Source organism: Falsiroseomonas sp. E2-1-a20, assembly GCF_051433195.1.
GTDB lineage: Bacteria > Pseudomonadota > Alphaproteobacteria > Acetobacterales > Acetobacteraceae > Falsiroseomonas.
The window spans coordinates 1-54,534 of the sequence record NZ_JBHMFT010000016.1; the positions used below are offsets into that span (position 1 = coordinate 1).

General features: G+C 70.3%; 58 protein-coding genes and 1 tRNA gene (1 of these 59 only partly in view). 47 read left to right on the forward strand and 12 right to left on the reverse strand.

Features of this window, described 5'->3' with window-relative positions:
• Nucleotides 1–261: PEP-CTERM sorting domain-containing protein (locus ACFHPP_RS18780; RefSeq protein WP_437164768.1), on the forward strand; the 261-nt coding region annotated here is incomplete at its 5' end.
• A 49-nt stretch (nt 262–310) separates the two neighbouring features.
• Here the strand turns inward: ACFHPP_RS18780 and ACFHPP_RS18785 are convergent.
• Nucleotides 311–1,822 (reverse strand): aldehyde dehydrogenase family protein, encoded by a 1,512-nt coding sequence (locus ACFHPP_RS18785; protein ID WP_437164769.1) that lies wholly within the window; start codon nt 1,820–1,822, stop codon nt 311–313.
• A gap of 133 nt (nt 1,823–1,955) precedes the next feature.
• Here ACFHPP_RS18785 and ACFHPP_RS18790 point away from each other — a divergent pair, with 133 nt between their 5' ends.
• Both ACFHPP_RS18790 and ACFHPP_RS18795 read left to right on the forward strand, forming a co-directional pair.
• The gene (locus ACFHPP_RS18790) at nt 1,956–3,164 is read left to right on the forward strand and encodes a CaiB/BaiF CoA transferase family protein (RefSeq protein ID WP_437164770.1); all 1,209 of its coding nucleotides are present in this window, start codon (nt 1,956–1,958) and stop codon (nt 3,162–3,164) included.
• Nucleotides 3,165–3,998, forward strand: coding sequence for an alpha/beta fold hydrolase (locus ACFHPP_RS18795; protein ID WP_437164771.1), 834 nt, complete (start codon nt 3,165–3,167; stop codon nt 3,996–3,998).
• Between the two features lie 28 nt (nt 3,999–4,026).
• Here the strand turns inward: ACFHPP_RS18795 and ACFHPP_RS18800 are convergent, their stop codons facing one another.
• The 3 genes from ACFHPP_RS18800 to ACFHPP_RS18810 all read right to left on the reverse strand — a co-directional run bounded on the left by ACFHPP_RS18800 (nt 4,027) and on the right by ACFHPP_RS18810 (nt 7,275).
• Entirely contained in the window at nt 4,027–4,587 is a 561-nt protein-coding gene (locus ACFHPP_RS18800) for a hypothetical protein (RefSeq protein ID WP_437164772.1), read from the reverse strand.
• Nucleotides 4,588–4,981: 394 nt separating this feature from the next.
• The gene (gene hemB / locus ACFHPP_RS18805; protein WP_437164773.1) at nt 4,982–5,986 is read right to left on the reverse strand and encodes a porphobilinogen synthase; all 1,005 of its coding nucleotides are present in this window, start codon (nt 5,984–5,986) and stop codon (nt 4,982–4,984) included.
• Nucleotides 5,983–7,275 (reverse strand): O-acetylhomoserine aminocarboxypropyltransferase/cysteine synthase family protein, encoded by a 1,293-nt coding sequence (locus ACFHPP_RS18810; protein ID WP_437164774.1) that lies wholly within the window; start codon nt 7,273–7,275, stop codon nt 5,983–5,985. The genes hemB and ACFHPP_RS18810 overlap by 4 nt, the downstream gene beginning before the upstream one ends.
• A gap of 231 nt (nt 7,276–7,506) precedes the next feature.
• On the opposite strand from ACFHPP_RS18810, the gene rpiB reads away from it, so the two are divergent.
• The 10 genes from rpiB (at nt 7,507) to ACFHPP_RS18860 (ending at nt 16,002) form a co-directional block, all read left to right on the forward strand.
• The gene (gene rpiB / locus ACFHPP_RS18815) at nt 7,507–7,968 is read left to right on the forward strand and encodes a ribose 5-phosphate isomerase B (RefSeq protein ID WP_437164775.1); all 462 of its coding nucleotides are present in this window, start codon (nt 7,507–7,509) and stop codon (nt 7,966–7,968) included.
• Nucleotides 7,965–9,266 (forward strand): serine hydroxymethyltransferase, encoded by a 1,302-nt coding sequence (gene glyA, locus ACFHPP_RS18820; RefSeq protein ID WP_437164776.1) that lies wholly within the window; start codon nt 7,965–7,967, stop codon nt 9,264–9,266. The genes rpiB and glyA overlap by 4 nt, the downstream gene beginning before the upstream one ends.
• Before the next feature lie 198 nt (nt 9,267–9,464).
• Entirely contained in the window at nt 9,465–9,917 is a 453-nt protein-coding gene (gene nrdR, locus ACFHPP_RS18825; protein ID WP_430667267.1) for a transcriptional regulator NrdR, read from the forward strand.
• Nucleotides 9,917–11,017: a bifunctional diaminohydroxyphosphoribosylaminopyrimidine deaminase/5-amino-6-(5-phosphoribosylamino)uracil reductase RibD gene (gene ribD, locus ACFHPP_RS18830; RefSeq protein ID WP_437164777.1), complete on the forward strand. Its 1,101-nt coding sequence runs from the start codon at nt 9,917–9,919 to the stop codon at nt 11,015–11,017. Before nrdR ends, ribD begins: the two co-directional genes overlap by 1 nt.
• Nucleotides 11,018–11,620: a riboflavin synthase gene (locus tag ACFHPP_RS18835; RefSeq protein ID WP_437164778.1), complete on the forward strand. Its 603-nt coding sequence runs from the start codon at nt 11,018–11,020 to the stop codon at nt 11,618–11,620.
• Nucleotides 11,617–12,741 carry a 3,4-dihydroxy-2-butanone-4-phosphate synthase gene (gene ribB / locus ACFHPP_RS18840; RefSeq protein ID WP_437164779.1) on the forward strand — a complete coding sequence of 375 codons (1,125 nt, stop codon included), beginning with the start codon at nt 11,617–11,619 and terminating at the stop codon, nt 12,739–12,741. The genes ACFHPP_RS18835 and ribB overlap by 4 nt, the downstream gene beginning before the upstream one ends.
• A complete protein-coding gene (gene ribH / locus ACFHPP_RS18845) occupies nt 12,738–13,217 on the forward strand; it encodes a 6,7-dimethyl-8-ribityllumazine synthase (RefSeq protein ID WP_437164780.1) in 480 nt (159 codons plus the stop codon). Before ribB ends, ribH begins: the two co-directional genes overlap by 4 nt.
• Nucleotides 13,214–13,723 (forward strand): transcription antitermination factor NusB, encoded by a 510-nt coding sequence (gene nusB / locus ACFHPP_RS18850; RefSeq protein WP_437164891.1) that lies wholly within the window; start codon nt 13,214–13,216, stop codon nt 13,721–13,723. Before ribH ends, nusB begins: the two co-directional genes overlap by 4 nt.
• Nucleotides 13,724–13,861: 138 nt before the next feature.
• A complete protein-coding gene (gene thiL / locus ACFHPP_RS18855) occupies nt 13,862–14,821 on the forward strand; it encodes a thiamine-phosphate kinase (RefSeq protein WP_437164781.1) in 960 nt (319 codons plus the stop codon).
• Nucleotides 14,821–16,002 (forward strand): MFS transporter, encoded by a 1,182-nt coding sequence (locus ACFHPP_RS18860; RefSeq protein WP_437164782.1) that lies wholly within the window; start codon nt 14,821–14,823, stop codon nt 16,000–16,002. Before thiL ends, ACFHPP_RS18860 begins: the two co-directional genes overlap by 1 nt.
• Nucleotides 16,003–16,011: 9 nt before the next feature.
• Here ACFHPP_RS18860 and ACFHPP_RS18865 read toward each other — a convergent pair whose 3' ends face one another.
• Nucleotides 16,012–16,557: an outer membrane protein assembly factor BamE gene (locus ACFHPP_RS18865; RefSeq protein ID WP_437164783.1), complete on the reverse strand. Its 546-nt coding sequence runs from the start codon at nt 16,555–16,557 to the stop codon at nt 16,012–16,014.
• An 86-nt stretch (nt 16,558–16,643) separates the two neighbouring features.
• Between ACFHPP_RS18865 and ACFHPP_RS18870 the strand changes: the two genes are divergently transcribed.
• From ACFHPP_RS18870 to ACFHPP_RS18910, 9 genes are all read left to right on the forward strand, one after another.
• Complete coding sequence (locus tag ACFHPP_RS18870) at nt 16,644–17,201, forward strand: ubiquinol-cytochrome C chaperone family protein (protein WP_437164784.1); 558 nt, start codon at nt 16,644–16,646, stop codon at nt 17,199–17,201.
• Nucleotides 17,198–17,731, forward strand: coding sequence for a YceD family protein (locus ACFHPP_RS18875; RefSeq protein WP_437164785.1), 534 nt, complete (start codon nt 17,198–17,200; stop codon nt 17,729–17,731). The genes ACFHPP_RS18870 and ACFHPP_RS18875 overlap by 4 nt, the downstream gene beginning before the upstream one ends.
• A gap of 86 nt (nt 17,732–17,817) precedes the next feature.
• Nucleotides 17,818–18,018 carry a 50S ribosomal protein L32 gene (gene rpmF / locus ACFHPP_RS18880; RefSeq protein WP_437164786.1) on the forward strand — a complete coding sequence of 67 codons (201 nt, stop codon included), beginning with the start codon at nt 17,818–17,820 and terminating at the stop codon, nt 18,016–18,018.
• 43 nt (nt 18,019–18,061) lie between these two features.
• On the forward strand, nt 18,062–19,147 hold the full coding sequence (gene plsX / locus ACFHPP_RS18885) for a phosphate acyltransferase PlsX (RefSeq protein ID WP_437164787.1): 1,086 nt from the start codon (nt 18,062–18,064) through the stop codon (nt 19,145–19,147).
• Nucleotides 19,148–19,158: 11 nt separating this feature from the next.
• Complete coding sequence (locus ACFHPP_RS18890) at nt 19,159–20,145, forward strand: beta-ketoacyl-ACP synthase III (RefSeq protein WP_437164788.1); 987 nt, start codon at nt 19,159–19,161, stop codon at nt 20,143–20,145.
• 137 nt (nt 20,146–20,282) lie between these two features.
• Entirely contained in the window at nt 20,283–20,603 is a 321-nt protein-coding gene (locus ACFHPP_RS18895; RefSeq protein WP_437164789.1) for an integration host factor subunit alpha, read from the forward strand.
• Nucleotides 20,600–21,016 carry a MerR family transcriptional regulator gene (locus ACFHPP_RS18900; RefSeq protein ID WP_437164790.1) on the forward strand — a complete coding sequence of 139 codons (417 nt, stop codon included), beginning with the start codon at nt 20,600–20,602 and terminating at the stop codon, nt 21,014–21,016. The genes ACFHPP_RS18895 and ACFHPP_RS18900 overlap by 4 nt, the downstream gene beginning before the upstream one ends.
• Before the next feature lie 54 nt (nt 21,017–21,070).
• Nucleotides 21,071–21,147, forward strand: a tRNA-Pro gene (locus tag ACFHPP_RS18905).
• Nucleotides 21,148–21,591: 444 nt separating this feature from the next.
• The gene (locus ACFHPP_RS18910) at nt 21,592–22,377 is read left to right on the forward strand and encodes a TylF/MycF/NovP-related O-methyltransferase (RefSeq protein WP_437164791.1); all 786 of its coding nucleotides are present in this window, start codon (nt 21,592–21,594) and stop codon (nt 22,375–22,377) included.
• Nucleotides 22,378–22,386: 9 nt separating this feature from the next.
• Here the strand turns inward: ACFHPP_RS18910 and ACFHPP_RS18915 are convergent, their stop codons facing one another.
• On the reverse strand, nt 22,387–23,550 hold the full coding sequence (locus ACFHPP_RS18915; protein WP_437164792.1) for a multidrug effflux MFS transporter: 1,164 nt from the start codon (nt 23,548–23,550) through the stop codon (nt 22,387–22,389).
• A gap of 153 nt (nt 23,551–23,703) precedes the next feature.
• Between ACFHPP_RS18915 and ACFHPP_RS18920 the strand changes: the two genes are divergently transcribed.
• The 19 genes from ACFHPP_RS18920 to ACFHPP_RS19010 all read left to right on the forward strand — a co-directional run bounded on the left by ACFHPP_RS18920 (nt 23,704) and on the right by ACFHPP_RS19010 (nt 44,484).
• Nucleotides 23,704–24,480: a cyclase family protein gene (locus tag ACFHPP_RS18920; protein ID WP_437164793.1), complete on the forward strand. Its 777-nt coding sequence runs from the start codon at nt 23,704–23,706 to the stop codon at nt 24,478–24,480.
• Between the two features lie 100 nt (nt 24,481–24,580).
• Nucleotides 24,581–25,399: an FAD binding domain-containing protein gene (locus tag ACFHPP_RS18925; RefSeq protein ID WP_437164794.1), complete on the forward strand. Its 819-nt coding sequence runs from the start codon at nt 24,581–24,583 to the stop codon at nt 25,397–25,399.
• A complete protein-coding gene (locus ACFHPP_RS18930) occupies nt 25,396–25,857 on the forward strand; it encodes a (2Fe-2S)-binding protein (RefSeq protein ID WP_437164795.1) in 462 nt (153 codons plus the stop codon). Before ACFHPP_RS18925 ends, ACFHPP_RS18930 begins: the two co-directional genes overlap by 4 nt.
• Nucleotides 25,854–28,229: a xanthine dehydrogenase family protein molybdopterin-binding subunit gene (locus ACFHPP_RS18935; protein WP_437164796.1), complete on the forward strand. Its 2,376-nt coding sequence runs from the start codon at nt 25,854–25,856 to the stop codon at nt 28,227–28,229. The genes ACFHPP_RS18930 and ACFHPP_RS18935 overlap by 4 nt, the downstream gene beginning before the upstream one ends.
• A 16-nt stretch (nt 28,230–28,245) precedes the next feature.
• Nucleotides 28,246–29,313 (forward strand): C4-dicarboxylate TRAP transporter substrate-binding protein, encoded by a 1,068-nt coding sequence (locus ACFHPP_RS18940; protein WP_437164797.1) that lies wholly within the window; start codon nt 28,246–28,248, stop codon nt 29,311–29,313.
• A 116-nt stretch (nt 29,314–29,429) separates the two neighbouring features.
• The gene (locus ACFHPP_RS18945; RefSeq protein WP_437164798.1) at nt 29,430–29,990 is read left to right on the forward strand and encodes a TRAP transporter small permease subunit; all 561 of its coding nucleotides are present in this window, start codon (nt 29,430–29,432) and stop codon (nt 29,988–29,990) included.
• On the forward strand, nt 29,987–31,300 hold the full coding sequence (locus tag ACFHPP_RS18950) for a TRAP transporter large permease (RefSeq protein WP_437164799.1): 1,314 nt from the start codon (nt 29,987–29,989) through the stop codon (nt 31,298–31,300). Before ACFHPP_RS18945 ends, ACFHPP_RS18950 begins: the two co-directional genes overlap by 4 nt.
• 155 nt (nt 31,301–31,455) lie before the next feature.
• Complete coding sequence (locus ACFHPP_RS18955; RefSeq protein ID WP_437164800.1) at nt 31,456–32,232, forward strand: ABC transporter ATP-binding protein; 777 nt, start codon at nt 31,456–31,458, stop codon at nt 32,230–32,232.
• A 43-nt stretch (nt 32,233–32,275) separates the two neighbouring features.
• On the forward strand, nt 32,276–32,968 hold the full coding sequence (locus ACFHPP_RS18960; protein WP_437164892.1) for an ABC transporter ATP-binding protein: 693 nt from the start codon (nt 32,276–32,278) through the stop codon (nt 32,966–32,968).
• Between the two features lie 54 nt (nt 32,969–33,022).
• On the forward strand, nt 33,023–34,267 hold the full coding sequence (locus ACFHPP_RS18965) for an ABC transporter substrate-binding protein (RefSeq protein WP_437164801.1): 1,245 nt from the start codon (nt 33,023–33,025) through the stop codon (nt 34,265–34,267).
• 100 nt (nt 34,268–34,367) lie between these two features.
• The gene (locus ACFHPP_RS18970; RefSeq protein WP_437164802.1) at nt 34,368–35,255 is read left to right on the forward strand and encodes a branched-chain amino acid ABC transporter permease; all 888 of its coding nucleotides are present in this window, start codon (nt 34,368–34,370) and stop codon (nt 35,253–35,255) included.
• 3 nt (nt 35,256–35,258) lie between these two features.
• Nucleotides 35,259–36,248, forward strand: a complete 990-nt coding sequence (locus ACFHPP_RS18975; RefSeq protein ID WP_437164803.1) for a branched-chain amino acid ABC transporter permease — start codon at nt 35,259–35,261, stop codon at nt 36,246–36,248.
• Nucleotides 36,249–36,331: 83 nt separating this feature from the next.
• Nucleotides 36,332–38,077: a methyl-accepting chemotaxis protein gene (locus ACFHPP_RS18980; RefSeq protein WP_437164804.1), complete on the forward strand. Its 1,746-nt coding sequence runs from the start codon at nt 36,332–36,334 to the stop codon at nt 38,075–38,077.
• Between the two features lie 249 nt (nt 38,078–38,326).
• Entirely contained in the window at nt 38,327–39,028 is a 702-nt protein-coding gene (locus tag ACFHPP_RS18985; protein ID WP_437164805.1) for a DUF1028 domain-containing protein, read from the forward strand.
• Nucleotides 39,025–40,011, forward strand: coding sequence for an ABC transporter ATP-binding protein (locus ACFHPP_RS18990; protein WP_437164806.1), 987 nt, complete (start codon nt 39,025–39,027; stop codon nt 40,009–40,011). Before ACFHPP_RS18985 ends, ACFHPP_RS18990 begins: the two co-directional genes overlap by 4 nt.
• The gene (locus ACFHPP_RS18995; RefSeq protein WP_437164807.1) at nt 40,008–41,069 is read left to right on the forward strand and encodes an ABC transporter ATP-binding protein; all 1,062 of its coding nucleotides are present in this window, start codon (nt 40,008–40,010) and stop codon (nt 41,067–41,069) included. Before ACFHPP_RS18990 ends, ACFHPP_RS18995 begins: the two co-directional genes overlap by 4 nt.
• Nucleotides 41,066–42,580 carry an ABC transporter substrate-binding protein gene (locus ACFHPP_RS19000; RefSeq protein ID WP_437164808.1) on the forward strand — a complete coding sequence of 505 codons (1,515 nt, stop codon included), beginning with the start codon at nt 41,066–41,068 and terminating at the stop codon, nt 42,578–42,580. Before ACFHPP_RS18995 ends, ACFHPP_RS19000 begins: the two co-directional genes overlap by 4 nt.
• Nucleotides 42,581–42,658: 78 nt before the next feature.
• On the forward strand, nt 42,659–43,606 hold the full coding sequence (locus tag ACFHPP_RS19005) for an ABC transporter permease (protein WP_437164809.1): 948 nt from the start codon (nt 42,659–42,661) through the stop codon (nt 43,604–43,606).
• Nucleotides 43,603–44,484 (forward strand): ABC transporter permease, encoded by an 882-nt coding sequence (locus tag ACFHPP_RS19010; RefSeq protein WP_437164810.1) that lies wholly within the window; start codon nt 43,603–43,605, stop codon nt 44,482–44,484. Before ACFHPP_RS19005 ends, ACFHPP_RS19010 begins: the two co-directional genes overlap by 4 nt.
• A gap of 15 nt (nt 44,485–44,499) precedes the next feature.
• Here the strand turns inward: ACFHPP_RS19010 and ACFHPP_RS19015 are convergent, their stop codons facing one another.
• Nucleotides 44,500–44,934, reverse strand: a complete 435-nt coding sequence (locus ACFHPP_RS19015) for a pyridoxamine 5'-phosphate oxidase family protein (protein ID WP_437164811.1) — start codon at nt 44,932–44,934, stop codon at nt 44,500–44,502.
• Between the two features lie 244 nt (nt 44,935–45,178).
• Here ACFHPP_RS19015 and ACFHPP_RS19020 point away from each other — a divergent pair, with 244 nt between their 5' ends.
• Together ACFHPP_RS19020 and ACFHPP_RS19025 are read left to right on the forward strand one after the other, a co-directional pair.
• On the forward strand, nt 45,179–45,940 hold the full coding sequence (locus ACFHPP_RS19020; RefSeq protein WP_437164812.1) for a hypothetical protein: 762 nt from the start codon (nt 45,179–45,181) through the stop codon (nt 45,938–45,940).
• Complete coding sequence (locus ACFHPP_RS19025) at nt 45,937–47,091, forward strand: toxic anion resistance protein (RefSeq protein WP_437164813.1); 1,155 nt, start codon at nt 45,937–45,939, stop codon at nt 47,089–47,091. The genes ACFHPP_RS19020 and ACFHPP_RS19025 overlap by 4 nt, the downstream gene beginning before the upstream one ends.
• Nucleotides 47,092–47,094: 3 nt before the next feature.
• Here ACFHPP_RS19025 and ACFHPP_RS19030 read toward each other — a convergent pair whose 3' ends face one another.
• The gene (locus ACFHPP_RS19030) at nt 47,095–47,754 is read right to left on the reverse strand and encodes a YidB family protein (protein WP_437164814.1); all 660 of its coding nucleotides are present in this window, start codon (nt 47,752–47,754) and stop codon (nt 47,095–47,097) included.
• Between the two features lie 131 nt (nt 47,755–47,885).
• Here ACFHPP_RS19030 and ACFHPP_RS19035 point away from each other — a divergent pair, with 131 nt between their 5' ends.
• From ACFHPP_RS19035 to ACFHPP_RS19050, 4 genes are all read left to right on the forward strand, one after another.
• Nucleotides 47,886–48,860 carry a tripartite tricarboxylate transporter substrate-binding protein gene (locus ACFHPP_RS19035; protein ID WP_437164815.1) on the forward strand — a complete coding sequence of 325 codons (975 nt, stop codon included), beginning with the start codon at nt 47,886–47,888 and terminating at the stop codon, nt 48,858–48,860.
• A gap of 66 nt (nt 48,861–48,926) precedes the next feature.
• A complete protein-coding gene (locus ACFHPP_RS19040; RefSeq protein ID WP_437164816.1) occupies nt 48,927–49,988 on the forward strand; it encodes an alcohol dehydrogenase in 1,062 nt (353 codons plus the stop codon).
• A 28-nt stretch (nt 49,989–50,016) separates the two neighbouring features.
• Nucleotides 50,017–51,420, forward strand: coding sequence for a cytochrome P450 (locus ACFHPP_RS19045; RefSeq protein WP_437164817.1), 1,404 nt, complete (start codon nt 50,017–50,019; stop codon nt 51,418–51,420).
• On the forward strand, nt 51,413–52,378 hold the full coding sequence (locus ACFHPP_RS19050) for a lysophospholipid acyltransferase family protein (protein ID WP_437164818.1): 966 nt from the start codon (nt 51,413–51,415) through the stop codon (nt 52,376–52,378). Before ACFHPP_RS19045 ends, ACFHPP_RS19050 begins: the two co-directional genes overlap by 8 nt.
• An 8-nt stretch (nt 52,379–52,386) precedes the next feature.
• Here ACFHPP_RS19050 and ACFHPP_RS19055 read toward each other — a convergent pair whose 3' ends face one another.
• From ACFHPP_RS19055 to ACFHPP_RS19070, 4 genes are all read right to left on the reverse strand, one after another.
• Complete coding sequence (locus ACFHPP_RS19055) at nt 52,387–52,893, reverse strand: cupin domain-containing protein (RefSeq protein WP_437164819.1); 507 nt, start codon at nt 52,891–52,893, stop codon at nt 52,387–52,389.
• Nucleotides 52,894–52,938: 45 nt separating this feature from the next.
• The gene (locus ACFHPP_RS19060) at nt 52,939–53,712 is read right to left on the reverse strand and encodes a CHAP domain-containing protein (protein ID WP_437164820.1); all 774 of its coding nucleotides are present in this window, start codon (nt 53,710–53,712) and stop codon (nt 52,939–52,941) included.
• A gap of 305 nt (nt 53,713–54,017) precedes the next feature.
• On the reverse strand, nt 54,018–54,368 hold the full coding sequence (locus ACFHPP_RS19065; protein ID WP_437164821.1) for a RidA family protein: 351 nt from the start codon (nt 54,366–54,368) through the stop codon (nt 54,018–54,020).
• An 84-nt stretch (nt 54,369–54,452) separates the two neighbouring features.
• Nucleotides 54,453–54,534: the 3' end of a hypothetical protein gene (locus ACFHPP_RS19070; protein WP_437164822.1), read on the reverse strand. Its footprint extends 215 nt past the window's final position; only the last 82 of its 297 coding nucleotides appear in the window; its start codon lies off the right edge, out of view; it ends in the stop codon at nt 54,453–54,455.

The following is a 54,534-nucleotide window of genomic DNA, read 5'->3' on the forward strand; positions in this document are numbered from 1 at the left end:
TCGCCGGCCAACATCAACCGGCAGGCGGGTTCGGCCGGCGGCATTCCGCCGACGGGCACCATCGGGCCGGTGTCGTTCACCGACACCTTCACCTCCACGCCGCTGCTTGTCGGTGAGCTTTACACCATCTCGCTGCGCTCGACCGCGGGCGCCACGATCAGCCCCGGCGAGCCGGTTTCGGTGCCGGAGCCTACTTCGCTCGCGATCCTGGGTGCGGGCCTGTTCGGCCTCGGCCTGGTCCGCCGCCGTCAGCGTAACTGAGGCCTGACGAGGGGCGGCGCGGCGAAAAGCCCGCGCCGCCCCGGTGGCCTCAGGCCATGTTCACCATGATCGTCTTCTTGTGGGTGAAGTGCTCCAGCATCGATTCCAGCGAGGCTTCCTTGCCGAGCCCGCTGGACTTCACGCCGCCGTAGCTGAGGTTCGCCTGCACCACCAGGTTCTGGTTGATCTGCACCAGGCCTGCCTCCAGCCGATGCGCCAGGTCCAGGCCGACCTTCAGGTTGTTGGTCCAGAGCGAGGCGGCCAGGCCGTATTCGCTGTCATTCGCCTCCGCCAGCACCGCCTCCGGGTCGTCGAAGGGCTGGATGACGGTGACCGGTCCGAAGATCTCCTCCCGCACCAGGCGGCTTTTCGCATCGAGGCCGGTGAAGATGACCGGGCGGATGAACAGCCCCTTCTTCAGCGCCGGGTCGGTGGGCATGGCGGAGCAGACATGCGCGGTGGCGCCCGGCGTCCTGGTGCCTTCCTCGATGAAGCCCTGCACCTTGTCGAACTGGTCCTGGCTGATGATGGTGCCGATGTCGGTCTTCTCATCCAGCGGGTCCCCCATCACCATCTTGTCGACGGCGTCCTTCATCGCGGCAACGAAGCGGTCGAAGATCGGGCGCTCGACATAGATCCGCGACGCCGCGGTGCAGGACTGGCCCTGGCGGGTGAAGCGCATGGAGGTCAGCGCGCCGGAGACCGTCTTGTCGAATTCGCAATCGGCGAAGACGATCATCGGCGACTTGCCGCCGAGCTCCAGCGTCACCGGAATCAGCTTCTCGGCCGCCGCGCGGGCGACGATCTTGCCGGTCTCGACCGAGCCCGTGAAGGTCACCTTCTTCACCAGCGGATGCGCCACCAGCGGCGCGCCGCATTCCGGGCCCTGGCCCGAGACCATGTTGAAGACGCCGGGCGGCAGGATGCGGTTCAGGATCTCGCAGATGCGCAGCACGGTCAGCGGCGCTTCCTCCGCACTTTTCACCACCACGGCGTTGCCGGCCACCAGCGCGGGCGCCACCTTCAGCGCCATCAGCAGCATCGGCACGTTCCACGGGATGATGGCGCCGACCACGCCGAGCGGCTCCCGCACCGTCACCGACAGCACGTTGGGGGCGAAGGGCACGCTCTCGCCCTTCAACTCGCCGCCGAGGCCGCCGAAGAATTCGAAAACGTCGGCCACGACATTCGCCTCGACGCGCGACTCGGTGCGCAGCGCCTTGCCGGTTTCCAGCGCGATCAGCAGGCCGAGTTCATCGACATGGGCGCGGATGGCGGCGGCGCAGGCATGCACCAGGGCGCCGCGCTTGCGGGCCGGCACCTTCGCCCAGGCCTTCTGCGCCTTCGCGGCGGACTGCACGGCCGCATCCACATCCGCCGCATCGCCTTCAGCCGCCTGGCCCACTTCGAGGCCGGTCGCCGGGTTCACAACGGCGAAGGTCCTGCCGGACCGCGCCGGCACATAGCGGCCGTCGATCAGGTGCACGCCGGACAGCGCCTTCGCCAGTGCGAAGGGGTCGGTGCTGGGGGCCTCCGGAGTCTTGTGGGGCTGGTCGAGCATGGGTTTCCTCCCAGGTGGTCGCGGCCCTATAAGCGCGGGCCGCGGGGGCATGATGGCCGTCGGCCGGAACATGCGTCGGCACGGGCCGGGCCGCAATGCCGGGTCGGCCACCAACGAAGGGACTGGAGTTATCATGGAGAAGGCGCCGAGTGGCCCGCTGCGGGGCCTCAGGGTCCTCGACCTCACCCGGGTGCTGGCCGGCCCGACCTGCACGCAGATGCTGGGCGACCTCGGCGCCGAGGTCATCAAGATCGAGCGGCCGGAAGCCGGCGACGACACGCGCGGCTTTGCACCGCCGGTCTGGCCGGAGACGAAGGAAAGCGCCTACTTCCTCGGCGTGAACCGCAACAAGAAGTCGCTGACGCTGGATATCTCCAAGCCCGAGGGCCAGGACATCATCCACCAGCTGCTGGATGGCTGCGACATCCTGGTCGAGAACTTCAAGGTCGGCGCGCTGGCCAAGTATGGCCTCGGCTTCGAACAGCTCTCGCAGAAATTCCCGGGGCTGATCTACTGCTCCATCACCGGCTTCGGCCAGACCGGCCCCTATGCACCGCGCCCGGGCTACGATTCGCTGATCCAGGCGATGGGCGGCGTGATGTCGCTGACCGGGGAGCCCGACGGGCTGCCGCAGAAGGTCGGCGTGCCGGTCGCGGACCTGTTCGCGGGCCTGTATGGCTGCATCGGCATCCTGGCGGCGCTGCGCCACCGCGAACGCACGGGGCAGGGGCAGCAGGTGGATATCGGCATGCTGGACACCAGCGTGGCCTGGCTGGCGAACCAGGGCATGAACTTCCTGGCGACCAAGGAAAACCCGGCGCGGCTGGGCAACCAGCATCCGAACATCGTGCCTTACCAGGTGTTCCCGACGCGGGACGGCCACATCGTGCTGTCCGTCGGCAACGACCCGACCTTCGCCCGCTTCTGCGAGGTGACGGGCCAGCAGGCGCTGCTGTCCGACGAGCGCTTCGCCACCAACGCGTCCCGCGTCGCGAACCGGGAGTTCGTGACGCAGACGCTGACGCCGGTGATGCAGTCCCGCAGCACCGATGAATGGGTGACGGCGCTGGAGGCCGCGAAGATCGGTTGCGGCCCGATCAACACGCTGGAGAAGGTGTTCGCCGACCCGCATGTTCAGGCGCGGAAGGTGGTGGTGGAGATGCCGCATTCCTCCGGCGCCACGGTGGAGGTCATCGCCAACCCGGTGCGGCTGTCCGCGACGCCGACGGATTACCGCGTCGCGCCGCCGCTGCTCGGCGAGCATTCGGAGGATGTGCTCTCCGGCCTGCTCGGCATGAGCGAGGCGCAGATCGCGGCGCTGCGGACCAAGGGCATCGTCTGAATGCGACGCGGAAGGCTGCGCTACCTGCTGGGTGCGGCCTTCTTCGAGCTGGCCTGGACCGAATGGGGGCCGCAGGACGGCGCGCCCGTGGTCTGCGTGCATGGCCTGACCCGGAATGGGCGGGATTTCGACATGCTGGCGCAGGCGCTGGCTGGGGCCGGGCGGCGCGTGTTCTGCCCGGACCTGCCGGGGCGCGGCTTATCGCAATGGCTGCCGGATGCGCGGATGTATGCGCCGCCCGCCTATGTCACGGCGCTGGCGCATCTGCTGGCGAGGCTGGAGGGGCCGGTCGATTGGGTCGGCACCTCGCTGGGCGGCATCTGCGGCATGATGGTGGCCGCCGCCGAAGGCCACCCGATCCGCCGGCTGGTCCTGAACGACATCGGCAGCCGGGTGCCCGAGGCCGCAGTCGCCCGCATCGCACGCTACATGCAGCAGGAATTGCGCTTCGACGACCTGGCGGGGCTGGAGGCGCATCTGCGCGAGGTGCACGCGCCCTTCGGGCCACTCACCGACGCGGCGTGGCGGCACATGGCGGAGACCAGCGCGCGGGCCCTGCCGGATGGCGGCATCGCGCCGCATTATGACCCGGCGATCGGCCTGCCCTTTGCGCAAGCCGCGCAGGGGCCGATCGAACTCGGCGCGCTGTGGGACCGGGTGCGCGGGCCGGTTCTGCTGCTGCGCGGCGCCGAGAGTGATGTTCTGGAGGCGTCGACGGCCGCCGAGATGGCAAGTCGACCGGGGGTACAACTGCTGGAGATCGCTGGCGCGGGGCATGCGCCGGCGCTGGTGGATGCGGATCAGGTGCTGCGGGTCGTGGCGTTTTTGGCCTGACCAGGCAGCCTTGCCACCTGGTCTCGCATTACTGACGGCTCAGTTTCTCGCGCATGATGCCGAGCCAGGCAATGACGATCGCGATCAGAAAGCCCACCGGAATGTTTTGAACTGTCGTCGTGGGCTGACAGAGAGCGTCATAGTGGCCCTTATGCTGCTGTACCAAAGCTGAGACCATCTCATTCTGGTCGTTCGCTTCCTGAAGAAAATGTTGAATGATTTGAGGTATCGAGGGACGAAGATTGGATTGCTGGAGGGCTTCAAGCTGGGAAAGAATGTCGACTGCCAAGCCATAAACCCTGCTGAGCGCTGAACTCTGGTCACGAATGGACTGATTCGTACGCCAACGCTGCTGGCGTGGTTGCCGAACCGCGATTTGCTTGCGCAGGTCAAGCATATCCGATCGGCTCTTAAGCTGCTGCAGCGCGCTATTGAGATCCCTGCGTAGCTTGTCGATCTGCGCCTGATTGTCAGTGTGATCTGGGTCGCCAGGATTGGTTCCAGGCGGAGCGAGAAAGGCGGGATGGCGGACCATTGCCGCCTGGATGGCCCGCAGGGTCGCCTCGATGGCGGGAAGTCCCGATGCCACAGCCAACTCCCGTCTGAAGCGAGGTTGTTGCCGTCAACAAGCTACCGACGTTGCAATATCATTTCAATATCCTTTTGTCTGACGCGCGGCGTCATTCAAGGGCGCAGTTCGCGTCGGAATTTTCGCGGTGGCGTTACCCGATCCAAGGATAACCAACCATTTCGGAGAGCCCACCACTGCCAGCGGCTCAGTGCGAACCTTGGCGGGGAGGGAAGGGATGGAAGCCGCAGGTCCTTCCCGTCGAACGTCACCCTGTCTGCCACCCTTCCTTTGCGCACGGCATGAAGCCGCCACCATGCAATGGCCTTGGCTTGATCGTCTCGGGCATGGGTGAAGGAAACCAGCGCTTCCACCTCCGCCCGCTGTGCGCGTATTGCTGCAAGGTCGTTCACGTCTACCCCGCCCGCAGCTTCCGAGCGGCCTCCACGGCAAAGTAGCTCAGCACGCCATCCGCGCCGGCGCGCTTGAAGCCGAGCAGGCTCTCCATCATCGCCCGGTCATGGTCGAGCCAGCCATTGCGCACCGCGGCCATGATCATCGCGTATTCGCCGGACACCTGGTAGGCGAAGGTCGGCACCGCGAAACGGTCCTTCACCCGGCGGACGATATCCAGGTACGGCATGCCGGGCTTGACCATGACCATGTCCGCCCCCTCCGCCAGGTCCAGCGCCACCTCGCGCAGCGCCTCGTCCGAATTGGCCGGGTCCATCTGGTAGGTCTTCTTGTCGCCGCCCTTCAGCGAGGCGCCGGAGCCGACCGCGTCGCGGAACGGGCCGTAGAAGGCGGAGGCGTATTTGGCGGCATAGGACATGATGCGGGTGTGGATCAGGCCCTTGGCGTCCAGCGCCGCCCGGATCGCGCCGACGCGGCCATCCATCATGTCGGAGGGCGCGATGACATCGATGCCGGCCTCGGCCTGGATCACCGCCTGGACGGTCAGCACCTCCAGCGTCTCGTCATTGGCGACATACATGCCGCCGGGGCCGTCGCGCAGCACGCCGTCATGGCCGTGGTCGGTGTAGGGATCCAGCGCCACGTCGCCGACCAGGCCGAGGTCCGGGAACTCCCGCTTCAGCAGGCGGGCAGCGCTGCACATCAGGTTCTCCGGGTTCTTCGCCTCGGTCCCTTCGCCATCCTTCCGCGCCGTATCGGTCGCCGGGAAGATCGCGATGGCGGGAATGCCGAGCTGCGCGGCCGGTGCGACATGCGCCGCCAGCCGGTCCAGCGTCACACGCTTGACGCCGGGCATGGAGGCGACCTCGGTCTCGATGCCGCTGCCCTCGATCAGGAAGATCGGCCAGATCAGGTCGTCGACCGTGAGCTTGTTCTCAGCCACCAGGCGGCGCGTGAAGGCGTCGACGCGGTTGCGGCGCGGCCGTATCGCGGGGAAGCCGCTCATGCCGCGGCGGCCAGGGCCTGGTCGAGATCGGCGATGATGTCGTCGATATGCTCGATGCCGATCGACAGCCGGACATAGCCGGGGGTGACGCCGGAGGCCGCCTGCTCCTCCACCGAAAGCTGGCTGTGGGTGGTGGTGGCCGGGTGGATCGCCAGCGACCGCGCGTCACCGATATTGGCGACGTGGTAGAACATCTTAAGCGCCTCGATGAACTTCCGGCCGGCGTCGGCGCCCGCCTTCAACTCGAAGCCCATCAGCGAACCATATCCGCCCTTCAGCGCCGCATCGGCCCGCCTGCGGCTTTCGCCGCTCTGCTGGCTCGGGTGGATCACCTTCGCCACGGCCGGGTGCCCGGCGAGGAATTCCGCGACCTTCACCGCATTGGCGCAATGGCGCTCCATCCGCAGCGGCAGCGTCTCCAGCCCCTGCAACGTCAGGAAGGCGTTCATCGGCGCCATCGGCGCGCCGAGGTCGCGCAGCAGGATGACGCGCATGCGGATGATGTAGGCAACCGGCCCCATCGGCTTCACCGCCTGGGTCCAGACGGCGCCATGGTAGCTCGGGTCCGGCTTGTTCAGGGTCGGGAAACGGGCGGCATTGGCCTCCCAGTCGAAGTTGCCGCCATCCACCACGACACCGCCGATGCTGGTGCCGTGGCCGCCGATCCACTTGGTGGTGGAGTGCATGACGATGGCCGCCCCCAGCGCCAGCGGCTTGCACAGGATGGGGGCCGCGGTGTTGTCCATGATCAGCGGCACGCCGATCCCGCGGCCGAGCGCCGCCACCTCCGCGATCGGGAAGACCTGCAGCTTCGGGTTGGGCAGGGTCTCCGCGTACCAGCAGCGGGTGCGGTCATCGGTGGCGCGGACGAAGGCCTGCGGGTCCGCCGGGTCCACGAAGCGGACCTCGATGCCGAAGGATTTCAGCGTGTTGGCGAACAGGTTCCAGGTGCCGCCGTAGAGGTCCGTGGAGGAGACGATGTTGTCCCCGGCCTCGCACAGGTTCAGCACGCAGAAGGTCGTGGCCGCCTGGCCGGAGCCCACGGCGAGCGCCGCCACGCCACCTTCCAGCGCCGCCACGCGCTTCTCCAGCACGTCCACGGTGGGGTTCATGATGCGGGTGTAGATGTTGCCCATCTCGGCCAGGCCGAACAGGCGCTGGGCGTGGCCGGTGTCCTGGAACTGGAAGGACGTGGTCTGGTGGATCGGCACCGCCACGGACCCCGTGGTCGGATCGGCGCGCCAGCCGGCGTGCAGCGCGATGGTTTCCGGCTTGTCCGATGCGGCCATGGTCGTGTTCTCCTGGTCCCGGGGCGATTCCTTGGGCGCATCCGTTCCATGCCGCGGGGGGCGGAGGCAAGGGTGAGGCTGGGCCCCTCCGCCGCGGGCGCGCCGGAGGCGATGTTTCTCCCGTTGCGGTGGCGATCGGAAAACGCTGCCCCGCGTCAGCAACCCTGCCCGTGACGCAAGATATGGCGGCGGAGGTTTCGTGCCGCCACACGGCGTGGTAACTCCGCCGGCATGAGCCCCGCCGATATCCCCATCGCCCTCGGCAACGACCATGCCGGCACCGAATTGAAGGCGACGCTGCGCGCGGCGCTGGAGGCGGCCGGCCATCCGGTGCTGGACCTCGGCACCCATGGCACCGAGAGCGTCGACTATCCCGATTTCGCCGCCGCCGTCTGCGCCGCCGTCACCGAGGGCCGCGCCCGCTTCGGCGTGCTGGTCTGCGGCACCGGCATCGGCATCTCGATCGCCGCCAACCGCAACCCGGCCATCCGCTGCGCCCTGGTGCAGGACAGCACCGGCGCGCGGCTGACGCGGCAGCACAACGACGCCAACGTCCTGGCCCTCGGCGCCCGCATGATCGGTGCGGAAGTGGCGCTGGACGCCCTGCGCACCTTCCTCGCCACGCCATATGAGGGCGGCCGGCATGACCGCCGGGTCCTCAAGCTCAGCCCCGCATGGAGCCCCTCGCCATGAACGAGACAACCCCGGCGGTGACCCCCGCCCGCTTCTTCCAGGCCCCGGTGGCCGAGACCGACCCGGACATCGCCGCGACGCTGCGCGACGAGCTGATCCGCCAGCAGGACGGCATCGAGCTGATCGCCTCGGAGAACATCGTCTCCAAGGCGGTGCTGGAGGTGCAGGGCAGCGTGCTGACCAACAAATACGCCGAGGGCTATCCCGGCCGCCGCTACTATGGCGGCTGCGAGGTGGTGGACATCGCGGAGACGCTGGCGATCGAGCGCGCCAAGAAGCTGTTCGACTGCGGCTTCGCCAACGTCCAGCCGCATTCCGGCGCGCAGGCCAACCAGGCGGTGTTCTTCGCCCTGATGCAGCCGGGCGACACCTTCATGGGCCTGGACCTGGCCGCCGGCGGCCACCTGACGCATGGCGCGCCGGCCAACCAGTCCGGCAAGTGGTTCAAGGTCGCGCCCTACACGGTGCGGCGCGAGGACCAGATCATCGACATGGATGAGGTTTCTCGAATTGCGCGGGAGACCAAGCCCAAGATCATCATCGGCGGCGGCTCCGCCTATGCCCGGACCTGGGACTTCGCCCGCTTCCGGGAGATCGCGGACGAGGTCGGCGCGGTGTTCATGGTGGACATGGCGCATTTCGCAGGCCTGGTCGCCGGCGGCGCGCACCCTTCGCCGTTCCCGCACGCGCATGTCGTGACCACCACCACCCACAAGACCCTGCGCGGCCCGCGCGGCGGCATGATCCTGACGAACGACGAGGCGCTGGCCAAGAAGTTCAACAGCGCGGTCTTCCCAGGCCTGCAGGGCGGCCCGCTGATGCATGTCATCGCCGCCAAGGCGGTGGCGTTCGGAGAGGCGCTGCGCCCGGAATTCCGCGCCTATGCGAAGCAGGTGGTGCTGAACGCCAAGGCGCTGGCGGCGGAGCTGAAGGGGCAGGGGCTCGACCTGGTCGCCGACGGCACCGACAACCACCTGGTGCTGGTCGACCTCCGCCCGAAGAAGCTGACCGGCAAGGCCGCCGAGGGCGCGCTGAACCGCGCCCACCTGACCTGCAACAAGAACGGCATCCCCTTCGACCCGGAGAAGCCGATGGTGACCTCCGGCGTCCGCCTCGGCAGCCCGGCCGCGACGAGCCGCGGCTTCGGGGAGGCGGAGTTCAAGCTGGTGGGGCAGATGATCGGGGAAGTGCTGGACGGCCTCGCCAGGTCCAACGCGCCGGAGGCCAACGAGGCCGTGGAGCAGGCCGTGAAGGCGCGCGTCCTCGAACTCTGCAGCCGCTTCCCGATCTACGGCTGAGACCGATGCGCGCAAGCCCCCCTTTGCCGCCAGCAAAGCCCTCCACCCCCAGCGGGGGGAGAGGGTTGGGTGAGGGGGGGCGTGCCAAGTCCTGGGCGCGCTCCGAAACCTGCGCGACCCCCTCACCGAACCCTCTCCCCCTTGGAGGGGGAGAGGGCACTGCTGGCGTGCCTCCGGCACAGCCGAGGGCCTAAATTCATGCGCTGTCCTTTCTGCGGGCACGACGACACGCAGGTGAAGGACAGCCGTCCGGCGGAGGATGGCGCCTCGATCCGCAGGCGCCGGTCCTGCCCCGCCTGCGGCAACCGCTTCACCACCTTCGAGCGGGTGCAGCTGCGCGAACTGCTGGTGATCAAGACCGATGGCAGGCGGGTGCCCTTCGACCGGGACAAGCTGGCACGCTCCGTCCGCGTCGCGCTGCGCAAGCGGCCCTTCGACGAGGAACGGATCGAGCGCATCGTCAACGGCATCCAGCGCCGCCTGGAAGTGGAAGCCGACAGCGAGGTGCCGTCCCGCCGCATCGGCGAGGTGGTGATGGAAACGCTGCGCGACGTGGACGAGGTGGCCTATGTCCGCTTCGCCAGCGTCTACCGCAACTTCCGGGAAGCCAAGGATTTCCGGGCGTTCCTGGGGCAGATCGAAGGCTCCTGATGCCGGACGACGCTTTGCACATGCGCGCCGCGCTGGCGCTGGCGGCGCGTGGGCTGGGCAATACCTGGCCCAACCCGGCGGTCGGCTGCGTCATCGTCAGCAACGGGCAGGTGGTGGGTCGCGGCTGGACCCAGCCGGGCGGGCGGCCGCATGCGGAGACGGAGGCGCTGAAGCGCGCCGGCGCCGCCGCACGTGGCGCCACCGCCTATGTCACGCTGGAGCCCTGCTGCCATTGGGGCCGCACGCCACCCTGCACGGATGCGCTGGTCGCCGCCGGCGTCGCGCGGGTGGTGGTGGCGCTGCGCGACCCGGACCCGCGGGTCGATGGCGCCGGCCTCGCACGGCTGCGCGCCGCCGGCGTGTCGGTGGAGGAAGGGCTGCTGGCGGCGGAAGCGGCCGCGCTCAACGCTGGCTTCATCAAGCGGCAGCTTCTCGGCCTGCCGATGGTGACCCTGAAGCTCGCTACCTCCCTCGATGGCCGCATCGCCACCGTCACCAAGGAAAGCCGCTGGATCACGGGGCCGGAGGCACGCCGCGCCGCCCATGCCCTGCGCGCCCGGCACGATGCCATCCTGGTCGGCAGCGGCACGGTGATCGACGACGACCCGGACCTGACCTGCCGGCTGCCCGGCGGCGTGCCGGTGCCGGCGCCGCGCATCGTGGCCGATGCCAGGCTGCGCATCCCGGTGGGATCACGCCTGGTGCGAACGGCGCGGGAGATCCCGACCCTGGTCGCCACCACCCCGGGCCATCCCGAAGCCGCCCTGGCGCCGCTGCGGGACGCCGGGGTCGAGATCATCGAGGTCGCGCCGGGCCCGGAGGGGCTCGCGGCCCGGTCCATCCTTTCCGCGCTCGCCACCCGCGGCATCACCCGCGTGCTGGCGGAAGGCGGCTCCGGCATCGCGGCGTCGCTGCTGCGGGAGGGGCTGGTCGACCGGCTCGCCTGGTTCCACGCGCCGATGGTGATCGGCGGTGATGGCATCCCTGCCTCCTATCAACTGCCATTGATGGAACTTGCCAGGGCGCCCAAGTTCCGCCGCGTGGCCAGCCGGCCCCTGGGGGCGGATGTGCTGACCGAATTCGAGCATGAGGCAGGCTGAATGTTCACCGGGATCGTGACCGGCATGGGGGAGGTGGTCGCGATCACCCCGATCGGCGAGGGCCGCGACATGCGGCTGCGCATCGCGGCCCCGGCCGGCTGGCTGGAGGGTGCGGCGCTTGGCGCCTCCATCTGCTGTTCGGGCTGCTGCCTGACGGCGGTGGCCTATGACGGCGACCAGTTCGAGGTGGAGGCGAGCGCCGAGACACTGGCCAAGACCACGCTCGGCGTCTGGCAGGTCGGGCGCCGGGTCAACCTGGAACGCTCCCTGAAGCTGGGCGACGAGATGGGCGGGCACATCGTCTCCGGTCATGTCGACGGAGTCGGCAGCGTGCTGGCGGCAACCCCGGAGAACGGCTCCACCCGCTGGACCTTCGGCCTGCCGGCCAGCCTGGCGCCCTTCGTGGCCCGCAAGGGCAGCGTCGCCGTGGATGGCTGTTCGCTGACGGTGAACGAGGTCACGGCGGACAGCTTCGGCGTGAACATCATCCCGCACACGGCGGAGGTGACGGGCTTCGGCACCTTGCGCGCCGGCGATGCCGTGAACATCGAGATCGACATGTTTTCCCGCTACGTCGCGCGACTGATGGAGTTCCGGGCATGAACGTCCAGCCTGTGCGCACTAGCTTCCACGAATTCCTCAGCCCGACCGAGGAACTGCTCGAGGAAGCCCGCCGCGGCCGCATGTTCATCCTGGTGGATGACGAGGACCGGGAGAACGAGGGCGACCTGGTGATCCCGGCGCAGTTCGCGACGCCGGATGCGGTCAACTTCATGGCCAAGCACGCCCGCGGGCTGATCTGCCTGGCGCTGGCGCGGCACCGCGTGGAGCAACTCGGCCTGCCGCTGATGGCGCAGTCCAACGGCACGCGCCACGCCACCGCCTTCACCGTGTCCATCGAGGCGCGGGACGGCGTCACCACCGGCATCTCCGCCGCCGATCGGGCGCGCACCATCGCGGTGGCAATCAACCCGGAACTGGGGCGGGAGCATATCGTCACGCCGGGCCACGTCTTCCCGCTGGTGGCGCGGGAGGGTGGCACGCTGGTCCGCGCCGGGCATACCGAGGCGGCGGTGGATTTCGCGCGCCTCGCCGGGCTGAACCCCTCCGGCGTGATCTGCGAGATCATGAACGACGACGGCTCCATGGCCCGGATGCCGGACCTCGTCGCCTTCGCGCAGCATCATGGCCTGAAGCTCGGCACCATCGCGGACCTGATCGGCCACAGGCGCCGCACGGAACGCCTGGTGCGGCGGGTGGAGGAAGGCAGCATCGAGGGCATCGGCGGCACCTGGCGCGTCATTGTCTATGCCTCGACGCTGGACCAGGGCGAACACCTGGCGCTGGTGAAGGGCGACCTCTCGACGCCGGCGCCGGTGCTGGTGCGGATGCACGCGACCTCCCTGCTGCGGGACCTGGTGGCGGGGCAGGCGGAGGAGGATCTGCACGCGGCGATGCGCAGCATCTCCGCCGCCGGGCGTGGCGCGGTGGTGCTGATCCGCGACTGGCGGCCGGACGGGCTTTCGCAGCAGTTGCGGCTGGGGCGGGACCGCCGCGCGAACACGCCGGAAATCCGCGACTACGGCATCGGAGCGCAGATCCTGGCCGATCTGGGCTTGCGCGACATCATCCGCCTGTCCGACAACCCCCGGCCGCTGGTCGGGCTGGAAGGCTACGGCCTCAGCGTGGTCGAGACGCGGCCGATACCGAAGGACCCGACGTGAGCACCAAGGACGCACCGCAACGCCAGGCCCAGGCCCTGGCCGGGTCGCCACCCCGGCTGCTGGTCATCCAGGCGCCGTACTATGCCGAGGTCGTCGGCGGCATGCTGGCCGGCGCACAGCGGGTGGTGCACCAGGTTGGCGGCGCCATGGAGGTGGTGGAGGTCGCCGGGGCCTTCGAACTGGCCGCGGCGCTGCGCATGGCGCTCGCCGCGCCGGGGCGGTGGGACGGCTACCTGCTGCTCGGCTGCGTGGTGAAGGGCGAGACTGACCATTACGACTTCATCTGCGACGCGGTCTGCCAGGGCGTCATGGCGATCTCGGCCGAGACCGGCGTGCCGCTGGGCTTCGGGCTGCTGACGGTGGAAAACCTGGACCAGGCCATGGCGCGGTCGCGCGACGACAGCCACAACAAGGGTGCGGAGGCGGCGCATGCGGCGCTTGGCCAGATCGCGCTGAAACGAAGGTGGGCGCTGTGAGCGGGCGGGAATCGGGCAAGGCGCAGGCGGGCCGACCGCGCACGGGCGCACGAGTCGCCGCGGTGCAGGCTCTTTTTCAAAGCGAGCAGGCCGGCGAGAGCCCGGAATCGGTCATCGCCGAATTCGTCCGCCATCGCCTCGGCCCCAATGCGGCGGATGAGGGCTTCGGCGAGGGGCGCATTCCGGACGCCGACGCCAAGCTGTTCGCCCGCATCGTCCGCAACACCGCGGCGAAGATCGAGAGCCTGGACGAGACCATCGGCCGCGCGCTCGCCAAGGACTGGCCGCTGGAAAAGCTGGACCCGGTGCTGCGCGCCCTGCTGCGGGCGGCGGCCGGCGAGCTGGCGACGCCGAACGATCCGCCGGCCCGGGTCGTCATCAACGAGTACCTGGACATCGCCAACGGCTTCTTCGTCGGCGACGAGCCGCGCTTCGCCAATGGCGTGCTGGATGCGCTGGCGCGTTCGCTGCGCGCGGATGAGTTCACCGCGGCACCGCGCGGATAGCGGTTCGAGGCAGGCATCGAACGGTGGGTGAGGGGGACGTATCGAACCGTGAACCGCCTTTTATTCCTGTACAGCCCCCCTCACCCAACCCTCTCCCCCCTGCGGGTGGAGAGGGCTTTTGCCGCGGACTGCTAGCGCATGTCGCTGCCCGCCGAGTTCGGGCTGATCGCGCGCCATTTCGCGCCGCTGGCGGGTGAGGGGGCGCTTGGGCTCGGCGACGATGCCGCGCTGCTCGACCCGCCGCCGGGCCGGACGCTGGTGCTGGCGGCGGATGCGATGGTGGCGGGGGTGCATTTCCTGCCCGACGACCCGCCGGATTCCATCGCCCGCAAGCTGCTGCGGGTGAACCTGTCCGACCTCGCGGCCATGGGGGCGGTGCCGCTGGCCTACCTGGTCACCACGGCCTTCCCGCGCGGCGTCGCGCAGGACTGGGTCGCGTGTTTCGCGGCCGGGCTGGCGGCCGACCAGGCGGAGTTCGGCGTGGCGCTGCTCGGCGGGGATACGGTGGCGACCGATGGGCCGGCGAGCTTCTCACTGACCATCCTCGGCCATGTCGCGCCAGGTACCGCGCTGCGGCGCGTGGGTGCGCGGGTGGGGGATGACGCCTGGGTCTCCGGCAGCATCGGCGACGGCGCGCTGGGGCTGCTGGCGCTGACCGGGCGGCTGCCGGCCGATGCCGAATTGGCAGACCGCTACCGGCTGCCGCGGCCGCGCCTGGGCCTGGGGCAGGCGCTGGTCGGGCTGGCACGGGCGGCGATGGATGTCTCGGACGGGCTGGTGCAGGATTTCGGGCATCTGGCGCGGGCGGCCGGCTGTGGCGTGGAGATTCGGGCAGAAGACGTGCCGCTCTCGGCCCCGGCCGGCGCCGCGCTGGCGGCCGATCCGGCGCTGCGGTCGCGCATCCTGACCGGGGGCGACGACTATGAACTGGCCTTCGCCGCCGATCCCGCCGACGCCGACCGCATCCGGGCTGCCGGCCTTGCCGCCGGCGTGCAGGTGACGCGGATCGGCCGCTTCGTGGCGGGGGAGGGTGTCCGGGTGCTGGATGCCGCGGGCGAATCGGTTCAGTTATCGGGCAGCGGCTGGAGCCATTTCTGATGCAGAGTGCAGAGCGCGCGATGAAGCGCGATGTCCGGCTGCTGTTCTTCTGCCAGGCGCTGATGAACGCCTCGGTCGTCGGGCAGGTCGCGATGGGCGCGCTGGTCGGCTACAGCCTGGCCAGCGACAAATCCCTGGCGACGCTGCCGCTGGCCTTGCAGATGGTGGCGACCATGGCGGCCTCCATCCCGGCCGGCATCATCTTCGCCCGGCTCGGGCGGCGGGTCGGGTTCTTCGTCGGCGCCGCGGGGTCCTTCATCGGCGCGCTGACCTTCGCGCTCGGCATCTGGATGGGCGATTTCTGGGTCTATTCGGCCGGCGCGATCCCGGCGGGAATCGGCTTCGGCATCGCCCAGCACTACCGCTTCGCCGCCGCCGAGGTCGCCTCCCCGGCCTATCGCCCACGCGCCATCTCCCTGGTCATGGCGGGCGGCGTGCTGGCGGCGATCTTCGGGCCGGAGCTGGTGAAGCACAGCAAGGACATGTTCGCGCCCTTCCTGTTCCTCGGCACCTACCTGCTGCTGGCGCTGCTGCCGATCATTTGCGCCGTGCTGCTGACCATGGTGCGCCTGCCGCCGGCGCCGCCGCGGCCGAAGGTGGCGACCCCGGTGTTCGAGATCATCCGCCGCCCGGCCTTCCTGGCCGCCGCCGGCACCGCCGCCATGGCCTACGGCACCATGAACCTGCTGATGACCTCGACCCCGCTGGAGATGATGGCCTGCGGCTTCGGCGTCGGCGCCAGCGCCACCGTGATCCAGGCGCATGCGGTGGCGATGTTCGGGCCGGGCTTCTTCACCGGCCGGCTGATCGCCCGCTGGGGCGCGCGGCGGATCATCGCGGCCGGAGTCGGGCTGAACGTGCTGTGCACCGGCGTCGCCATCCATGGCGAGACCTTCGGCCACTTCGTCGTGGCGCTGGTCCTCCTGGGTCTCGGCTGGAACTTCATGTTCGTCGGCGCCACGACCCTGCTGGGCGAGGCCCACAGCACGGAGGAGCGGGTGCGGGCGCAGACGGCGAACGACTTCATCGTCTTCGGCACCGTCGCCTGCACGGCGCTGGCCTCCGGCGCGGTGCACGCCCAGGCGGGCTGGGTGGTCCTGAACCTGCTGGTACTGCCGGCGCTGGTGCTGGCGCTGGGACTGACGCTGTGGATGCGGCCGGCGGTCGCGAAGCCGGCTTAGGCTTGAAGCCTAGCGGCTCGGCGCGCCGATGGTCTGGCCGGTGCCGCCGGTCTGGCCGCCGACGCCGGGCGCCAGGCGGCCGAGGTTGCCGAACAGCTGCTGCAGGATGGTGCGGTCATTGCCCGGCGAGGGCGTGATGCGGCTGACCACGGCGACGTCGCGGCCTTCCTCCATCCCGATGCGGCGGATTTCCTGCACGATGCCGGCGTCATTGAACACGATGGCGACGACGCGCTGGTCCTCCACCGACAGGGTCCGGGCCGGGCGCTGCCGGGTGACGGCGCTCATGTAGTACCAGGTGCTGTTGTCGAAGGTGCCGGTGTGGGAGGGCGAGCCGATCAGCGCCTCGACATCGGCGCGGGAGGTGACGCCGGTGGTGATCTGCGCCAGCGCCTCCTCCTCCACCGCGTGGCCGCGGAGCTGGCGGGGGCTCTCGAACAGGCCGACGCCGGGGATGCCGGACAGGTTGCCGCAGCCCGCGAGGGCCAGCATCGCGGTCAGGGCCAAACCGGGCCGCAGCCCCGACCTCAACCGCGCAATATTGACCGTGTGCATCGGGCGCTCCATGTGCCGGCAATGCCACCCTGGCGGGTTGCGGTCAACGGGCCGTCCCCCGCGGGGTTTCGCCATGGGAGTGAGTGATGGGCCTTCTCGGCCTTCTCGGACGCAAGCCGCATGAGCGGGCGGGGTTCGACCTGTACACCGCCGCCGTGACCGCGGCCCGCCAGCCCGGCTTCTTCGAGGCCGGCGTGCCGGACACGCTGGATGGGCGGTTCGACATCGTCTCGCTGCATGTCGCGCTGCTGATCCACCGGCTGCGGCGCGATGCCGACCCGGCTGGGCCGAAGCTGGCGCAGGCGGTGTTCGATGCGATGTTCTCCGACATGGACATCAACCTGCGGGAGATGGGCGTCGGCGACCTGGTGGTGGGCAAGCGCGTGAAGCGGATGTGGGAAGCCTTCCACGGTCGCGCCGCGGCCTACGAGGCGGCGGTGGATGCCACGGACCGCGCGGCGCTGGCGGAGGCGCTGACCCGCAACATCTGGCGCGGGGAGCCACCGCCCGGCGGTGCCCCGGCGGCCCTGGCCGACCATGTCCTGGCCGTGACGGCGGGCCTGGCCGCGCAGCCGATCGCGACGCTGAAGCGCGGGCGGGCCGCTTTCCCGGTGCTGGCGCCGGGCGGGCTGGCCGCCGCATGACGCCCGAATTCTCGCGCCCGCACCGACTCGGCGCCGGCGAAACCCGGAGCGTGGAGCTGCGCGCCCGGCCGGACGAATGCGCCGCGCTGGCGGCCCGATTCGCCATCCCGGCGGTCGAGCGCCTGGAGGCCCGGTTGACCCTGACGCCCGAGACCGGCGGCACCACGCGGCTGACCGGCACGCTGGAGGCCGATGTGGTGCAGGACTGCGTGGTGACGCTGGATCCGGTGCCGCAGCAGGTCCGCACACGGCTCGACCTGCGCATCCTGCCGCCCGGCACCCCCGCCACGGATGACGACCCTGACAGCCCGGACGAGGTCGAGACCACCGGCAACGGCGTGGATCTGGGCGAGGTGGTGGCCGAACAGCTGGCGCTGGCGCTTGACCCGTATCCGCGCGCCCCCGATGCGGCGATTCCGCCCGAACTGGAGCCTGCGCCGGACGAGCCGGATGTCGATTGGGCGCCGGATGGAGCTGACGCAGCCCGGCCCAACCCCTTTGCGGCGCTGGCCCGGATCAAACGGCACTGACCGGCGCCTTGCTCCGCCCGCGACGCGGTGCTACTCCCCGCGGCTCCGCTGATATTGCAGCTTGTTGACGAGAAAGGCTCGGCACCATGGCCGTTCCGAAGAGAAAAGTATCGCCCTCCCGCCGCGGCATGCGTCGAAGCCATGAGGCTTTGACTGCGTCCGCGCACATCGAATGCTCGAACTGCGGCGAGGCCAAGCGGCCCCACCACATCTGCTCGCATTGCGGCCATTACAATGGCCGTGAGGTGATGGCGGCCGACAAGGCCAAGGGCGTCGTCCGCGTCTGACCTGCACCAGGGGGCAACCGCGCATGCGGCAAGGTCTCTGAGCGTGGCAGGAAAGATCCTGGCGGGTCGAGGCTCCCCGGCTCAAGGCTCTGGCGAATTCGCCCTGGCGATCGACGCCATGGGCGGCGACCACGCGCCGGAATCGGTGCTGGATGGCCTGGAACTGGCTGCGGAACGTCATCCGCAGGCTCGTTTCCTGCTGTGCGGCGACGAGGTGCGGGTGGGCGCGCTGCTGGCACGCCTGCCGCGCGCGGCCAAGGCGTGCAGCCTGCGCCATGCGCCGGAATCGATTCCGGGCGACATGAAGCCGACGGCCGCCTTGCGCGTCCGTGGGTCCTCCATGCGCGTGGCCATCGATGCCGTGGCGCAGGGCGAGGCCTCCGGCGTCGTCTCCGCCGGCAATACCGGCGCGCTGATGGCGCTGGCCAAGATCGTGGTGAAGACGCTGCCGGAAATCGATCGGCCCGCGCTGGCCGCCATCGGGCCTTCCGCGCGCGGCGACGTGGTCATGCTCGACCTCGGCGCCAACCTGCAATGCGACGCGCGCAACCTGGTGGAGTTCGCCATCATGGGCGATGCCTTCGCCCGCGCGGTGCTCGGCCTGACCAATCCAACGCTCGGCCTGCTGAATGTCGGGTCGGAGGAGCTGAAGGGCGACGAGCGGGTGCGCCTGGCGGCGGAAACGCTGCGGGACAGCCATATCGGCGCCAATTTCCGCGGCTTCGTCGAAGGCCACGACATCGCGGCCGGCACCGTGGATGTGATCGTGACCGATGGCTTCACCGGCAACGTCGCCCTGAAGACCGGGGAGGGGGCGCTGAAGCTGATGCGCGACCTGCTGCGCCAGGTCTTCACCAGCAGCGTGCCGGCCCGCATGGGCTACCTTCTGGCCCGCCCGGCGCTGGACCGGTTGCGCGAATGGATGGACCCGCGGCGCTACAACGGCGCGGTGCTCATCGGCCTGAACGGCGTGGTGGTGAAAAGCCATGGCGGCACGGATGCCGTGGGCTTCGCCCATGCCGTCGACGTCGCGATGGACATGGTGACCCACCGCTTCAACGATCGCATCCGGGAAGGCCTGGCGCTGTTGCCGAGCCAGACCCCGCGGCTTGCCGCCACACCGCGCTGAGGCTTTTGGCAATGGCAGATGGAAGCGCGATTCGCGGCGTGATTGCCGGCACAGGGGGCTATCTGCCTTCCCGCGCCGTCTCCAACGATGAACTCGCGGCGGAAAAGGGCCTCGACACCACCGATTCCTGGATCGTCGAGCGCACCGGAATCCGCCAGCGCCACTTCGCCGCCGAGGGCGAGACCGCCTCCGACATGGGCCTTGCCGCCTGCCGCGCCGCGCTGGCGCAGGCTGGGGCCACCGAATCCGAGGTCGACGCGGTGATCGTCGCGACGGCGACGCCGGACAGCGCCTTCCCCTCCACGGCCTCCAGGATCCAGGGCGCGCTCGGCGTCACGCGCGGCTTCGCCTTCGACATCTCCGCCGCCTGCACCGGCTTCATCTACGCCCTGTCCATCGCCGATGCGATGCTGCGCACCGGCCAGGCGCGCGGCGTGCTGGTGGTGGGGACGGAGGTCTACTCCCGAATCCTGGACTGGTCCGACCGCGGCACCTGCGTGCTGTTCGGCGACGGCGCCGGCGCGGTGTTCCTGCGGGTGGCCCGGGATGATGAGGCGGCGCGCGGCCTGCTCTCCACCCACCTGCACTCGGACGGACGGCATGGCGACATCCTGGCGGTGAATGGCGGCGCCGGATCCACCGGCGGCACCGGCGTGGTGACGATGGCGGGGCGGGAGGTGTTCAAGCACGCCGTCACCAAGCTGGCCTCCGCGGTGGACGAGGCGCTGGCGGCGAATGGCCTGGGCCACGACGACGTCGCCTGGCTGGTGCCGCACCAGGCCAATATCCGCATCATCGAGGCGATGGGCCGCAAGCTGCATCTCGGCCTCGACCGCGTGGTGGTGACGGTGGACCGCCACGCCAACACCTCCGCCGCCTCCATCCCGCTGGCCCTGGCGGAGGCGACGCGCGACGGCCGCATCAAGCCGGGCGACCTGGTGCTGATGGAAGCCATCGGCGGCGGCCTGACCTGGGGCGCCGCGTTGGCGCGGTTCTGAGGCTTTCTAGCGGCTTGGCGGCAAAGCCTGACAAGCCGTCGCAGGGCGTCCGGGCGGTTCTCGATACCCGAGGTTGACGGCCGTCCCGGATACCGGCTTTGTTGTGACTTGAAGGGGTTGCAGGGACCTGTTCGGGCATGACGACGATCACGCGGGCCAATCTGGCGGAAGCCATCTATGCGCAGGTCGGCCTCTCGCGGAACGAGAGTGCCGAATTGCTGGAAACGGTGCTGGAGCGCATGTCGGCGGCGCTGGAGGCGGGGGAGCCGGTGAAGATCTCCGCCTTCGGCTCCTTCGTGGTGCGGCAGAAGGGCAAGCGGGTCGGCCGCAACCCGAAGACCGGGGTCGAGGTACCGATCCAGCCCCGCAAGGTCCTGGCCTTCCGGCCCTCCCACGTCCTCAAGGCCCGGCTCAACCCGGGCCAGGCCATCGCGCGCACGGCCGATGACGAATCATGAGTGAGGAGGGGCCGGAGGCGGAGGCCGCGCGCAACCGCCCGCGCAAGGCCCCGACCGCCTTCCGCACCATCAGCGAGGTGGCGGACGATTTGCAGATTCCGCAGCACGTCCTGCGGTTCTGGGAGACCAAGTTCCCGCAGTTGAAGCCGCTGAAGCGCGGCGGCGGCCGGCGCTATTATCGGCCCGAGGACATCGCGCTGCTGAAGCGCATCTCGGACCTGCTCTACACCCAGGGCTACACCATCAAGGGCGTGCAGCGGTTGCTGCGCGAGGGCGGGATTGAGGAAGGCGGCGCGCCGGAACTGCCGCTCGGCGAGATCGAGGAGCCGGAGGCGCCGGAGCCGCTGCGCGACGCGCTGGATGCGCTGGAGCGTCTCGCGCATGAATTGCGGGCCCTGGCGGCGCGCGGCTGAATCGGGTCGCGGGGGTTGGCGGCGGCGGCGCCAGGATGCTATGGCCACCGCAGTCGGAGCGTAGCGCAGTCTGGTAGCGCATCAGTCTGGGGGACTGGGGGTCGTGGGTTCGAATCCCGCCGCTCCGACCATTCGATGATCTCCCGTCATCAATCCACAGCTCCTGGCCAAGCAACCGTGAACACGGGTTTATTGTGTGCGGGTGGTGACGGTGTTACGGCCTTCCCATGATGTGCAACGCGCCGCCCTGACGCCCTGAATCAAGCGCCCCTTCGGGGGCCGCTGGATCCGGGTGTCCCGCATAGGTCTCAACGGGCCGCCTCTGCCTCCACCACGCCTGGTCGCGTGACGGGTGCCATCGCGCCCGCGACCGGCAGTGCTCCGGAGCACCATCATGCCCGTTGCCTGTTGCGCGCCATCCCGGCGCATCCTCCGCAGGATTCTGCCCACCTCCGCCACCTTCCGGCGACGATACGGCCGCCGGCGCGGCGACCCTCCGCCCCTCAGCAGCATCACCGGCTTCCCGGGCACCCTGCCCGAACCGCACCGATCCTGCACGTCAACGAGGAGGTGACATGGGAACTCCCCTGCATCATTTGCGCCGCGCCGCCATCCGTACGCTCCAGGCCACCGGGCTGAACGACGTGGCTTCCCGGGTCTATTACCGCCACTTCCACGGCTTCCGGTCCGCCAGCCCCGGGCTGGACGAGGGCTTTGCCGCCATCTTCGCCGAGGCGGCACGACGTGGCAGCCTTGCCGGGGCGGACTACGCCGAGTTCGGGGTCTTCAAGGGCTACAGCTTCTGGCTGGCGCAGAAGCTGGCGGCGGAGCATGGCTTCCGGCCCCGCTGCTTCGGCTTCGACAGCTTCGAGGGCCTGCCGGAAATCCGCGGCATCGACCGCACCGGACATGGCGAGTTCCGCAAGGGCCAATACGCCTGTTCCCTCGACGTGGTCCGCCGGAACCTGGAGTCCGCCGGCGTCGACTGGCGGCGCACGCACCTCGTGAAGGGCTATTTTGAGCGGACGCTGACCGCCGAGTTGGTCGAGCGGCACGCGATCCGCCGCATCGGCGTCGCCATGATCGACTGCGACCTCTACGACTCGACGGTGACGGCGCTCGCCTGGCTCGGGCCGCTCATCGGTGACGGCACCATCCTCATCATGGATGACTGGAACTGCTTCAACGCGGATGACGAGCGCGGCCAGCGCCGGGCCACGCGGGAATTTCTTGCCGCGCGGCCGCGTCTCCGACTCGAATCGATCGTGACCTACGGGCTGAATTCCGAGGCATTCGTGGTGCGGGAGGCGCAGCGGGCGACGTTGGCTGATGCCGACAGACAGTGGGCAACGGTGGAGTAGCCGCCGCCGTCAGCGCCGCGGCCGCGCCAGCTCGGCCAGGACCGCGGCGCTGGTACCGATCAGCATCAGGATCGCCATGGGCTGCGCGGTGCCGGCCGTCAGCGCGCCGACCAGCGCCGCCCCCAGCGCCGCCAGGCCGAATTGCAGCGTGCCGAGCAGGGCGGAGGCGCTGCCCGCGCGCACCGCATGCCGCGCCAGGGCACCGACCGCGGCATTGGGGAAGACCAGCCCGGTGCAGGCCAGCGCCACGCAGGCCGGCAGGTACAGCCCCATGAAGCCGCCCAACCCGGTGAAGGCGGAGGCCGCCAGGACCAGCACGGAGGCCAGCGCCAGCAGCAGCGCGAAGCGCGGCACCCGGTCCCCGAAAAGGCCAAGCAGCCAGGGGTTCAACTGGGTCGCGCCGATGAAGCCGGTGGCGCTGAGCGCGAACAGCAGGCCGAATTGCGCAGGCGCAATGCCGAACTGCTCGATATAGACCTCCGGCGCGCCGGCGATGAAGGCGAAGACCATGAACATGGCCGCCCCGCCCATCACCGCATTGGTCAGGAAGCCGCGCTCCGCCGCGATGCGGCCGAAATCGCCGAGGAGGGTCATGGGTGAACGCCGCAGGCGGCGCTCCGGCGGCAGCGTTTCCGGCAGCAGCCACCAGGCCAGCAGGCAGGACGCGCCGCCATAGGCGGCCGCGACCCAGAAGATGGCGCGCCAGCCGCTGGCCTCGAGCAGCAGCCCGCCGAGGCTCGGCGCCAGGATCGGTGCCGCGCCCATCACCAGCATCAGCCGCGACATCAGCCGCGCGGCGTCGAGGCCGGTCGCCAGGTCGCGCACCATGGCGCGGGGGATGACGGCGCTGGCGGCGCCGCCGAAGGCCGCGATGCAGCGGCAGGCGGAGAGCATCGCCATGTCGGTGGCCAGCGCGCAGCCGATCGAGGCCAATGTATAGACCGCCGTGCCGATGATCAGCGGCCGCCGCCGCCCGAGCCGGTCCGCCAGCGTGCCCTGCACCAGCTGGCCCACCGCCAGGCCCAGGAACCAGGCGGACAGCGTCGCCTGCACGCCGCCCCAGCCGCGGCCGAGTTCCGCCTCGATGGCGGGGAAGGCCGGCAGGTACATGTCGGTGGACAGCGGGCCGACGGCGGCGAGGAAGCCGAGCAGCAGGGGAAGCCAGCGGGGCATGCAGGGCCTTGCGGTATACTGGTGCAGCTTGCCCGGCTGCACGCCCGCACGCCAACGCCGAATGCCGGACGCGGACATGCGAAGGAGATGGGTTGCCCGCGCCGGTCCGCCGCGCGCTAGGCTGCGTCCCGCACCAGGGGGAACGCCAAGAAGATGCCGCGCCGGATCATCGACCTGTCGATCGCGCTGGACAATGACGTGGTGCAGGACCCGCCGGGCTACGGGCCCGCCATCGAGTATCGCGGCCACAAGGATTCGGCCGGGGAGCTGGTCGCCTTCTTCCCCGGCATCACGGTGGACCAGCTTCCGGACGGGGAGGGGTGGGCGATGGAGTGGATCCGCCTGTCCACCCACAACGGCACCCACCTGGACGCGCCCTGGCACTATGCCAGCACCATGGATGGTGGCGCCCGCGCCCTGACGATCGACGAGGTGCCGCTCGACTGGTGCATCGGCCCAGGCGTCCGGCTGGACTTTTCCGAGTTTGCCGACGGGCATGTGGTGACGTCGGCGGAGGTCGAGGCGGCGCTGGCCGCCATCGGCCACACGCTGCAACCTGGCGACATCGTGCTGGCGCATACCTCGGCCGGCGCCTGCTACGGGCGGCCGGACTACGTGGCGCGCGGCTGCGGCTTCGGGCGGGAGGCGACGCTGTGGCTGACGGCCCGCGGCGTGCGCATCGTCGGCACCGATGGCTGGTCCTGGGACGCGCCCTTCGTCCACACCAAGGCGCGCGTGGCCGCCACCGGCGATGCCGGCCTGATCTGGGAAGGCCACAAGGCGGGGCGGGAGGCCGGGTACTGCCAGATCGAGAAGCTGACCAACCTCGACAAGCTGCCGGGTACCGGGTTCACCGTGTCCTGCCTGCCGGTGAAGATCAAGGCGGCCTCCGGCGGCTGGTGCCGGGCGGTGGCGATCCTGGAGGAGTAGGTTTCGCGCCGCTTGCGCTGGACAAACCGCGCGGCGGCGTCAAGTCTTGCGGCAATCACAAGCGGCCGAAGGCCGGACGTCCAGGGAGTTTTCCGAAGCGGTGAAACCAGCCCCCTTCGCCTATGCGCGCGCGGCCAGCCTGGCCGAGGTGTTCGACGTGCTGGAACGGCATGGCGACGCGGTGCGGCTGCTCGCCGGCGGGCAGAGCCTGGTCGCGGCGCTGAACCTGCGGCTGGCGAGCCCGGACCTGCTGCTCGACATCAACGGGGTGGCAGCGCTGCGGGGGGTGACCTTCGCCGATGGCGTGCTGCGCATCGGCGCGCTGACGCGGCATGCGGAACTGGGGGCCGACAAGCTGGTGGCCCGGCACGCCCCGCTGCTGGCGCAGGCGGTGCCGCACATCGCCCATGCGGCGATCCGCACACGCGGCACCATCGGAGGCTCCCTCGCTCTCGCCGACCCGGCGAGCGAGTTGCCGGCCTGCGCCCTGGCGCTGGAGGCGGTGCTGGTGCTGGCGAGCCGGGACGGGGAACGGCGCGTCGCGGCGCGGGACTTCTTCCAGGGGCTTTACCAGACGGCGCTGCGGCCGGCGGAAGTGCTGGCGGCGGTCGAGGTGCCGAGCCATGCCGGGCTGCGCTGCACGGTGCAGGAACTGGCCCGGCGGCATGGCGACTACGCCATCGTCGGGCTGGCGGCGCAGCGCGGCAGCGACGGCGTGCGCCTGGCCTGGTTCGGGGTCGGCGCGACTCCGCTGCGCACCCCTCGGGCCGAGGCCGCGCTGGCCGGCGGCGACGTGGCGGCGGCGCAGGCCGCGGTCGCGGAGGAGATCGACCCGCCAGAGGATCTGCACGGACCGCCGGCGTTGCGACGGCATCTGGCGCGGGTGCTGCTCGGCCGTGCCGCAGGACTGCTCGCATGAAGATGGATTTGTCGCTGACGGTGAATGGCGAGGCGGTCTCGGCCCGCGTCGAGCCGCGCATGCACCTGGTGGATTTCCTGCGCGAGGAACTGGACCTCACCGGCAGCCATGCCGGCTGCGAACACGGCGTCTGCGGCGCGTGTTCCCTGATCGTGAACGGGGAGATGGTGCGCGGCTGCCTGATGCTGGCGGTGCAGGCCGAGGGTGCCGAGGTCTGGACCGTCGAGGGCCTCACGGAGACCGGCGCCATCAAGGCGTTGCAGGACGCCTTCGTGGCGCGCAACGCGCTGCAATGCGGCTTCTGCACGCCGGGGATGCTGGTTGCCGCCGCGACGCTGCTGAAGGCCAAACCGCGGCCGACGCGGGAGGAAATCCGCGAGGGCATCAGCGGCAACTACTGCCGCTGCACCGGCTACCACGCCATCGTCGACGCGATTGAACAGGCCTCCCGCGCATGAACGATTTGTCGGCGGTGGATCGCCCGAACTCCTACATCGGTCGCAGCGTGCCGCGGCCGAATGCGAGGCGGCTGGTCGCGGGGCGCGGCAGCTACGTCGACGACCTGCGGCTGCCGCGCATGGTGCATGTGGCCTTCCTGCGCAGCCCGCACGCGCATGCGCGCATCCTGGCCATCGACAGCGCCGCGGCGAAGGCTTCGCCCGGCGTGGTGCGCGTGGTCACGGGTGCGGAGATGGCCGAAATCTGCACCCCCTGGGTCGGCGTGCTGCACCACCTCAAGGGGCTGAAATCCGCACCACAGCATGCGCTGGCGGTGGACCGTGCCTGCTGGCAGGGCGAGCCCGTCGTCGCCGTCGTCGCACGCACGCGGGCGGAGGCGGAGGATGCGGTCGGCCTCGTCGAGGTGACCTGGCAGGAACTGCCGGCGGCCGTGGACATGGAGGTGGCGCTGGCGCCGGGCGCGGCGGTGATCCACCCGGAGCTCGGCGACAACCTGGCGTTCCAGCGCGAGCATGTCGGCGGCGAGCCGGAGGCCTGCTTCGCCGATCCGGACAGCATCGTCGTGCAGGCCACCTTCCATACCGGCCGGCACACCGGCGTCTGCCTGGAAGGCCGCGCGATCCTGGCCGACTGGAACCCGTCGGAGGGGCGCCTGACGGCGTACCATTCCAATCAGGCGCCGCACATGATGCAGACGGTGTTCGCGAAGCACCTTGGCCTGCGCGAGGGCGATGTGCGCGTGATCTGCCGCGACGTCGGCGGCAGCTACGGCATCAAGGTGCATGTCTACCCGGACGAGATGGCGACGGCGGCGCTGTCGAAGATGCTGGGCCGGCCGGTGAAGTTCGCCGCCGACCGGATCGAGGGCATGGTCTCCGACATCCACGCCCGCGACCACCGCATCACCGCGCGTGCGGCGGTGACGAAGGACGGCACGATCACCGCGATGGAGATCGACGACCTGACCGGCATCGGACCGTATTCGGTCTATCCGCGCACCTCGGCGGTCGAGGGCAACCAGGTGGTGAACCTGACCGGCGGGCCCTACGCGCTGCGCGGCTACAAGGCGCGCACCAGCGTGGTGTTCCAGAACAAGACGCCGACCTGCCAGTACCGCGCCGTGGGCCATCCGATCGCGACGGCGGTGACGGAAGGGCTTGTTGACCTCGCGGCGGAGGCCGTCGGCCTGGACCCGGCCGAGATCCGGCGCCGCAACCTGATCGCCGATGACGCCTATCCCTTCAGGAACCTGGCGAACCTGTCCTTCGAAGGCCTGTCGCATCACGCCTGCCTGGCGAAGCTGCTGGCGATGATGGACTACGAGGCTCTGCGCGCGGAACGCGACGCGCTGCGCGCCAAGGGCGTGTATCGCGGCATCGGGCTCGCCAGCTTCATCGAGCTGACGAACCCCTCGCCCTTCATGTACGGCGTCGGCGGCGCGCGGATTTCCGCGATGGATGGCGCGACGGTGCGGCTCGACCCGGACGGCAGCGTCGCCGTGTCCTCCGGCGTGACGGAACAGGGCCAGGGGACGGAGGGCATGCTGGCGCAGATCACCGCCAGCGCGGTCGGCGTCGACATCTCCCGCGTCCGCGTCACCACCGGCGATACCGAGACGACGCCCTATGGCGGCGGCACCTGGGCCAGCCGCGGCGCCGGTATCGGCGGGGAGGCGGCGTTGCAGGCGGGCACCGCGCTGCGCGCGCAGATCCTGTTGATCGCCGGCGCCATGCTGCAGGCGGCGCCGGAGACGCTCGACGTGCGCGCCGGCGTCGTGGTGGACCGTGCGACGGGGGCGGAAAGGCTGCCGCTGGAAGAACTCGGCCGCATCGTCTATTTCCGCGGCGACACGCTGCCGAAGGACCTGCCGCGGGAACTGGTGGCGACGCGCCACTACACGCCGAAAGAATACCCCTTCTGCTTCACCAACGGCGCGCAGGCCAGCTACCTGGAGGTCGACGTCGACACGGGTTTCGTGAAGCTGCTCGGGCATTGGTGCGTCGAGGATTGCGGCACCATCATCAACCCGATGCTGGTGGATGAGCAGATCCGCGGCGGCGTGGTGCAGGGCCTCGGCGGCGCACTGCTGGAACACTGCGTCTATTCGCCGGAAGGCCAGTTGCTGACCGGATCGCTGGCCGACTACCTGCTGCCGATGGCGGGCGAGATGCCGGACATCGCGGTGGGCCATGTCGAAACGCCGACGCGCGAATCCGCACTCGGCGCCAAGGGCGCCGGCGAGGCCGGGACGGCGGGTGCGCCGGCCGCGGTGCAGAACGCCATCAACGACGCGCTGCGGCCCTTCGGCGCGCGCGTCTTCGCGCAACCCTTCACACCCGCGCGCATCCTCGGCGCGCTCGGCAAGATCTAGTCAGGGAGAAACGAACATGACGAACTGGACCCGCCGGGCGCTGCTCGGCACCGCCGCCGCCGCGCCGCTGGCCGCACCTTCCGTGCTGGCGGCACAGACGCAGATCAACATCACCATCGCGGCGTCCCACCCCACCACCATCGCCTGGATCTGGGCGATGCAGCAGGCGCTGATGCCGACGGTGAACAAGGAGCTGGAGAACACCCGCTTCCGCATCCGCTGGCGCGAGGCGTTCGGCGGCACGCTGTACCGCTTCACGGAAACCCGCAACGCGGTGAAGGACGGCATCACCGATGTCGGCTTCGTCGGCACGCTGTGGGAGGGCAGCGCGATGCCCCTGCAGAACGTCACCTACTTCACGCCCTTCGCCACGGACAATCTGCGCCTGCAGGTCGACGTGATGGAGAAGATGCACGCCGAGATGCCGGAGATGCAGCGCGCCTGGACCGAGAACAACATGGTCTATCTCGGCAGCTGCGGCACCGAGACCTACGATCTGTGGACCACCTTCCCGATCCGCACGCTGGACGACCTGCGGAACCGCCGCATCTCGGCGCCGGGCGTGTCCGCAAGCTGGCTCGGCGGCACCGGCGCGGTGCCGGTGAATGGCGCGCTGACCACCTACTACACGGACATCCAGACCGGCGTGTCGGAAGGCGCGCTGTCCTTCCCCTCCGGCATCTTCCCGGTGCGGGTGCATGAGGTCGCGAAGTACATCACGCGGGTCAATGTCGGCTGCATGTATGTCGGCGGCATCGGCATGAACCGGCAGACCTTCAACCGGCTGGACCCGGTGGTGCAGGCGGCGTTCCGCGCCGGCGGCAAGGCCTATACCTCCGCCCTGACCAACCGCGTGCTGGAAACCAGCGAGGCGAACCTGGCCGAGATGGGGGCGAAGGGCGCCGAGATCTCCACCTTCCCGGCCGCCGAGCGGCAGCGCTGGGTCGATGGCCTGCCCGACATCGCCGGTGACTGGGCGCGCGCCAACGAAGGCCGCAACCAGCCGGCGAAGAAGGTGCTGGCCGCCTACATGGACGGCCTCCGCGCCGGCGGCGCCACGCCCGGGCGCGCCTGGACCGCCTAGTCCGGCATTCTGCGGCCAGCGTCGCCTGACGCTGGCCGAGCGGCCGAACGGCCGCCGCCGGCAGTCCGGCGAAGCCAAGCGGCCGGAGGTCGCGCCCGGCGTCTGAGGGTCGCAAAATGTCTGAGCTCGATACCGTCAGCGACGCGGCGCAGGAGGAAGCGGCGCGACCGCCGAAGGATGCCTTCGGCCTGGTGCTGTGGGTGCTGAACAGCCTCGGCACGCTGATGATCGCGGCGATGATGGTGCTGATCGTCAGTGACGTCGTCGGCCGGTCCTTCTTCAACGCGCCGCTGGATGGCGTGGCGGAGATATCCGCCAAGCTCATCGTCGCCATCGTCTTCCTGCAACTGCCAGCCGCGATCCACGCACGGCGGATGACGCGCGCCGACATGTTCCTGAATCGGCTGGAGGCGCGCAGCCCGCGCGCGGCGCAGGTGCTGGAGGCGGTGTTTGCCGGCATCGGGGTCTTCGTCTTCTGGATCATCTTCCAGGCGACGCTGCCGCAATTCCTCGATGCGTGGGAACAGAACGAGTTCTTCGGCGTGCAGGGCGTCTGGACCCTGCCGACCTGGCCGATCCGGCTTGCCATCCTGATCGGTTGCGCCGGCGCGGCGCTCGCCAGCGGGCTGCACGTCCTGGTCGGGCTGAAGCGCGCCATCACGGGGCAGCCGGCATGATCGAGATCGAGATCGGCCTGGCGCTGATCGCCATCATGGCGGGCCTGGTGCTGGCCGGCGTGCCGATCGGCATCGGCCTGGTGTTCCTGTCCTATATCGGCATCGGCCTGATCCGGGAGAACTGGGACCTGGCGGGGCGCCTGCTGGCCCTGGCTTCCTACGCCGCCATCTCGGACTACCTGTTCGCCACCATCCCGTTGTTCGTGTTGATGGGGCTGCTGGTGTCCGTCAGCGATGTCGGGCGCGACACCTTCGAGGTCGCGCAGCACCTGCTGCGGCGGCTGCGCGGCGGCCTCGGCATGGCAACCGTGTTGGCCAATGCGGTGTTCGGCGCGGTGACCGGCATCTCCATCGCCTCGGCGGCCGTGTTCACCAAGGTCGCCGTGCCGCAGATGATGCGCTTCGGCTACACGCCGCGCTTCGCGGTGGGCTGCGTCGCCGGCAGTTCGATCCTCGGCATGCTGATCCCACCCTCCCTGCTTCTCATCATCTACGGCGTGCTGGCGGAAGTCTCGATCGGCGGGCTGTTCCTGGCGGGGATCGTGCCCGGCCTGGTGATGGCGGCGGGCTTCATGCTGATGATCTGGCTGATGGCGACTTTCCGGCCGGACTGGGTGCAGCCCGTCGGCGCCAACGTGGCCCCGCCGACGGAGGAGACCACGGCCAGCCTGCTGGCCAAGTCCGTGCCGATCACCACGCTGATCGGCCTGGTGCTCGGCGGCCTCTACACCGGCTTCTTCACCCCGACCGAGGCGGGCGCAGTCGGGGCCTTCGGCGCCCTGGTCATCGCGGTCGTCCGGCGCCGGCTGAGCCTGGCGAAGTTCTGGCGCATCCTGGTGGAGACGGGGTTCGTCTCGGTCGGCATCCTGTTCCTGCTGATCGCGGCCAGCATGTATTCACGGATGCTGACCATGGCCGGCATCCCGGCCTCCATCGCCGATCTGATCCAGGCGATGGGCCTCGGGGTCTATGGCTTCCTGCTGGTCTATATTCTTTTCGTCCTGCTGCTCGGCATGATCGTCGACAGTTCCTCCATCCTGCTGATCGTCACGCCGATCGCGGCGCCCATCGCCATGGCGTTCAACCTGGATTTGATCCACTTCGGCATCATCACGGTGATCGCGGTGGAGGTCGGGCTGCTGACACCGCCCTTTGGCATCGGCGCCTTCGCGGTGAAGGCGACACTCAACGACCGGCGAATCGGATTGGAAACGATCTTTGCCGGTTGCGTTCCGTTCATCGGCGTGATGCTGGCCGTCCTGGCCCTGATCGTGGCCTTTCCAGGCCTTTCGCTGGTTTTCGTGGGCTAGGGCTGCCTCCCATTCGGGCAAGGCATCGGCACCCTTGCGTCCGTCGCGCGCAGCCTTCATGAATGCGGCGAAAGCGCATCGGCCATGCGCCAGGGGCAGGGCGCCCCGGTGACGGGGCCGCTCGCGCGACAACGAACAATTGGGGGCGTCCGCGAGTGGTCGATTCGATCCTCGAGACAGAGGGGCTGACGAAGGAGTTCCGCGGTTTCGCCGCGGTCAGCGACGTGCGGCTGGAGGTCAAGCGTGGCAGCATCCACGGCCTGATCGGCCCGAACGGCGCCGGCAAGACCACCTGCTTCAACCTGCTGACCAAGTTCCTGCCGCCGACGCGGGGTACCATCCGCTACGATGGCCGCGACATCACCGGCATGAAGCCGGCAGAGGTCGCCCGCCTCGGCCTGGTCCGATCCTTCCAGATCTCGGCCGTGTTCCCCAACCTGACGGTGCTGGAGAATGTGCGGCTCGCCCTGCAGCGCCAGCGAGGCGGGTCCTTCGACTTCTGGCGGGGCGAGAGCCTGCTGAAGCAGTACGACGACCGCGCCATGGCGCTGCTGGAGGATGTCGGGCTCACCGGCTATGCGCGCTATTCGGCCGGCCAGTTGCCCTATGGCCGCAAGCGGGCGCTGGAGATCGCGACGACGCTGGCGCTCGACCCCGTGATGCTGCTGCTGGACGAACCCACCGCGGGCATGACGCATGAGGATGTGGACCGCATCGTGGCGCTGGTGAAGCGCGTCGCGCAGGGCCGCACCGTGCTGCTGGTGGAACACAATCTGAAGGTCGTGGAAGGCCTGTGCGATACCATCACCGTGCTGACCCGCGGTCGCGTCCTGGCGCAGGGCGACTATGCCAGCGTGTCCCGCAACCCCGAGGTCCAGGCGGCCTATCTCGGCACCGATCCTGGCATCGCCGGAGGCACAACACATGTCTGAAGCGCAGGTCATGAACCGGGCGACGTCGGGGCAGGGGCACCTGATGCTGGAGGTCCGCGACCTCGAGGCCTGGTACGGCGAAAGCCATGTTCTGCACGGCGTGTCGCTCGACATCCACCAGGGGGAGGTGGTGACGCTGCTGGGCCGCAACGGCGCCGGCAAGACCTCCACCCTGCGGTCCATGATGGGCCTGGTGGGCCGGCGTTCGGGCAGCATCAAGTTCGAGGGGCAGGAGACCATCGGCCTGCGCTCCGACCTTATCGCCCGCGCCGGCATCGCCTATTGCCCGGAGGAGCGCGGCATCTTCGCGAGCCTCGACGTGACCGAGAACCTGATGCTGCCGCCGGTGATCGCGCCCGGCGGCCTGGGGCTCGATGAAATCTACACCCTGTTCCCGAACCTGAAGGAACGCGCCCGCAGCCCGGGCACGAAGCTTTCGGGCGGCGAGCAGCAGATGCTGGCCATCGCCCGCATCCTGCGCACCGGGGCACGGCTCCTGCTGCTGGATGAGCCGTCGGAGGGTCTCGCCCCCGTCATCGTGCAGCAGATCGGCGCCATGATCCGGGAGATCAAGCAGCGCGGCTTCACCGTGCTGCTGGTGGAGCAGAACTTCCGGTTCGCGCAGACGGTGGCGGACCGGCACTACGTGATGGAACATGGCCGCATCGTGGACATGGTGCCGAACGACCAGCTTGGCGCCAGCCTCGACCGGCTGCACGAATACCTGGGCGTCTGAAGGCCCGGGCTGAACCTGCCAATCCAAGTCTGTGATCCTGGGGAGAACACGAGAATGACCATCAATCGCCGCACGCTTCTCGGCGCCGCCGCGGCCCTTCCGGCCCTCGGTGGCCTGCCCTTCCGCAGCGCCCGTGCGCAGGCGGCCAACACCATCCGCATCGGCGTGCTGAACGACCAGTCCGGCCTGTACCGCGACCTGTCCGGCCCGGGCTCGGCCCAGGCGGTGGAGATGGCGGTGAAGGAATCCGGCATCGCCGCGCGCGGCGTGACGGTGCAGGTGGTGCAGGCGGACCACCAGAACCGCCCCGATGTCGGCTCCACCGTGGTGCGGCAGTGGATCGACCGCGACGGCATCGACGTGGTGGTGGACGTGCCGACCTCCTCCGTCGCGCTCGCCGTCAACACGCTGGTGCGGGAGAAGAACAAGGTCTTCCTGAATTCCGGTGCCGCGACCTCCGACCTCACCGGCGCGCAATGCTCGCCCAACACCATCCACTGGACCTACGACACCTGGATGCTGGCCAATTCCACCGGCGGCGCCATGGTGCGGGCCGGCGGCAAGTCCTGGTTCTTCATCACCGCGGACTACGCCTTCGGCCATGCGCTGGAGCGTGACACTGGCAATTTCGTGAAGGCGCAGGGCGGCGAGGTTCTTGGCTCCGTCCGCACGCCGTTCCCCGGCACCACGGACTTCTCCTCCTACCTGCAGCAGGCGCAGCGGTCGCGCGCGCAGGTCATCGGCCTGGCGAATGCGGGCGGCGACACCATCAATTCCATCAAGCAGGCCTCCGAATTCCGCATCACCCGCGGCGGCCGGGTCAAGCTCGCCGGCCTGCTGGTGTTCGTGACCGATGTGCACGCGCTCGGCCTGGAAGTGGCGCAGGGGCTGGTGCTGTCCGAGACCTTCTACTGGAACATGAACGACAAGACGCGCGGCTTCACCGAGCGCCTGGGCGCCATGCCGGGCAACGTCAAGCCCTCCATGGTCCAGGCGGGCTGCTACGCCTCCGTCCTGCATTACCTGAAGGCGGTGGGCGACATGGGCGTGGCGGCGGCCAAGGCCTCCGGCACCGAGGCGGTGACGCGGATGAAGGCGATGCCGACCGCCGACGACTGCTTCGGCGAGGGCACCATCCGCGCCGATGGCCGCAAGCTGCACCCCTGCTACCTGTTCGAGGTGAAGCAGCCCTCCGAGAGCAGCGCGCCGTGGGACTACTACAAGCTGCTCGGCACCACCGAGGCGAACCAGGCCTTCCGCCCGATCGCCGATGGCAACTGCACGCTGGTCCGTAGCTGACCGAAAGCCCTCTCCCCCCGGTCGGGGGGAGAGGGTTGGGTGAGGGGGGCCTCGCGCCCCCCGCCGTCCTGGAACTGCCTGCAACGAAGGCCCGCGCCCGGTGATCGAAAACCTGCTGTTCGAACTCGAGATGGCCGCGCCGCAGGTGATCCTGGGCCTGGTGAACGGCGCCTTCTACGCGCTGCTCTCGCTCGGCCTCGCCATCATCTTCGGCATGCTGAACGTCATCAACTTCGCCCATGGCGCGCAGTTCATGATGGGCGCCTTCGTCGCCTGGATGCTGCTGGCCTGGGCCGGCATCCCCTATTGGGGCGCGCTGGTGCTGGCGCCGCTGATCGTCGGCGCCTTCGGCGTGGTCATCGAACGCACGATGATCGCCCGATTGTACAAGCTGGACCACCTGTACGGCCTGCTGCTGACCTTCGGCCTGGCGCTGATCATCGAAGGTGTGTTCCGCAACCAGTTCGGCTCCTCCGGCCTGCCCTACGCGCCGCCGGCGGCCTTCAATGCGCTGAACATCGATCTGCCGATCATGTTCCTGCCGGGCTACCGGGTCTGGGTCGTCATCGCCTCCCTCATAGTCTGCCTCGCCACCTGGCTGGTGATCGAGAGGACCAAGATCGGCGCCTACCTCCGCGCCGCGACGGAACGGCCGGAACTGGTGCAGGCCTTCGGCATCAACGTGCCGCGGATGATGACGCTGACCTACGGCGCGGGCGTCGCGCTGGCCGCCTTCGCCGGCGTGCTGGCGGCACCGATCTATTCGGTGAACCCGGCCATGGGGGCCAACTTCATCATCACGGTCTTCGCCGTCGTCGTCATCGGCGGCATGGGGTCCATCATGGGCTCCGTCGTCACCGGCTTCGGGCTGGGGCTGATCGAGGGCATGGCGCGGGTGTTCTACCCCGAGGCCTCCGCCACCGTCGTCTTCGTCATCATGGCAATCGTGCTGCTGACGCGGCCCGCCGGCCTGTTCGGGAGGGGCTGAGCCATGGCCGATACCACCATCGATGCCGCCGTGCCGGTGACGGCGCATGAGGAAGCCGGCTTCCTCGGCTTCACCCGGGCGCAGGCCCTGGCCTTCGGCGTGCTGGTCGCCTTCGTGCTGATCAGCCCCTTCTTCCTGTACCCCGTCTTCCTGATGAAGGTGCTGTGCTTCGCGCTGTTCGCCTGCGCCTTCAACCTGTTGATCGGCTATGTCGGGCTGCTGTCCTTCGGGCACGCCGCATTCTTCGGCATGGGCGGCTATGTCGCGGCCCATGCGGCCAAGGTCTGGGGGCTGACGCCGGAGGTCTCCATCATCGGCGGCGGGCTGGTGGGCGCGGTGCTCGGCCTGTTCATCGGCTGGCTGGCGATCCGGCGGTCCGGCATCTACTTCGCCATGATCACGCTGGCGATGGCCCAGATGGTCTACTTCTTCTGCCTCCAGGCGCCCTTCACCGGCGGCGAGGACGGCATCCAGCAGGTGCCGCGCGGCAGCCTGTTCGGCGTGATCCCGCTGGGCTCCGACTTCACCCTGTACTGGGTGGTGGCCTTCATCTTCCTGGCCGGCTTCCTGCTGGTCCACCGCGTGGTGCATTCGCCCTTCGGCCAGGTGATGAAGGCGGTGCGGGAGAATGAGCCGCGCGCCACCTCGCTCGGCTACCGGACGGACGACTACAAGCTGATGGCCTTCGTGCTGTCCGCCGCCCTGGCCGGCGTCGCCGGCGGCACCAAGGCGATCATCTTCGGCATCGCCACGCTGGTGGACGTGAACTGGACCATGTCCGGCGAGGTCGTGCTGATGACCCTCGTCGGCGGGCTCGGCACCGTGTTCGGGCCGGTGGTGGGCGCCGCCGTCATCGTCACCATGCAGAACTACCTGGCCGAATTCGGCGCCTGGGTCACGGTGATCCAGGGCGTCATCTTCGTGGCCTGCGTGCTGGCCTTCCGGCGCGGCATCGTCGGCGAAATCGGCCATCTGCTGAAGGTGAAGCTTTAGAAAGCGATCGCGTCCGTCTTCGGCGCAATGGTTCGGTAAGGCTGCCCTCATAGGATGGCGGCGCAACCGGGATTTGCGCCGCCATGACCATCCGCCGCCTTCTCGCCGCCGTGCAACTCGCGCTGGCCCTCTGCGTCGGTGGCGCCTGCGCGCTCGGCTGGGTGGCGGCGCGCACCGACGTGGCCAACCTCACCCTGATGCGCGAGCGTGCGGTCGACCCGCTGCTGCGGCTGAAACAACTGTCGGATGCCTATGCCGTGGCGGTGGTCGATGCCAGCCACAAGGTGCGCAACGGCAACCTGGGCTGGGCGGAGGCCCTGGCGAGTCTCCGCGCCGCCGAGTCCAGCATCGCGCAGAGTTTCGCAGCGCTCGATGCCAGCCCGCCGGATGGCGCCGCCTGGGCGGAGGTGGTACGTCGCCGGGCCGCGGCTGATGCCACGACTGCGGCGCTGGGCGCGGCGATCGAGGTCCAGGACGCGGCGGCGCTGGATGCCCTGGTGCTGACCGCGCTTTACCGGGATATCGACCCGCTGTCGGAGGCGATCGGCCTGCTGGCGGACGCCGTGCTGGCACGGACGGAGGTCGCGCTGCGTGATGGCGCGGCGCACGCCGCCGCGCTCCAGACCCTTCTTGTCGCCCTCGCCGCGCTCGCGCTTTCCGTGGTTGTCGCGGCGTTGTGGCTGGTCAGCCGGCGTGTCGCGCGGCCGCTGCGGGCGCTGACCCAGGCCATGACGGAGGTCGCGGAGGGTCGGCTGGACCTGCCGCCGCCGCTCATCCGCCGCCGCGACGAACTGGGCGCCATGGGCGCGGCGCTGGTCGTGCTGCGTGACCGAAGCGCGGAGGCGCGTGACCTGCGCATGGCCCAGGAACGCGAGCGGGAGGCGGCGCGTGCAGGTCAGGCCGAGGCGCTGCGCGCCATGGCCGATGCGCTGGAGCACAAGGCGCAGGCCGCGACGACCTTCATCGCCGGGAGCGTTGCCCGCATGACCGCCGGCGCCGGCACCATCGGCGGCCATGCGGCGGAGTCGCGCCAAGCCGGGGACCAGGTCGGCCAGGCGGCGGACCGGGTGCTCCAGCATGCGGAGGCCGGCGCCGCGGCGGTGGAGCAGATGACCGCGAGCATCCGCCAGATCAGCGGCCGGATCGGCGCGGCCGCTGGCGCCGCGAGCCGCGCGGTGGCGGAGACGGAGGCCGGCACCCGCGCCCTTGCCGGGCTTCAATCCGCGGTCGGGCGCATCGGAGCGGTGGCCGAGTTGATCGCCGACATCGCGGCGCAGACCAACCTGCTGGCGCTGAATGCCACCATCGAGGCGGCGCGGGCCGGGGAGGCCGGCAAGGGCTTCGCGGTGGTCGCCGGGGAAGTGAAATCACTCGCCAGCCAGACCGCCCGCAGCACGGAGGAAATCGGCCGCCACATCGCCGAGGTCGGTGCCGCCACGGAGGCCGCGGTGCAGGCGGTGCGGGCGACGCTCGGCACCATCGGCGAACTGGAAGGCATCTCCGCCGCCATCGCGGAAGCCATGGCGCGGCAGGAGGAGGCGACGACCCATATCGGCCGCACCGTTGTCGGCACCGCTGCCGCAGCGCGCGAGGTGACGACACGGATCGGCGCGGTCAGCGGCGCGGGCGCCGCCGTCGGCGCCGGTGCCGCGACGCTGCATGACCAGGCGGCGGAGGTGCTGGCCGGCATGGCGCAGTTGCAGCTTGCGCTTGCCGAGACGGTGCGTGGCTGCTCGGAGGAGGCCGACCGGCGCTCCGGACCGCGGTGCCTGGACGACCTGCCAGCCGCGCTGCAGCACGCCGGCGGTCGCCTGGCGCTGCGGCCCTAGGTCAGCCGGACCGGTGGTGCCGGCCTCGGCACGAAGGCATTCCCACGTTGCGAGCCGCATGCGGCCGTGCCTCGGATGTGCCGAAATGCTCGGCCCCTTGAAAGCCGGGCAAGCGGGGCTGCAAACGAGCCCGCCATTGCCCCCCGCGAGGGCACAGTGACCACAGCGCGGGCAGCGCGGCGCGGCGGCTAGACAATGGGACCAGAAGTCAGGCTTGCGCGCATCAACCAGCCTGTCATGAAGCATGACATGACGTGGTCGATCCTGATGCGCGATCCTGCGACCGGCGAGGTCGGCGTGGCGGTGGCGAGCCGGTTCCTTGCCGCCGGTGCCTTGTGCCCCCGTGTCGAGGGTGGCGTCGGCGCGGCGGCCAGCCAGGCGCTGGTCAATCCCTATCTGGCACAGGACGCGCTCGTTCGGCTGCGCGCCGGCGAGGCGCCGGAGGCGGCCCTGGCAGACCTGGTCGCGGCCGATGCGGGGCGCGCCACGCGGCAACTGCATGTGCTGTCCGCGGATGGGCGCAGCGCCGCACATACCGGGGCGGCGTGCATCGACTGGTGTGGGCATCTGGCGGGCCCGAATGTGTCGACAGCCGGCAATATGCTCGCCGGGCCCGCGGTGCTGGAGGCGACGCTGGCTGCGGCGCTGGGCTCCGCCGGCCTGCCGCTGGCCGAACGCCTGCTGCTGGCGATGGAGGCCGGGGAGGCGGCGGGCGGCGACAAGCGCGGGCGGCAATCCGCGGCGATGCAGGTGGCCTCCGCCGACCCGATGCCGGACCTCGATTTGCGGGTGGACGACCACCCGGACCCGCTGGCGGAACTGCGGCGCCTGCACGGCGTCTGGCGCGGCTACCTGCGCCACTTTCGCCGGTTCCTGCCGGGCCGCGACCATCCCGGCGTCTTCGACCGCGCGGTGATCCAGGCCGCCATCGAAAAGGCGCAGGCGGAATGAGCACGCCGGTGCTGGAACTGGTCCGCGTCAGCGTCGAATTTCCGACCGATCGCGGCCGGCTGCGGCCGGTGGATGGCGTCTCCTTCAGCGTCCAGGCGGGGCGGACGCTGGCGGTGGTCGGCGAAAGCGGCTGCGGCAAATCCGTCACCGCGCTCGCCATCATGGGCCTGCTGCCGCAGGGCGGGGAGGTCGGCGGCGGCATCCGCCTGGGCGGCGAGGAGTTGCTGGCGCTGACGGCGGACCAGCGCCGGGCGCGGCGCGGCGGCGAGATGGCGATGGTGTTCCAGGAGCCGATGACCAGCCTGAACCCGGCCTTCACCGCCGGCGAACAGGTGGCGGAGGCGCTGCGCCTGCACCAGGGCCTGGCGCCGGAGGCCGCCTTCGCCAAGGCCATCGAGATGTTCGCCCGCGTCCGCATCCCGGAGCCGGAGCGCCGCGCCCGCAGCTACCCGCACCAGCTCTCGGGCGGCATGCGGCAGCGCGTGATGATCGCCATGGCGCTGGCCTGCCGCCCGCGCCTGCTGATCGCGGACGAACCCACCACGGCGCTCGACGTCACGGTGCAGGCCCAGATCCTGTCCCTGATCGACGAGTTGAAGCGGGAAACCGGCACCGCCGTCGTCCTGATCACCCATGACCTCGGCGTGGTCGCGGACCATGCGGACGAGGTCGTGGTGATGTATGCCGGCCGCATCGCGGAGCGTGCCAGCGCGGCCGATCTGTTCGCCCGTCCGCAGCACCCCTACACCATCGGCCTGCTCGGCGCGGCACCGCGGCTGGAGGGTGGCGCGGCGCGGCTCGCCAGCATCGAGGGCACTGTGCCCGACCTGATGCACCCGCCGCCCGGCTGCCGCTTCGCTCCGCGCTGCCCCTTCGCCGTCGCGAAATGCGCTGAACAGCCGCCGCTGGCCGACATCGTCCCGGGCCACCAGGCCGCCTGCTGGCGCGCGCCGCTCGATACGTTGCTGGAGGGCGCGGCATGACGGAAGCGCTGCTGGAACTGCGCGACGTCTCCAAGGGCTTCCCGGTGCGCGACGCCATCGGCCGCCGTCGCGGCGCGGTGCGGGCGGTGGATGGCGTCTCGCTCGTCGTGCCGAGGGGCAGCGTGCTCGCCATCGTCGGCGAAAGCGGCTGCGGCAAGTCCACGCTGGGCCGGCTGGCCTTGCGGCTGATCGAGCCCGACACGGGCAGCATCCTGTTCCAGGGCGAGGACCTCCGCAGCCTGTCCGCCAGCGCGCTGCGCGCCCGGCGGCGCGACATGCAGCTGATCTTCCAGGACCCCTTCGCCAGCCTCGACCCGCGCATGACGGTGGAACAGGCGGTGGCGGAGCCGCTGCGGCTGCACGGCATCGTGCCGCGGGCGCAGGAGCCGCGACGGGTGGCGGAGCTGCTGTCCCGCGTCGGGCTGCGGCCGGAACTGGCGCGGCGCTGGCCGCATGAGTTCAGCGGCGGGCAGCGCCAGCGCATCGCCATCGCCCGCGCGCTCGCCAGCCAGCCGAAGCTGATCGTCGGCGACGAGCCGGTCTCGGCGCTGGATGTCTCCGTGCAGGCGCAGGTGGTGAACCTGCTGCAGGACCTGATCCGCGAGTTGGGCCTGACCTTCGTGCTGATCAGCCACGACCTCGGCGTGGTGCGGCACATCGCGGACCGGGTGGCGGTGATGTATCTCGGCAAGATCGTGGAGCAGGGCGCGACGGACGCCGTGTTCCGCACACCGCGCCACCCCTATACGCGCGCGCTGCTGGCGGCGGTGCCGGGGCAGGGCCTGGGCAACACGCCGCTGCTCGAGGGCGACATCCCGAGCCCGATCAACCCGCCCTCCGGCTGCCGCTTCCGCACCCGCTGCCCCCATGCGCAGGCGCTCTGTGCCGAGGTGCAGCCGGAACTGGCCGGGCCGGCCGGCCACGAAGCCGCCTGCCACTTCCAGGACAGCCTGCCGCCGGCCATCGCCGGGCGCGAGGCCGATGCGGGCGGCGAGAGGCTGCGCCGCCTGCAGGCCTACTTCACCGACCAGACACAAAGAACAGGAGAACTGGCATGATCCGTAAGACCCTGGCCGCCGCGCTGCTCGGCTTCACCGCGCTCGCCGCGGCTCCGGCCGTGGAGGCGCAGCATCTGCGCATCGCGCTGCGGGAGGATCCGGACATCCTCGACCCGACCCTGTCGCGCACCTATGTCGGCCGCATCGTCTACATGGGCTTCTGCGACAAGCTGTTCGACATCAACGCGGCGCTGGAGCCGGTGCCGCAGCTGGCCACCGGCTACACCTGGGACGACCCGACCACGCTCACCATCAAGCTGCGCTCCGGCGTGCGCTTCCATGACGGGGAGATGATGGATGCGGAGGCGGTGCGCTATTCGCTGAACCGCCATCTGACCCTGCAGGGCAGCTTCCGCCGGTCCGAGATGGGCGCCGTCACCTCGATCGAGGTGGTGGACCCGCTGACCGTCCGCATCAAGCTCGGCCAGCCCAATGCCGCCTTCCTGGCGACGCTCACCGACCGCGCCGGCATGATCGTCTCGCCCAAGGCCGCGGAGGCCGCCGGCCGCGACTTCGGCACCCGCCCGGTCTGCGCCGGGCCGATGCGCTTCGTCGAGCGGGTGGCGCAGGAGCGCATCGTGCTGGAGCGCTTCCCCGAATACTGGGACGCCGCCAACATCCACCTGGCCCGCGTGACCTACCTGCCGATCCCGGACAACACGGTGCGGCTGGCGAATGTGCAGTCCGGTGCCGTGGAATTCGGGGAGCGGATGGAGCCGGACGACCTGCGATCGATCCAGCGCAACCGCAATCTGCGCGGCGTGCCGGTGGAGGAGCTGGGCTACCAGGGCATCACCATCAACATCGGCAACGGCCCACGCGCCAACACGCCGATGGGCCGCGATGCCCGCGTGCGCCAGGCCTTCGAGCTTTCGCTGGACCGCGCCGCCATCAACCAGGTGGTCTATGAGGGGATGTACACCCCGACCCGCCAGCCCGTGCCGCCCGCCAGCAGCTTCCATGTCCGCAGCTTCCAGCCGGAAGCCCGCGACGTGGCCCGCGCCCGCGCCCTGTTGCGCGAAGCCGGCCACACCGCGCCGGTGCCGGTCGAGCTGACGGTGCCGAACAACCCGGACCTGCGGCAGGCCGGCGAGGTGATCCAGGCGATGGCGCGGGAGGCCGGGTTCGAGGTGACGCTGCGGGCCTCCGAATTCGCCTCGGCGCTCGCGGGCGCCGTGCGCGGGGAGTTCGAGACCTTCCTGCTCGGCTGGTCGGGCCGCACCGATCCGGACGGCAACATCTACGCCTTCATGCACAGCCGCGGCGGCCAGAATGACGGGCGCTACGCGAGCCCCGAGGTCGATGCCCTGCTGGAATCGGCCCGCACCGAGGGCGACGTGGCGAAGCGCCAGGACCTGTACCGCCAGGTCATGGAAACGGCGCTGGGTCGTGACCGCATGCGCATCTACCTCTGGCACCGCAAGAACGTGATGATCCACAGCACGCGCCTGACCGGCTACCAGCCGATCGCCGATGGCATGATCCGCCTGCAGGGCATGCGGCTGAACTGAGCGAAGCCCTCTCCCCCCACTTCGGGGGGAGAGGGTTGGGTGAGGGGGGCCTCGTGCCCCAGGGGAGCGTCACCGACCATGTGGGCCTGGCTGCTGAAGCGCCTCGGGCAGATCCTGCCGACGCTGGTGATCCTGTCCTTCATCATCTTCGGCCTGCAACAGCTCATGCCCGGCGACCCGGCCGTGATCCTGGCCGGGGAGGAACGCGGCGACCCGATGGTGCTGGCGCAGATCCGGGCGGAACTCCGCCTGGATCAGCCGCTGTGGAGCCAGTACCTGTACTGGGTCGGCAACGTGCTGCAGGGGGATTTCGGCTTCTCCTGGCGCATCCGCATGCCGGTCTCCGACCTGATCCTGGAGAAACTGCCGGTCACGGCGCAGCTCGCCTCCATGGCCTTCCTCATCGCCATCGTCATCGGCGTGCCGCTCGGCATCCTGTCGGCGGTGAAGAAGGACACCGCCTGGGACTGGGCGGCGAACGGCATCGCGCTGTTCGGGATTTCGACGCCGAATTTCTGGCTCGGCATCATGATGATCCTGTTCTTCAGCGTGCAACTCGGCTGGCTGCCGCCCTCCGGCTACGTGCCGCTGTGGGAGGATCCGGTGCAGAGCCTCGCCACCACCATCATGCCGGCCTTCGTGCTCGGCACCGGCGTCGCCTCCGTGCTGATGCGCCACACCCGCGCCGCGATGCTGACGGCGCTGAGCCAGGACTACGTCCGCACCGCCCGCGCCAAGGGGCTGACGGAGCGCGTGGTGGTCTGGAAGCACGCGCTGCGCAATGCGCTGATCCCGGTGGTGACGCTGGGCACCATCGAATTCGGAAGGCTGCTGGCGGGCGCGGTGCTGACCGAGCAGATCTTCACCATCCCCGGCTTCGGCAAGCTGGTGGTGGATGCCGTGTTCAATCGCGACTACCCGGTGGTGCAGGGCGTGGTGCTGGCCACCGCGTTGATCTTCGTGGCGCTGAGCCTGGTGGCGGATATCCTCTACATGCTGATCAATCCGCGGCTGAGGCAGGCATGAGCACGACCACCGCCCCGGCCGCGCTGGCGCGCGGCGAAAGCCCTGGCCGCCGTGCCGTCCGCCGCTTCCTGCGCCACCGCCTGGCGCTGTTCGGGCTGATCGTCGTGGTCGCCTTCGTGCTGATCGCGGCCTTCGCGCCCTGGATCGCGCCCTTCGACCCGATCGAGACCAGCTGGTCCCGCATCCGCCGCCCGCCGTCGGAGGCGCATTGGTTCGGCACGGATGAGAACGGGCGGGATGTGATGTCCCGGCTGATCTGGGGCGCGCGGGCCTCGCTCATGGCCGGCGTGATTTCGGTGCTCGGCGCGGTGGCGCTCGGCGTGCCGATCGGGCTGCTGGCGGGGCTGGCGGGTGGCTGGGTGGATGCGGTGATCTCCCGCATCTCGGACGCGATGCTGTCCATTCCCTTCCTGATCCTGGCGATCGCGCTGGCGGCCTTCCTCGGCCCGGCGCTGGAGAACGCGATGATCGCCATCGCCATCAGCGCCAGCCCGGTCTTCGTCCGGCTGGCGCGCGGCATGGCGCTGGATGCGAAATCGACGGATTGGGTGGAGGCGGCGCGATCCCTGGGCAACCCACCCTGGCGCACCGCCTTCGTCCATGTCCTGCCCAACATCATCCCGCCGCTGCTGGTGCAGTCCACCCTTTCGATCGCGGAGGCGATCATCGCGGAGGCGTCGCTGAGCTTCCTCGGGTTAGGCCAGCAGCCGCCGCAGCCGAGCTGGGGCTCCATGCTGAACAGCGCGCAGCGATTCCTGGAGACGGCGCCCTGGCTCGCGATTGCGCCCGGCGCCGCCATATTCGTGGTGGTGCTGGCCTTCAACCTGATGGGCGACGGCCTGCGGGATGCGCTGGATCCCCGGGCCGACCGGCGCTGAAGGACGGGTTGCGCGTCAACTCGTCAGCTCGCCCTCCTCCTCGCCATCCCAGTATCGGATGCGCTCGGCATGGATGTGGATCATCACGACGCCCCTGGTGTCCATGCCGTCCGGGAACCAGCGATCCAGGTCGCTGGACCAATGCTCCGCAAAGGCCGCCTTGTCCCGGACGAGGCGGGCCGTGCCCTGCACCGCGACGAACAGGGGCGGCTTGCCGAGCGGGCCGGCGCTGCCCTGGAAGGACAGGCCGACCTGCGGGTCCGCACCGATATCCCGCACCGTGCGGGCACTGTCCCAGCTGAAATAGAAGGAGTCGCCCTGGTACGCGACCTCGCCATTGTTGCTCATCGGCCTTGTCGCCATGCGCCCGCCCTTGGTGCGGGTGGTCAGCATCGCGAAATCGATGCGACCCATCGCCTTGGCCAGATCCTGCATTGTCCTGGTCGCCATGCTCATGCTCCTGTGGGGGTCGAAGCCCCAACGCGCGGCCGCCGCTCAAGATTTGGCGCGTGGCCCGCGGGCATTCGTTGCAGGCTCTTGATCCGGCGCCTCCTCGGGTCGATCTATTCGCGGCCATGGCACGCCCCCCGAAGATCCTCCTGCCCACCTTGCCGGCGCCCGCGCGCCGGGTTGCCGGCTTCTGGCTGCTGACGCTCAGCCTGTGGCTGGCCAGCGCCCTGGCGCTGTTCCGCTGATGCAGCGGCCGGTCTGGCAGAACGACCCGTGGCGCGAAGGCCGCGCCAAGGTCGAGGGCGCCTTCAGCACCTTCCGCAACGGCACGCGCGGCCTGCTGCTGCCGCTGTTCACTTGGCCACTGCTGCCCGACGTGGTGGTGGAGGTGGTGCGCGGCAATGCGCAGGGGCTGGTCGCCGCCGGCCTCGGCCTGCTGCTGCCGATCCTGGCGGTGCGCACGCTGCGGCGCGGCCGGCGCGGCGATACGCGCCGGGCGGCGGTGCTGACAGCTGTCGCGACCGGGCTGGTCGCGGGATTGGGCGCGCAGACCGGCGTGCCCGTCGCGCTGGTCCTGGCCGCCGGCGCCTGGCTCGGAACGCGGCTGATGTATGACGGCGCCCAGGTCGAAGTGGAGCCGCCGGCGCCACCACCACCGCCCGGCCCGCTGACCGAGGCCCGCGACAGGCTGGCCCGTATCACCGCGGAGCCGCGCCTGGCCGGCATCGCCCAGGCAATGGACGCGGTGCTGGACGACCTCGATGCGCGGCCGGACCGGCTGCCGCTGGCGCGCCGCTTCCTGGCCGTGCACCTCGATGGGCTGGACCGCATCGCCCAGCGCCTGTCCGCCGGCGCCGAGCCGCCGCCGGGCATGCCGCAACTGCTGGACGACATGCAGACCGCCGCCGACGAGCTTCGCAACAAGCTGCGGGCGGAGGAAAGCATGGCGCTGGATATCCAGGTGAAGGTGCTGGCCGAGAGGCTGCGCCAGGAGGGCTACGCATGAGCACCACCAAGCCGAACAGCCCGAAGCCCTATGGCGCGGCGCCGTCCAGCCCGCCCGCCGCCGCGCGGGAGTTGGCGGAGCGCGACCTGCGCGAGGAGGCACCGAACCCGGTGGCGGAGGCGGTGATCGGCGAGCTGGCGCAGCAGATCGACCTCTCCGACCCAGGCTCCATCCTGCGCTTCGGCCAGCAGACCCAGTCCCAGGCCCAGGCCGCCGCCGATTCCATGCTGGAAGGCGCCCGCAACCAGGAGACCGGGGAGGCGGGGCGCACGCTCGCCAGCCTGCTCCAGACCCTGCGCGGCTTCGACGTGACCAAGCTGGACGAGCGGCCGAGCTTCCTGGCCCGCATGTTCACCAAGGCAGGCGCCGAGGTCACCGAAATTATCGGCAAGTACGAGACGGTGAAGGGCCAGATCGAGGGCATCGGCGACAAGCTCGACACCCACCGCACCCGGCTGCTGGAAGACGTCGAACGCCTGGAGCGGCTGTACCAGGCGACGCTGGAGTGGTTCCACGCCCTCGGCACCCATGTCGCGGCCGGCGAGACGGTGCTGCGCAAGACGGATGCCGAGGCGATTCCCGCCATGGAAGCGGCGGTGGCCAATTCCACCGACGATTTGGCACCCCAGAAGCTGCGCGACCTGCGCGGTGCGCGGGACGAGCTGGACCGGCGGGTGCATGACCTGCGCCTGACGCGGCAGGTGGCGATGCAGGCGCTGCCCTCGATCCGGCTGATCCAGGAAAACGACAAGGCGCTGGCCAGCAAGATCCACTCGGTGCTGGCCAACACCGTGCCGCTGTGGCGCCAGCAGCTGGCGCAGGCTCTGGCCATCCACCGGATGCGGGAGGCCGGCCAGGCGGTGAAGGCCGCGACCGACCTCACCAACCAGCTTCTGACCGCCAATGCCGAGACGCTGCGGCGCGGCAACCTGGAGGCGCGGACGGAGCTGGAGCGCGGCGTCTTCGACCTCGCCGCCGTGCAGAAGGCCAATGCGGCGCTGGTCGCGACCATCGAGGACAGCCTGCGCATCGCCGATGAGGCGCGCGGCCAGCGCGCCCGCGCGGCGGAGGAGCTGGAGAAGCTGGAGCTCGATATCCGCCGGGCGCTGAAGGCCGCGAAGCCGCCGCCGGCGGCGCCCCGGCCGATCTGAAGCTCAGGCGCGCGGGTCGCGGCCGAAGCCGAAGCCGCTCATCAGGCTGTCGGGGTCCTCGTCAGGCAAATCCTCGTCCCGCTCCGGCAGGCGGCCGCGCGGCGTCAGGCGGTCCACCATCTGCGGCAGGCCCCGGCTGAGTTGGGACAGGATCTCGTTGCGGCCCATGCCGGTGTGGGCTTCGACTTCCGCCAGTGCCTCCGGCGGCAGCGCGCGGGCCAGTTCATCCGGGTCCACCGGCTCGTTGCCGCCAGGACCGACCCAGCTATCCACCTTCGGGCCGAGCCCGGCGCCGCGCAGTTGCTCGGTGAGGGAGGACAGGCCACGGGCACCGCCCTGGCCGCGCATGAGGTAGGACAGCAGCGCCATCAGGGCCATGCCCTTGATGCCGCCCATGCCTCCCATCTGGCTGCCCCCCATCTGGCCGCCTCCACCCAGCAGGCCGCCCAGCAGCCCACCCAGTCCACCAGATCCGCCGCCCAGACCATCCATGCTGCCGGACCGCGGCGCGCCGCCGAACAGGCCACCACCGGCGCCGGACTGGTCACCCGGCAGGCGCGGCGTGCCGAGCGGCGAGCCATGCGTTGCCATGCCGCCGCCTTGGCCGCCCGGCTGGCCACCGCCCAGGACTCCGGACAGGATGCGGGACAGGATATCGCTCATCTTGGATGTCTCCCTGGCGGGCACCCGAACCGCGTCCCGCAGCAGGCGCAACGCCCACCCATTCCGGGCGGTTGCGCAGCCCGCGCCGAGGGCGCCAAATGCCGCCCAAGAATACCCAGGGAGGATGAAGCATGACGCATCTCACGCGCCGGCTGTTGCTGGCCGCCGGCGGTAGCGTGCTGTCGGCGCCGGCGCTGCGCGCGCAGCGCGCCTGGCCGAACGACACCATCCGCATCATCGCGCCGTTCCCGCCAGGTGGCAGCACGGATGCGCTGGCGCGCCTGCTGCAGCCGCATCTGACACGGAGCCTCGGGGTTTCCGTGGTGGTGGAGAACCGGGCCGGGGCCTCGGGCTCGCTGGGCACCGCGGCGGTGGCGCGCAGCGCGCCGGATGGCAATAGCTGGGTGCTGGTCTTCGACACCCATGCGGTGAACCCGGCGCTGATCCCGAACATGGGCTTCGAAACGGAGCGCGACCTGACGCCGCTGCTGCTGTTCGGCACCGCGCCCATGGTGCTGACGGCGCATCGCACCCGCCCCTACAAGACCTTCGCCGCGATGGCCGAGGCGGCGCGGGCGAAGCCGGACACCCTGACCTATGGCAGCATCGGCAACGGCTCGCTTGCCCACCTGACGATGGCGCTGGTGGGCAAGGCCACCGGCCTGCAACTGGTGCATGTGCCGTATCGCGGCGGCGGGCCGCTGGCGCTGGCAGCCCTGGCCGGGGAGGTGGACCTGCCGATCGCGACGCGGCCGGCGATCGGCGTGCATGTCGACAGCGGCGCGCTGGTGCCGCTGGCGCAGACCGGCGCGACACGCTCGCCCTCCATGCCCGACATCCCGACGCTGGCCGAATCCGGCGTGCCGGGCATCGACGCCCGCGCCTTCTGGGGCTTCCTCGGCCCGGCCGGCCTGCCGGCGCCGATCAAGCAGCGGATGGAGGCGGCGATCCGGGAGGCGCTGGCGATTCCGGAGGTGCGGGCGCGCGTCATCGCGCTGGGCATCGACCTGGACCCCAAGGGGGAGGCGGAGTTCGGACCCTTCCTGTCCACCCAGATCGCCACCTGGGGCCGCGTGGTGCGAGAAAACAACATCCGTCCCGATTGATTGGGCCCGATTGACCGCAGGCGCGCCGGCTGGTCGCATGCGGTCCTGGAAGTGGAGGAAAATCCGATGAAGGCATGGGCCGTGGTCGAGGCGGGCAAGCCGCTGCAGGAAATCGAGATGCCGACGCCGGAGCCCACCGGCAAGCAGGTCCTGCTGGAAGTCACCCATGCCGGCGTCTGCCACTCCGACCTGCACATCTGGGAAGGCGAATACGACCTCGGCAGCCGCGGCACCATGAAGCTGTCCGATCGCGGCGTGGTGCTGCCGCTGGCGATGGGGCACGAGGTGGTGGGCCGCGTGCTGAAATGGGGGCCGGAGGCGACCGGGCTCAAGGTGGGCGAGACCAAGCTGGTCTTCCCCTGGGTCGGCTGCGGCCATTGCGCGCGCTGCCTGGCGGAGGAGGACAACATGTGCCTCCAGGGCAAGGCGCTCGGCGTGTTCCAGAACGGCGGCTACGCCACCCACATCCTGGTGCCGGAACCGCGCCACCTGATCGAGATCGGTGACCTCGACCCGGCGCTGGCCGCGACCTACGCCTGTTCCGGCGTCACGGTGTATTCGGCCATCAACAAGGTGATGCCGATGCCGCCCGAGGCGCCGATCGTGGTGGTGGGCGCGGGCGGCCTGGGCCTGTCGGCGATCTCGGTGCTGAAGGCGATGGGCCACCGCAACATCGTCTGCGTCGACATCGGCGAGGACAAGCTGGCCTCCGCCAAGGCCGCCGGTGCCACGGCGACGGTGCTGGCCAAGGGGGAGGACACCGCGCAGCGCATCATGCAGGCCGCCGGCGCGCCGGTGGAGGCGGTGATCGACCTGGTGAACGGCAGCACCACCGCCCGCTTCGCCTTCGATGCGCTGACCAAGGGCGGCAAGCTGATCCAGGTCGGCCTGTTCGGCGGCGAATTGGCGCTGCCGCTGCCGCTGATGGCGATGCGCGCGCTGACCGTGCGCGGCAGCTACGTCGGTGACCCGAAGGAGTTGCGCGCCCTGGTGAAGCTGGCCCGTGGCGGCACGCTGCCCGCCATCCCGATCACGAAGGAGCCGCTGCGCAATGCCGACAACGCCTTGCAGCGGCTGCGGGCCGGGAAGGTGACGGGGCGGATCGTGCTGACGGCGGACGCTGCCTGAGGCCTGCGACTTGTGCTAAGCGTCACGCATGGCCGATGGTCCCAGCGTGACGCCGCCCTACGTTCCGCCCTATCCGCACCGGCCCGCCAAGGGCCTGCCGCTGCGCCAGATGCTGCGCCTGGCGCGGGAGAACTGGTTGGCGATCTGGGCCACCACCTCCTTCGAGCGGGACGTGCTGGGCTCGAAGCTCTGGCTGCGGGACGTGGTGGTCTGCAACAGCCCGGAGACGGTGCACTACGCCTTCGTCGAGCGGCATGAGAATTTCCAGCGCAAGAGCCCGCAGCACCGCCACGCGCTGATCCCGCTGCTGGGCGATGGCCTGTTCGTCAGCGACGGCACGCTGTGGCGCGAACGCCGGCGGGTGGTGGCGCCCGTCACCCATGTGTCGCGCCTGCCGGAACTGGCGCCCGCCATCACGGAGGCCGCCGCCGAGCGCCGGGCGCAATGGCTGGCGCTGCCGCCGGGCCAGCCGATCGACGTACTGGCGGAAATGGGCCACCTGACCGCCGAGATCATCTGCCGCACCATCTTCGGCCGGGCGCTCGGCGCGGATGCCGCCGGCACCGTGGTGGCGGCTTTTGCCGAGTATCAGGCGGTGATCGGCCAGACGGATGTGCTGTCCCTGTTCGGACTGCCGGACTGGTTCCCGCGCTTCCGCAGCCCGCGCGTCCGCGCCACCGCGCGCCGCATCCACCAGGTGGTGGATAGGCTGATCGACGGCATCCTGGATGGCTCGCAGGCGGGCGAGGCGTCCCTGATCCGCGCCATGTCGGAAGCCAAGGTGGCCGGCACCGACGCGCCGATGGACCGCCGCGCCTTCCGCAACGAGGCCATCGTGCTGTTCATGGCCGGGCACGAGACCACCGCCAACACCCTCGCCTGGGCGCTGTTCCTGATGTCGCAGGACCCGGTGAGCGCGGAGCGGCTGGCGGCCGAAGTGGCCGAGGTCATGGGCGACCGCGTCGCCACTCTGGCCGACCTGCCCAACCTGCCCTTCACCCGCGCGGTGGTGGAGGAAACGCTGCGCCTGTTCCCGCCCGTGCCGCTGCTGTCGAGGGAGGCGCTGGGGCCGGACCGGATCGGCGATCGCGTCGTGAAGAAGGGCACCATCGTGCTGGTCTGCCCCTGGCTGCTGCACCGCAAGCCCTCCCTGTGGGACCAACCGGATGCCTTCGTGCCGGACCGCTTCATGCCGGGCGCACCGAAGCCGCCGCGGCACGCCTACATCCCCTTCAGCACCGGGCCGCGCATCTGCACCGGCCAGCATCTCGGCCTGGCGGAGGCGACCATCTGCCTGGCGGCCCTGGCCGGTCGCTTCCGCTTTGCGCTGGAGCCGGGGACGGAGGTGATGCCGGTGGCGCGTCTGACGCTGCGGCCCGGGGAACGCCTGCCGATGCGGATCACGGACCGGGCGATGCAGCCCGTTGGTTGACCACCTGTACCCGGCGCCACCCTGGCGCTGGTCGGCGCGCCAGGCGCTGCTGCGCCACTGGCTGCGCGACCCGGCACAGGGGCTGGCGGACTACCTGCCGCACCAGATCATGCGGCTGCTGCCGACCGAGGCCGCCTCCGCCTTCGGCGCCCGGATGGGCCTGCGCGGCGGGCGCAACCGGCCCGTCGCCTCGGACCGCGTCCGCGCCCTGCTGCGCCACCTGCGGCCGCAGGCGACGCCGACGGAGGTGGAGGCGCTCACGCTGGCGCATTGGGCGCATGTCGGCCGCTGCTTCGGTGAATTCGCCGCGCTGTCGCGCTTCCGCGCCGAGGACCGCATCGCTATCGAGGGCGCGGAGCATGTGCTGGCGGTGCGCCAGGCGGGCCGGCCGCTGATCGTGGCCGGGCTGCATGTCGGGAATTGGGAGGTGGTGCATGCCGGCCTCGCCATGCTCGATATCCCGTTCCACGCCATCTACCAGCGCCTGCCCAACCGCTTCCGCATGCGCATCGCCGACCGTGCGCGCGGTCGCAGCCGCAGCGCGGCCGGCGGCCGGGCCGCGGTGGCGGTGGCGCCGACGCTCGGCGCGGTGTTCGAGGCGCATCGCGTGCTGGAAAGCCGCGAGGCGGCGCTGCTGTACTACGTGGATGAATACTGGGAGGGGCGGGTGCATGCCCCGGCGCTCGGCCGACCCCTGCGGATGGACGGCAACATCATGCGTGCCGTGCGCCTGGCCGCGGCCACCGGCGCCGCGGTGGTGCCGGCCTATGCGCTGCGCCTGGGCGATGCCGCCCGCTTCCGCCTGACCTTCCTGCCTGAAATCCCGGTCGGGCCGCCGGGACGCGGGCGGGCCGCGGTGCTGGAGGATATCGCGGCGCTGGACCGGGTGGTGGAGACGGTGGTGCGCGCGAATCCGGAGCAGTGGTTCATGGCGCACGTCTTCCAGCCGGACCGCTGAGACAGCCGCTACCGGTAGGGGTGGCCCGAGACCGGGTCGCAGGGCGGGTCGGGCGTTGCCGCAATGGCATGCAGCGCGCGCTCACGCTCACCGGGACGCACCGTGTACTGCTCCGGCGGGTCGCCGGGCGGATAGGCGCCGACCACCAGCAGGTCCGCCGACTGGCCCAGGTTGCGGTGCGCGGTGCCGGCGGGCAGCACCACCACGTCGCCGGCGGCGAGGTCCAGCACCACCCCGGCCTCCGCCCCCAGCCGCACCCGGACATGGCCACGGGCGATCGCCAGCGCCTCATGCGCGTTGGGATGGTAGTGGTCGTAGTCATGGATGCCGTTGCGCCAGGCGGGGAGCCAGCCATGCCGGGCGAACAGGGCCTCGGCGGCCTCGGCATCACCGGCGGGCACGGCGCCACGGTGGATCAGGACGGGAAGGCGCGCATTGTTCGGGATCTGGCCGCCGCGCGGTTCACTGTCCGTCAGGAACAGGCGTTCGGCGCCATCGGTGCCGCGTTCATGCATGGAAGGACCCTCCGCAGGCCAGACGCGCTGGCCCCGGGCTGGGTTCTACTCGAAAAGCTGCGAGGTCAGGCGCAGATGCTGGCTGGCATGCGGGGCGCCATCCTGCGCCACCTCGATCAGCGCCGGCGCCTCGGCCGTCATCATGCGCGTGCCGGCGGGGCGGTTGTAGATGAAGCCATGCGTCGGGTAGGTGCGGCCGAAGCTGTCGCTGGAATGCCCGACCTGGACGCGGACCGCGGTCCAGTCGTTGCGGTCGGAGACGTCCATCACCACGACGCCCCGCATCACGCTGCCGCGGCGGATGCCAGGGCCGCCCCAATTGGCGTGGTCGATATGGATGGTGCGGCTGCCGACGACGCGGCTGACCACGGCGACGTGGCCCCGGCTCATCCCACCGGATGCCGTGAAGGCCAGGACGGCGCCACGCTCGGGCCGCTGTCCCCGGGCGTAGGTGCCTGCGGCCGCGCCCCACCACAGGCGGGCATCGCCGCTGATGTTCATGCCGGTCGCCATCCGCGCGAAGGGCACGCAGGACAGGCCGGAGGTTGCGGAGACGGGCAGGATGGGCGTGCCGGCGCCGACCTGCGGCACGGCGGCGCGGAAGGACGCGAGCTGCGGGCCGGTGATGGTGCGGACCGGACGGGCCTGGGCATCCTGGCGTGCAGGCGCCGCAGGACGGGCGGCGCGCTGGCTCGGCGTCGAACGCTGCGCGGCGGCCTGGGCCTGCGGGTTGATCCGGTCGGCAAGGGCGCTGGGCAGGCTGATGACGGATGTTCCCATCAGGACGCAGAGTGCGGCCAGCGTGCCTCTTGCCCGCATGTGTGAATCCCCGTTCGTGTGCCTCAAGCGCGCCGAGCGGCTCGCCTGAAACATGCGGTAACCGGCGGGGATGGCCCGGGGCAACCCGGCGTGATCGCAACGGCGCCAAACCGGGGCGATTTGCTCAAGCTGGCGTGATCGCTCGCCCCAGGAACAGATCATCTTCCTAGGATGAAACACGCCGAAACACGAAGACACAGTGTAGCGGCAGGAAAGACACACTCGGCACACGGAATCGGGAGGCGCCAAAACCTGGTCACATGGCTGGCATGTGACCAGGGAATGAATCGAGGTCGGCTGCTGCCTCAGCGGCAGGCGGTGACCATGATCTCCACAAGGTGGCGCGGGTCGGCCATGTTCGCCTCGACGCAGGCGCGCACCGGACGGCCGGCCTCGCCCAGCCAGGACACCCAGTGCTTGTTCATGGCGTCGCGGTCGCGGATGTCCTTCAGCCAGATCTGCGCCTGCAGCAGGCGGGTGTTGTCGGTGCCGTTGGCTTCCAGCGCCGCGTCGATCTTCGCCAGTACCTGCTGGGTCTGCCCGCCGATGTCCTGGGACAGGTCGTCGGCCGTGATGCCGGCGAGGTAGACGAAGTTGTGGTACTCGACCGAGGTCGACAGGATCGGGTTGCTGCCCTGGCGGGTGATCTTGGACATCGCGCGGTTCTCCTCGTGGCGTTTCGCGCGGTGTTCGTAGGACGGGGGTGGCAGGGCGACAAGACGGGGCGCGTCCTGCCGGGATCAGCCTTCCGGTGGCGACGCCTCGCCATGGTCGGCGGCACCGGCCACGGCGCAGCCACAGAAGGGGCAGCGGGCCAGCCGC

Bases quoted from the DNA above. Each gene is read 5' to 3' on its own strand.
- ACFHPP_RS18785 (WP_437164769.1), bottom strand. From the start codon at position 1,822: ATGCTCGACCAGCCCCACAAGACTCCGGAGGCCCCCAGCACCGACCCC.
- ACFHPP_RS18790 (WP_437164770.1), top strand. From the start codon at position 1,956: ATGGAGAAGGCGCCGAGTGGCCCGCTGCGGGGCCTCAGGGTCCTCGAC.
- ACFHPP_RS18795 (WP_437164771.1), top strand. From the start codon at position 3,165: ATGCGACGCGGAAGGCTGCGCTACCTGCTGGGTGCGGCCTTCTTCGAG.
- hemB (WP_437164773.1), bottom strand. From the start codon at position 5,986: ATGAGCGGCTTCCCCGCGATACGGCCGCGCCGCAACCGCGTCGACGCC.
- ACFHPP_RS18810 (WP_437164774.1), bottom strand. From the start codon at position 7,275: ATGGCCGCATCGGACAAGCCGGAAACCATCGCGCTGCACGCCGGCTGG.
- rpiB (WP_437164775.1), top strand. From the start codon at position 7,507: ATGAGCCCCGCCGATATCCCCATCGCCCTCGGCAACGACCATGCCGGC.
- glyA (WP_437164776.1), top strand. From the start codon at position 7,965: ATGAACGAGACAACCCCGGCGGTGACCCCCGCCCGCTTCTTCCAGGCC.
- nrdR (WP_430667267.1), top strand. From the start codon at position 9,465: ATGCGCTGTCCTTTCTGCGGGCACGACGACACGCAGGTGAAGGACAGC.
- ribD (WP_437164777.1), top strand. From the start codon at position 9,917: ATGCCGGACGACGCTTTGCACATGCGCGCCGCGCTGGCGCTGGCGGCG.
- ACFHPP_RS18835 (WP_437164778.1), top strand. From the start codon at position 11,018: ATGTTCACCGGGATCGTGACCGGCATGGGGGAGGTGGTCGCGATCACC.
- ribB (WP_437164779.1), top strand. From the start codon at position 11,617: ATGAACGTCCAGCCTGTGCGCACTAGCTTCCACGAATTCCTCAGCCCG.
- thiL (WP_437164781.1), top strand. From the start codon at position 13,862: ATGTCGCTGCCCGCCGAGTTCGGGCTGATCGCGCGCCATTTCGCGCCG.
- ACFHPP_RS18860 (WP_437164782.1), top strand. From the start codon at position 14,821: ATGCAGAGTGCAGAGCGCGCGATGAAGCGCGATGTCCGGCTGCTGTTC.
- ACFHPP_RS18865 (WP_437164783.1), bottom strand. From the start codon at position 16,557: ATGCACACGGTCAATATTGCGCGGTTGAGGTCGGGGCTGCGGCCCGGT.
- ACFHPP_RS18870 (WP_437164784.1), top strand. From the start codon at position 16,644: ATGGGCCTTCTCGGCCTTCTCGGACGCAAGCCGCATGAGCGGGCGGGG.
- ACFHPP_RS18875 (WP_437164785.1), top strand. From the start codon at position 17,198: ATGACGCCCGAATTCTCGCGCCCGCACCGACTCGGCGCCGGCGAAACC.
- rpmF (WP_437164786.1), top strand. From the start codon at position 17,818: ATGGCCGTTCCGAAGAGAAAAGTATCGCCCTCCCGCCGCGGCATGCGT.
- ACFHPP_RS18890 (WP_437164788.1), top strand. From the start codon at position 19,159: ATGGCAGATGGAAGCGCGATTCGCGGCGTGATTGCCGGCACAGGGGGC.
- ACFHPP_RS18895 (WP_437164789.1), top strand. From the start codon at position 20,283: ATGACGACGATCACGCGGGCCAATCTGGCGGAAGCCATCTATGCGCAG.
- ACFHPP_RS18900 (WP_437164790.1), top strand. From the start codon at position 20,600: ATGAGTGAGGAGGGGCCGGAGGCGGAGGCCGCGCGCAACCGCCCGCGC.
- ACFHPP_RS18910 (WP_437164791.1), top strand. From the start codon at position 21,592: ATGGGAACTCCCCTGCATCATTTGCGCCGCGCCGCCATCCGTACGCTC.
- ACFHPP_RS18915 (WP_437164792.1), bottom strand. From the start codon at position 23,550: ATGCCCCGCTGGCTTCCCCTGCTGCTCGGCTTCCTCGCCGCCGTCGGC.
- ACFHPP_RS18920 (WP_437164793.1), top strand. From the start codon at position 23,704: ATGCCGCGCCGGATCATCGACCTGTCGATCGCGCTGGACAATGACGTG.
- ACFHPP_RS18930 (WP_437164795.1), top strand. From the start codon at position 25,396: ATGAAGATGGATTTGTCGCTGACGGTGAATGGCGAGGCGGTCTCGGCC.
- ACFHPP_RS18935 (WP_437164796.1), top strand. From the start codon at position 25,854: ATGAACGATTTGTCGGCGGTGGATCGCCCGAACTCCTACATCGGTCGC.
- ACFHPP_RS18940 (WP_437164797.1), top strand. From the start codon at position 28,246: ATGACGAACTGGACCCGCCGGGCGCTGCTCGGCACCGCCGCCGCCGCG.
- ACFHPP_RS18945 (WP_437164798.1), top strand. From the start codon at position 29,430: ATGTCTGAGCTCGATACCGTCAGCGACGCGGCGCAGGAGGAAGCGGCG.
- ACFHPP_RS18950 (WP_437164799.1), top strand. From the start codon at position 29,987: ATGATCGAGATCGAGATCGGCCTGGCGCTGATCGCCATCATGGCGGGC.
- ACFHPP_RS18960 (WP_437164892.1), top strand. From the start codon at position 32,276: ATGCTGGAGGTCCGCGACCTCGAGGCCTGGTACGGCGAAAGCCATGTT.
- ACFHPP_RS18965 (WP_437164801.1), top strand. From the start codon at position 33,023: ATGACCATCAATCGCCGCACGCTTCTCGGCGCCGCCGCGGCCCTTCCG.
- ACFHPP_RS18975 (WP_437164803.1), top strand. From the start codon at position 35,259: ATGGCCGATACCACCATCGATGCCGCCGTGCCGGTGACGGCGCATGAG.
- ACFHPP_RS18980 (WP_437164804.1), top strand. From the start codon at position 36,332: ATGACCATCCGCCGCCTTCTCGCCGCCGTGCAACTCGCGCTGGCCCTC.
- ACFHPP_RS18985 (WP_437164805.1), top strand. From the start codon at position 38,327: ATGACGTGGTCGATCCTGATGCGCGATCCTGCGACCGGCGAGGTCGGC.
- ACFHPP_RS18990 (WP_437164806.1), top strand. From the start codon at position 39,025: ATGAGCACGCCGGTGCTGGAACTGGTCCGCGTCAGCGTCGAATTTCCG.
- ACFHPP_RS18995 (WP_437164807.1), top strand. From the start codon at position 40,008: ATGACGGAAGCGCTGCTGGAACTGCGCGACGTCTCCAAGGGCTTCCCG.
- ACFHPP_RS19000 (WP_437164808.1), top strand. From the start codon at position 41,066: ATGATCCGTAAGACCCTGGCCGCCGCGCTGCTCGGCTTCACCGCGCTC.
- ACFHPP_RS19005 (WP_437164809.1), top strand. From the start codon at position 42,659: ATGTGGGCCTGGCTGCTGAAGCGCCTCGGGCAGATCCTGCCGACGCTG.
- ACFHPP_RS19010 (WP_437164810.1), top strand. From the start codon at position 43,603: ATGAGCACGACCACCGCCCCGGCCGCGCTGGCGCGCGGCGAAAGCCCT.
- ACFHPP_RS19015 (WP_437164811.1), bottom strand. From the start codon at position 44,934: ATGGCGACCAGGACAATGCAGGATCTGGCCAAGGCGATGGGTCGCATC.
- ACFHPP_RS19020 (WP_437164812.1), top strand. From the start codon at position 45,179: ATGCAGCGGCCGGTCTGGCAGAACGACCCGTGGCGCGAAGGCCGCGCC.
- ACFHPP_RS19025 (WP_437164813.1), top strand. From the start codon at position 45,937: ATGAGCACCACCAAGCCGAACAGCCCGAAGCCCTATGGCGCGGCGCCG.
- ACFHPP_RS19030 (WP_437164814.1), bottom strand. From the start codon at position 47,754: ATGAGCGATATCCTGTCCCGCATCCTGTCCGGAGTCCTGGGCGGTGGC.
- ACFHPP_RS19035 (WP_437164815.1), top strand. From the start codon at position 47,886: ATGACGCATCTCACGCGCCGGCTGTTGCTGGCCGCCGGCGGTAGCGTG.
- ACFHPP_RS19040 (WP_437164816.1), top strand. From the start codon at position 48,927: ATGAAGGCATGGGCCGTGGTCGAGGCGGGCAAGCCGCTGCAGGAAATC.
- ACFHPP_RS19045 (WP_437164817.1), top strand. From the start codon at position 50,017: ATGGCCGATGGTCCCAGCGTGACGCCGCCCTACGTTCCGCCCTATCCG.
- ACFHPP_RS19055 (WP_437164819.1), bottom strand. From the start codon at position 52,893: ATGCATGAACGCGGCACCGATGGCGCCGAACGCCTGTTCCTGACGGAC.
- ACFHPP_RS19060 (WP_437164820.1), bottom strand. From the start codon at position 53,712: ATGCGGGCAAGAGGCACGCTGGCCGCACTCTGCGTCCTGATGGGAACA.
- ACFHPP_RS19065 (WP_437164821.1), bottom strand. From the start codon at position 54,368: ATGTCCAAGATCACCCGCCAGGGCAGCAACCCGATCCTGTCGACCTCG.